Raw genomic sequence first — 42,865 nt, 5'->3', positions numbered from 1 at the left:
ATCGCAGCCGAGGCGTGACCGATCAATAATGCAACCCTTGTCCTGCCTGGAGGAATTTGACTGTCCACAGGTGGGGGAGTTTGAAGTGTCGATCGGGGTGGTGATTGGCAGGTTCGGTCGAGCGCCGCTCAGTAACCCGACGGCGGCAGTCCCCAGTTGCGCTCGGCGTCGTTGCGTCGGCTCCCCGCAAAGCGGCTTCTTTGGAGATCGTGCAGCTCGCCATTGGAGTGCCACTGGGACCCTGGAGTCTTCGCTGTTGCCGCTGTTGCTCCGCAGCGTGGTGACATGCTTCTTGACATCCTCCCCGCCCTAAAGGACGGGGATTCCTCCTGCGAGACGCTGATGACCCAGCGCGAGAATGTTCCTTGCGGCATTGACGTCGCGATCGTGCATCGCCCCGCAGCTGCAGATCCACTCCCTTATTCGCAGACCTGCTCTACCCTTTGGACTGCTGGCGGGAATGGCCCCGCAGCATGAGCAAGTCTGGGTTGTGTAGTTCTCATCGACTACCTCGAAGACGATACCGGCCTTGTGGCACTTGTATTCCAACATCGTCTTGAACATGGACCACCCCGCATCCAGGGTGGACTTGGCCATCTTGGTCTTGACCAATTTGGCGCTGGCTACGTTGCCCACGAAGATGGCGCCCGATTGCCTCACCAACCGGGTGCTGAACTTGTGCAGTTCGTCCTTGCGGCGATTGGCAATCATGGAGTGGATGGCGTTGACGCGCCCCTTCTTGCGCGCACGCTGCGCGATGCCCAGAGCCGACTCCAGCTCGCGGTACCACTTGCCCTCGAGCTTGCAGCCATCGGAGGTTGTGACCGCATCCTTCAGACCGAGGTCGACTCCGACGCTGGCGGTACCAGAGCCCGGCTTTGGCTCCGCCTTGACCACCACGTTGAGATACCAGCGGCCGCGGCTGTCCTGGCTGAAGTTGCCGGCGCGAAGCTCGAAGTCGGCCAGGCCGTAGCTGTCCCAAAGGCTGAAGGTCTTGCCGGCGAAGCGGACCTGGCCGCCCTTTGCCTTGAGCGCGCGGGCCTTGAACGGAATCCAGCCTAACGAATAGCGGCTGGACCTTGGGTCGGAAACGCGCCAGCGTAGCTTAGATCGATTGAACTGGTTCCGAGCCTTGGTGTACTCTTCGCAGACTTGTTGAGTCGTGGGCGACCCGATCTGCACGCCATCGCATTTGCTGAAGCCGTTCGTCAGCTTCTGCAGGTCATGGCCAGAGAGCCACTGTCTGCGCTCGCGAATAGCGCGATGACTGGTCTCATTGCAAAAGTTCCACACTTGGTTGACCTCTCGAGCCATCGCGGAGAGCACGGCGGCGTGCTTGTCCTTGATGCGCAGTTTGAGGGTCCTGGTGTGCTCCATTGGGTCGAATCATAATTTGGTCCACGAGAGTACTGCTCGAACGTGACGACGATCCCCTGGTACTCGAATGTCAACGCATTTGGATCGGCGTAGATCGCGTTGAAGGAATCGGTCTCGACGGCGTCCTTGAATACCCGCGGCTTCGCGCCTGGCGACAGCGCCACGAACCTGGTCAGCGGCATGAGCAGATCGCGATCGATCGTTCGGGGATTGACCGAGGAGGGAAGCGAGGGCAATGACATTTTCGGCATGGATCTGCTTGAGGGGACGGGTCATGGCGGTCAGCCACCACAACGTCATTGTTGCGCTCATTGTTGCGCAGCGAAACAATGATCGAATCAATCCCCAGCCAGGCCAGCTTCCCTCAACCCAAGGCCAGGTCGATGCGGCGGTTGGCAGGATCCGGGTCGACATCCCCGATCTCCATCGTGACGCGCGTGCCTCGGCCTTCGACAGAGGCGATTGTGATCTTGGTATTCAGTGCCTCGGCCAGGCGGGCAACCAGCGACAAGCCGATACCCATTCCCTCTGGTGCAAGGGCAGTCGAAGTATCGACGCGGTAGAACTCCGAAAACACGTGGGGGAGCTTGTCCGCAGCGATCCCGATCCCCTGATCCCAGACTTCCACGCGCAACTTGCCTTGGTGGACGCGCGAGGCGAGCAGGATCCTGGTGCCTGGCTTGCTGTACCTGATCGAGTTGGACAGGACGTTCGCGACCATCCGACGAAGCTGCGTCGCATCGGTTCGCACGAGAGCGTCCATTGCGCGCACGCGCAGCTCGATCCCGGAGGCCTCTGCGACAGGGCCCACGACATGGGCCAATCCGTCGATCACCTCGGCGACGCGCACTGGCTCGACGGTAAGTTTGACTTCCCCGGTGTCGAAGTGCGCCAGGTCGAAAAGCGAGTTGAAGAGCTTGTTGACCGCGGCCGTTGCTCGCGCGATCTTCGGGCCGACCTCCACGTGGCTATCCGGGTAGGACTCGAGGTACTCGGCATAGAGCGACAGTGCGATCACGGGCTGGCGCATGTCATGAGCGGCGGCCGCGAGGAACCGGTTCTTGGACTTCACCGCGGCATCAGCTGCGCGCTTCTGGGCCGCCAGGTCGAATACCAGGCCGTAGTGATCGCCTTGGGTCTGCTGGTTGTCGCCCGCGATGCGCATCGCAAGGGCCAGCTGTCCGAGGGCGACCGGAACGACCCAAAGAAGGGCGCCCTGGGACGGGCCGCCCCAGACCATCCAGGTAATGCCGAGCAGCGACGAGAAAACGATGCCGCCGATGTAGAGCCGGAACAGGCGCGGAATCAGGGACAGCCTTCCCATGGGGGCGTACAGCATGCCCGCCAACAGAGACCAAGAGGCGAACTGCTGCAGCGAACTCATCCGTCCGAAGAAGAGCAGGGTGGAGCAACCCCACACCACAGCGAGGAAGAAGTAGATCGGCGCGATCCGCCTGAGGTAAGCGAATTGCTCCCGCGCCGGCGCTTGGCGCATCGTGCGGGCGTACTTGTTTTCCGCGACATACCGCGCAGAGTTGCCGGCGAGGGCCAGCGCCAGCCAGAGCAAGGCCTGCCAGTCAGGGATGTCCGCGCTGACGGCAATTCCAGCCATCGCAAAGCAGATGATGGCACCGAGCGTGATGCGACCCCTGGATTCGTCGATGTAGCGATTCATCAAGCTTTGCCCGATGAACTCGCGGCGCGCTATGGATTCAGCCGCTGGGTCGACGGTGACCGTCCGCTGCCTAGGTGCGCTGACCGTCGCGATCGCGGGGCGCTCAGCGGAGCGGGCAGCGTCGCGGTTCTTTGCAATCGGAAGGGTGGTCGTACGTGGAGGCGTTGCTGGCGGCAACGCGCTGACGATCGAAACGGACACGGGTAGTGAGAGATTCTTGACTCGCTCGATCGTAGGGCGAAACGCAGCCTCGAAAGCGTCCTGCGGCCCGTGCGAGCGTCCGAAAGCGTGATTTTTCATCCGTTGTTCCGCCACGCTTTCATGAACACAACGTTCCAGCAGAGCTCCAGCTCCCGAATCGCCTGCGCTCGTCCCGGCCCCCTCGGGCCTGGGACTCCGATCGACTGTGTACTTACTTGCTACATCCAGCGTTGCGCCGTTGCACCAAAAGCAAAAGTCAAAACAAAAAGAATAAAAAGCTCGCGTCAAGCTATCCTCACGAACATCAAAAACGATCGAGAAGCGCGAAGCGCGGATGGTCGCGAGATTGCAAGCCGACTGAGGAAACGAACGAGATGGAAGAACTGGACCGCCAGCTGACCGCCGACGACAAGGCAGAGATCGCCAAGAAGGTGTGGTCGCTCGTGGACGCGCTGCCGCAGCGCGACCTGATCGAGCTCTCGGACGCCCGTCAGTGGATCGGCCGCGTGGTCGAGCTCCATGGCGAGCAGGCGATCTGGCACGCCATTCGCCTGAACGGGTTCGGTGGCTCGGAGATCGGTGTGCTGGTGCGCAACCAGCACGGCGTCCGTGCCGACCACATGGCCAGCGCCCACGACATCGTGCTGGGCAAACTGATGCGCAAGGTTCCCGACGAGACCAACGAGCACATGACTCGCGGGCACGAGAACGAGGAACCCCACTCGCGCAAGTTCTACAAGAAGTACGGCGCTCACCGCGATTTGGACGCATACAGCACCCTCTCCAAGGCCCAAGGCTCGCTGCCGTGGATGCGCTACAGCCCGGACGAAGTGGCGATGCTGCCTTCGAAGGTGCTGGCCGCCACCCGCCCCATGGCCGCCGAGCGCCCCATGTCGCGCTGGCTCATCGACTACAAGGCTCCCAGCAAGATCGAAGAGGACGACGAGATCCACTTCCAGTACGGCTGCCAGCTCGCGCAGGGTGCGATCTTGTGCGAAGAGAACGGCGTCGAGATCCACGGCCTGATGCTGAGCCAGTTCGACTGGGCCGGCTGGCGCCTGAAGGACGACGTGGTCGAGGTCAACGACGAGCTCAAGCACCTGGTGCGCGAGGCCGGCAACTGGGCCTGGAACTGCGTCATGACGAACCAGGTGCCGCCGTACGTGCGCACTCCGGTCCTCGCCGACTCGGAAGGCTTCGTTGCCAAGCACGTCGACCTGGCCGAGCGACTGGCCAACGTCTCCGCTCTCTCCAAGGCCGCCGATGCGCGAGCCCTGGAACTGCGCGCCGAACTGCTAGTGGGCCTCGACGGCCGCAAGCTTGACGGCTGCAAGATCGTGCTGCCCGGCGCCGGCGCGCTCACCGCGAATCTGAAGATCGACACCGAGAAGCTCCAGGCCGACCTGAAGCCCGAGCAGCTCGCCATGGTCACCAAGAAGGACGGCTACGACTCGGCCGCCATGGCGCGGCACCTGAAGTCGCTGGGCGTGGACCTCAAGCAGTTCAAGGCCGACAAGATCGACGCTGACAAGCTCGCCGAGCACGCGGAGTCCTTCGGCATCGACCTGGAGGCCTACATGGCCGAGCAGCACGTCTTCAAGATCGACAAGCCCATCAAGGAAGAGATGGAGCGCTACATCGACACCCACTTCCCGCTCGTTGCGCCGGCCGTGGCTGAGGCCGACGAGCAAGCCGCGGATCAGTTCGCGGAAGAGCCGATGGCGGAGGCGCCGCGCGGATAAGGCGCGCTCCATCCCCAAAAGTGTTCGCGTGGCCAAGGATGAGGCCGCACAAGCCTCGCGAGCATCAAGAACGTGTGCGGTCTCATCTTTGTTCTCAATTTTTAGGAGCTGAACAAATGGCTATCGTCAAGTCCAACACCGACCGCAAGTCCCTGATCTTCATCTCGCTGGTCGAGCGTACCAACAAGCACCTGTCCGACGCCGAGATCGCGAAGAACCCGGAACACAAGGTGCCGGGCTTCCTCTACAAGAACCCCGAAGGCAAGCACGAGCTGGCCCGCCAGCTGTCCGGCAGCGTCGTGAGCGTGAAGGTCGGCACCGACAAGTACGAGCCGGTCGGCCAGCCCGCCGTCGTGTACCCGATCGCCACCGTGCGCCTGACCGACGGCGAGAGCGTCAAGATCCGTCTGGACCAGCAGCTGGGCCGCACTGTGATCGGCCTGCTGGCCGCCAACGCGCTGTCCCATGGCGACGGCCCGGTCGACATCTACGTGAGCCATGTTCGCGCCGGCGACCGCATCGGCAACAGCGAGCCGTTCGACCGCGATCGTTCATTCATCAGCGTGAAGCCGGAAGGTGCCGCCAACAACACGAAATTCGGCCCGATCTACGCCGGTGAAGACGGCCAGATCCTGGTGGACGCCGAAGGCAAGCCCGCTGCGCTGCCGAAGGCGAAGACCGTTCGCTTCCAGGGCCAGGACCGCCTGGACTGGGAAGAGATCAACAACATCGCCGTGTGGACCGCCGCCGGCCTGGAGAGCTACTACAAGGACAAGGACGCGCAAGCGCACACGTCCAGCCAGGCTCCCGACGACAACGAGCAACACAACGACGGCATCGACCTGAACGAAGCCGCCGCTGCTGCTGCCCCCCGCGGCTGAAACGCCGGGAAGGAAGCTGGCGGCATGACGGGACCGCCAGCGTCCTTCGGATTCCGAACGAATCCAAGTTTCTCGAGCGATCCCTGATCCAGCCGCACCCCCTGGGCCCCGATTCCCGGGCAGTCCAGTGGGTGCGCACCTTTTTCTGAGAGTAGGGCGGCGATGCCAAAGTGGATTGACCTGAACGATGCGTCTGGTGCGCGTCTGAAGATTGCAACGATCGAGGTGGGCGGCGATCCCCACTTGCACCTGTTCGTCACGGGCCTGTCCTACCTCAATCCCGCCTGGAACAAGGCAATCCAGCAACTCGGCTTCCATCCGGGCGGTGCACGCAAGTACCTCGTTCGCCGTGTGAAGGCCGGTGAGCGTCCGAAGCCCTCCGACTTCCGCCCTGTGTTCCCGAATGCGGCCGTGCGCGAGATGGTGCCGGAGAGCTACATGCTCAACCTGCAGACCGCGCGCAAGCCCGACGAACGTCCGGCAAGCAAGGAAGAGCGCGCCGCGGCGATCGACATCAACAACGCGGTGCTCCTGGGCCGCAACTCCGACGGCGAACGCGTGTTCGAAGCCGCCGGCTCCCGCTACGTCATCAAGGTGACGGGTCAGGGCACCGAACTGCGCGTGGACGAGTCGGAATCGAGCCAGCCGCATGTCTTCCTGCGCCTGCCCAAGGACGCGACGGACGAGTTCCGCACGCTCTCCATGGTCCAGTGCGCCGATGGTTTCGTGCGCTCGATGGTGCTCGGCGAAGTGCAGCACACCGAGGACCTGGGCCGCTTCATGCAGGCGCTGCACGGTACCGTCAGCGCCGACCAGCCAGTGGCGTTCACGACCGAGCAGCACGACGAGGTGCACGCCGCGATTGAGACGGCGCTCCTGCGCTACCTGCGCGACGGCTTCGAGGTGGCGCAGGACGCCTACGGCGAGTCGGCGCGCCTCACGGACATGCTGCCCCCGTTCCGCGGCCGCCTGCGCGGCACCGGCACGATGCCCACCCCGGTCTCGGTGGCCAGCCAGCGTCTTCTGGGCGACACCGAAGGCCTCACGGTCGTGGTGCCGAACGCGTTCGACGGCGCGAGCTTCGCGTTCCTGCCCGAGGGCACCAACGTGCGCGCCTACCGCGGCACCAAGGACATGTCGGCGCTCTCCAGCGCTGTCAACCTGCGCGCCAGCACCGAATGGCAAGACGGCGAGTTTTCGCCTGGCCGCGAAGTCGGCGCCGATGCGATGTTCATCAACGCGGATCCGGTGCTCGGCGCCGACGGTCGCCGCACGGACTACGTGCTCGCGATCAACGCGCTGCGCTCGCTTAAGGAGGGCGGCCGCGCCGTGATCGTGCTGGCTGCGGACGCGATGCCGGGCGAACTCTCGGTCGCCTCGCGCAACTTCTTGCAGATGGTCAACGAGCGCTACCAGATCCAGAGCGCCTTCGAGACCGCACCGATCCTGTCGCGCAAGGCCGGCGTCTCTGAGAACAACCCGGGCCTGCGCATCGTGTCGGTGGTCAACCGTCGCGTGGACCTGCCGACCCCGATCACGAGCCTGCCGGTCATCTCCTCGTGGGACGACCTGAAGACGACGGTGGACGAGGCCATGGCCCGCGCCGAGGTTCTGGACGCCCAGGCCCAAGGCGTGGATGTCGAGCGTGCCGCGCTCGAAGGCCGCGTGCAGCGCCCCTACATCGCCTTCTCCCGCGTGGGCGAAGCCCGCACGATGGTGCCATCGAACATGCAGGCGCCGCTGCAGGCAACCATGACCCGCATCGAGTCGCTCTACGGTCAGATCGACGAGCTCGTGACGCGCGAACTCGGCTGGGGCGAGACCGCGCTGGGCAAGCGTCTGTCGCCCGAGCAGGTGGACGGCATCGCGATGATGATCGTGCGCCAGCTGGAAGGCTACGCGAGCATCCTGGCCGACGAGACCGGCATCGGCAAGGGGCGCCAGCTCGCCTCGATGATGGCCTGGGCGCTGCGCCGTAATCAGAACGTCTTCTTCGTCACCGACAAGGCGAACCTGTTTTCCGACATGGCCCGCGACCTGAAGGCGATCGGCGAGTGGGACCGGGTTCGTCCGATGGTCATGAATACCGACGGCGAGATCACCTGGGAGCCCGGCCCCGGCGAGCCGCCGGTGGTGCTTGCCCAGGGCTTTGCTTCCGCGCGCACGAAGGCCATGGTCGAAGCCGGCACGAAGCTGGAGGATGAGGGCCTGAACACCTGCTTCCTGACCTACTCGCAGATCGCCGGCGCGGAGAGCGACAAGGCCCAGTGGGTAAAGAACCAGCTCGGCAACGCGCTCATCATCTTCGACGAGGCCCACGTGGCCGCGGGCTCCGACAGCCAGATCGCCAGCCACATCTCCGAGATGGCCCGGCTCGCCAAGGGCGTGCAGTACGCCTCGGCGACCTGGAGTAAGACGGAAGACAATCTGCACATCTACCAGCGAGCGCTGCCGGACAGCGTGAACGTGGCCTCCCTGGCCGCCGCGATCAAGAAGGGTGGCGAGTCGTTCTCGGAAGTGCTCAGCTCCATGCTGGCGTCCGAGGGTGCGCTCATCCGCCGCGAACACGACCTCTCCAAGCTGGACGTGAGCGTCTACACGGTCGAGGAACGCCGCGCCCACAACGAACGCGTGAGCGATGCCGTGGCTGAGGCGCTGGGTGCCGCCACCTACCTGGCTGGCGACATGTCGCAGATCTTCATGCGCGGCAACCGGGAGGCGGTGAGCGTGCTGCGCAAGGCGAAGGAAGCCCGCGCCGCGATGGTCGACCAGACCAACGCCGCCGCCGAGACGCCGATTGCTCGCGCCAACATCATGAGCTCGAGCTTCGGCACGGGCTCGGTGCTCTACCAGGTCATGAAGGCCGTGCAGGGCGCGCTCAACGCCGACCAGGTCGCCGATCGGGCCATCGAGCACATCCGCGCCGGCATGAAGCCTGTCATCGTCTCGGAAGCAACGAACGAGGCGCTGACCCGAATGCTCATGCTGGAGGCGGATGCCCAGGCCGAGGCCGCCGGCGCTGCGCCGCGCACCGCCGGCGGCCTGCCCTCGGCGATCAAAATGCCGACCATCCGCGACGCCGTGCGCGCCGTGCTGATGCCGCGCCTGACCACCGTCGTGCAGCGCGAGATCACCGAGGAGGATGTGCCCGACGAGCCGGAGGAAGCTCCGGCCCTGGCCGACGCTGCCGCCCGCGCCGCTGCGGAGCTGAATGCGGAGGGCGAGGAGGGCGAGGAGGGTGCGCAACCGGCCCACACCGCCGAGATGGCCGCAGCTCAACGCGAGGCCCGGATCCTGCGCACGCTGCAGCGCCAGACCGAGGGCGAGCAGGCCGCGGCAGAAGAAGACGCCGTCAGCCTGGACGAAGCTCTCGCGGCCGCAGCGCCCGCAACTGCGCCTGGCGAAACAAGCGAGCGTGGCAAGAAGGTCATTTCGAGCCGCCGGACGATCTCGATCCTCGACTTGCCCAACATGACGGAAGCGGATCGCCAGCACTTCCGGGATGGCGTCGCAGAGCTGGAGCGCCTCATCAATGCGATTCCCGAGCTCCCGGTGTCGGCCTTCGACGTGATCGAGCAAAAGCTGCGCGATGCGGGCATCACGGTGGGCGAGATCACGGGTCGCTCATTCTCCCTGGAGCGGATGCCCGCCCCGACCGCCGCTCCTGCGGAGGGGCAGGCTGTGGCCGCGACCGTCCCGACCACCGACGGGTTGGATGGCGCTCCCATGTGGAAGGTCATTCCGCGCCTGCGCAGCAAGCGCGCGGTCAACGCCGTCAAGCGGGCTTTCAACAACGGCGAGATCCAGGCGCTCCTGATCAACCGCTCGGCTGCCACGGGCGCATCGATGCATGCATCGCCGCAATTCCTGGACCGCTCGCGCCGCGTGCTGCTGGAGCACCAGATTCCGGAGAACGTGACCGACCGCATCCAGCTGATCGGCCGCGTGAACCGATACGACCAGGTCACCTTCCCGCTGGTGGAGACCTGCACGACCGGAATCTACGGCGAGCTGCGTTACGTGATGATGCAGAACCGCAAGCTGGAGAAGATGAGCGCGAACGTCCGCTCGAGCCGCGAGAACGCGATGCTCATCAAGGACGTGCCCGACCTCTTCAACTCGATCGGCCTGGAAGCCATTCGCAGCTATGTACAGGACGAGCCGCTCGTAGCCAAGAAGCTGGCGCTGCCGGAGAACTTTCTGGAGATCTCGGGCGTCACCGCCGCGGTGAACATGTTCCTGATGCGCCTGCCGCTGCTGAAGGTGGCCGAGCAGCGCCAGGTGTACGAGCAGCTGTTCAACCGCTTCGAAGAGAGCTTCAACCGCCACGAGCTCCTGGGCACGAACCCGCTCAAGACCCGCGAATTCGACTGGCGCGCGAAGGAGGAGTTCTCGGGCGTCTTCTTCGGCGACACCTCAGGCGAGCGCGAGAACATGGTGGAGGCGCTCATCAGCGAGACGCTCACGAACCGGGAGGATACGGGCGAGGCCGCGAGCGAGACCGCTGAGCCCACCGAGCAGGCGTCGGAAGCGACATCCGCCCCGACCGTGGAGGTGAGCGCGCTGGCCGCCGGCGCGCAGACGGGGGAGAGCGCCGCCGAGCAGGACGATCTGCTGTCGGCCTTCGATCGCCCGGTCTACATCAAAAAGATCTCCTACAACGTCGACCTGAAGCCGATGTCGTGGACAGCATGCGTCGCGGCCGCGACCGTCAGCGGCGAGATGCTTGCTGCGGATGGCGGCCACTTCGAGCTCGACGAGAACGGCCAGGCGTCCTGGAAGTCGGAGGTCCTGGCCAAGCTGAACTCGGGCATGCAGGCCATCGTCAAGATGGCGGCCGTGGCCGCGGGGTTGACCGACACCAATGAGGCTGTCCTCACGAACCCGCCCGCACAGCGTGCGCACCTGCGCGCCGAGTGGCTGAAGCGTCACGTCGCCGGCCTGGTGCCGGGCGGGATCTTCCAGGAAGACGCAAAGGTCGATCACAACGGTGCCGTTGTCCAGCCGGCCAAGACCGGCGTGATCGTGAACATGAAGCTGCCGACCGAGGTGCGCGAGCTCATCCTGCCGCACAAGTGGAGGATCGCTGTCGTGTTCCCGGGCGAGGAGCGCCCCGTCGAATACTCGCTGCGCGCACTGCTCTCGGATGTTCGGGGCGACGTGAAGAAGGGCGAGGTCGCCGGCACGGTGCTGACCAACACCTACGCGCGCCTGCGCCCCGTGAACTATCAGGCTGGCCTCGGGCAGGAGTGGCGATTCGCGAACGTGCTCGGAGAAGCCAGCCCGCGGATCCACTGGACCCGGGACGAGTTTGACCTGGCGCCCGTTGGCCAGCACCGTCGCTCCGGATACGTGCTGGGCGGCAACATGTACATGGCCTACGACTGGTCGGTGAAGTCGCGTGTCGGCCGCTCGATCATCTACACAGACGACAAGGGCATGCGCCAGCGCGGTGTGCTCCTGCCCTCCATCATGAGCCACGTGGGCGCGCAGTTCATGCCGATGCGTGTCTGGGGCGGACAGATCAAGCCGTTCGTGAAGAAGCTGGTGGAAGCCCAGGGCGTCAACGGCCTGCAGCTGGAGACCGAGTTCCTGTCGTCGAACAAGCCCTACGGGATCATGATCAACGACAAGGGCCTGTTGCTGTTGACGAAGGCCAAGGACGCCCGCCGCGCCCTGCGCCTGATGCGCGGCGAGCAGGTGAAGATGCGCAAGGCAGCCCTTGGTGATCGCGCGACCGCCGCGCGTGACCCGCTGAACGTCACCTTGGGCGTGCTGTCACGCAACGGCCGCCTCGGTACCGGGCGTGCGGCGGCGGGCCTGAACGGCCGCGTCGAACTCGGCGATGAGGCCACCGCAGGCTCGGCGACCGGCATCCCGCAAGGCTATGTCGCGGTCAAGCTCGGGTTCGATCCGACCAAGCCGGCGATGCTCGACCGCGCGCTGAGCCTCCTTGTGCACGGTACCGGCCTGGAGATCTACGCCAAGGGCATGCAGCAGCGCGCGCTCGCCAAGGAAGTCGGGCGCGAGTACTTCGCCCAGGTCCGCGAAGAGACCGCTCAGCGCCGCGCACAGGTGCGCCAGCAGATCGCTGCCGCAGCAGAGCGCGCCCCGGTGGCGCCCCAGTCCGAGGTTGACGCGCCTGCCGAGGAACGGGCGGACGCTGAAGCTGCCTCCGCCAACGACGAGCTGCGCGCCGAGCGCGCAGCAGCCTGATCCCCCCGCCGCGGCCAGCTCGCGGCGATCCCACCACCCGAACCATTCTGACGATCCGACCATGACCCTTCAAGCAATCGAACTGTCGCCCGCCGAGTGCGACGAACTCCTGGCCGCCCTGTCCGGCTCGACCCCTTCCGTCGCCGAATGGCGCGCGGTGGTGCAAAAGGCTTTCGCGAAGGGTGTCGCGGCTGCCTCCCCGAAGGACAGCATCCCCGCGGTGCTTGTCGAGCCGCTGATCGACATCGCGGAGACCATCGCGCGCGAGCAGCTGGTTCCCTCGGGCGACTCGCGCGGGCGCTATGAGCAGTATGCGGAATGGGCGAAGGAGTTCCAGGCGAGCTTCTCGCGCAGGCTGGCCGCCGGAGAGGAGCCGCATTCCAGCTACTACCAGGACATCGAGGCGTTCACGATGAAGAAGGTGGCCGCCGGCGGGTTCATTTCGATCGAGAAGCCTGCGCCGGCAATGGTGGTCGAGCGCAGTGTGTTCCGGGAGTACGCCATTGCTGGCCAGCGAGAAGGCGAACTCGAGGTCGACTCGAACGCGAAGGTGAATATCTCGCAGGACAATCCCGACCTGCCGCCCCAAGGTGCCTACATCGAGTGCTGGACCTATGTCAGCAACGACGAAATCTCAGGCTTCCTCACCCGGCTGGTGCAGGACTCGGAGCTCGAGGCAGAGGCCCTGGACGAAGCAGTGTATGCAGCGGCCAATCGGACGGTGCCGACGCAGGCGCGCGAGGAAGACCTTGACCTGATCTCGATGGGAGCTTCAGACGTGAACAACGAGGGCTTCGACACGCAGATCCAGTACCTGGTCGCGCGCGTCGGTCCCGAGGGTGCCTTCCAGGCCGTCGAAGCCGCCATCGCTGCCGCGCAAGACGAGCGACCGGCCCCGCGAGGCTGACCGTGGAGTACCGGCTCAACTGCGGCCAGTTCGTGCTGCACGCCAAGCGGCCTTTCAGCGACCATCTGGAGCCCGTGGGGCGCCCACTGGATCAGATCTCCCTGGCGATCGACACCGCAGAAGGCACGCTGCAAAAGCATGGCGTGCCGGACCTGATCGCCGCCTGGTACGCGAATACCAGCAAGAAGCTGCGCGACGCCGGTTGCGGGGAGTGGGCCGACAACCTGGTGGTGGTCACCGGTCGATTCCCGGTCGAGGAGGTGAACAAGTGCGTGGGCGCCATGTCCTATGCAGGCATTTTCTACAAGCGCCTGATCGCCGGCGAGATCGAGGAGATGCCGCTTGCCTGCGACTCCACCATCGAGGAGCCTCGCTGCCGACCTGCAGGGGGTTAGAAGACCTCTCCCCAGGATGGAGGAGGAAAGGACCTGCTCACTGGTGGTAGGGCTTGATCTGCGAAGCTCCTGATGCGATGCCCCCGCGACGAGGCGGCTGGAGGGTGTCCCGATGTCATCAACTGGGCTGGCAAAGGAAGCGTGGCGTGCCGCCTGTCGCGCGGCCGTCCTTCAGCAGTGCAAGGAAGCCGATGACGCCTGGAAGCAGAAGCCGGGCCGAAACCTGATTCTGTTTTTCGACGGGACCGGGAACATTCTCGGGTTCAGCGGCGAAACCAACGTCATCAAGCTGATGAAGCTCCTCAACAAGGAGGAGCCTTCAGACAGGGCGTTCAGCAGATCGTCTACTACGACCCGGGAGTTGGGACGAACAACGAATTCCCGCCCGCCGGCTTCCTGGCGGGGGTCACCGCAAAGTGGAAGCTGATCAGCGGTCTTGCGCTCGGCCAGGGCGCGTTCGAGAACGTTGAGCAGGGGTACGACTTCCTCTGTCGGGAGTACATGCCGGGTGATCGAATCTGGCTCTTTGATTCTCCCGCGGCGCTTTCACAGCCCGGGCCGTAGGTGGCATGGTCAACATGTATGGGCTGACCTACAGCTCGTGCCTCCCGATGGTGCGCACGCTCGTGCGTGTGTACTTTGCCGAGGCCAACGACCAAAGCGACCGGTTTGCGGAGGACGTCGTCAAGCACTTTTCCCTTGGGCGTACTCCGCTCATTCACTTCACCGGCGTCTGGGACACCGTCGAATCGATCGGGCTGACCGGCGGTGTGAAGATCACGAACTCAAAGGATCTCGAGTACAAGCGGTTCGTGCATGTGCGGCACGCGGTTTCCTTACACGAAACTCGCTCGAAGTACAGGCCGCGCTTGTACCGAGAGCCCGCGTTCACCCGAGAGGAGGAGACTTTCCGTTCCTTCAAGCAGACCTGGTTCCGGGGTGTCCACAGCGACGTCGGAGGTTCGTATAACGAGGACGGTCTTTCGAACATTGCTCTCAACTGGATGATCCACGAGGCCGGCCGCGATCTGGAGTTCGCCGAGAACCGGCTCATTTTCCCGGAGGACGCGAACCAACCGCTGCACGATCAGACGCTGGAGTGCCCATACTGGGTGCTGACAGGGGTGAACACGCGCAAGCGGAAGGCAACGGCGCATTTCCATTCCACGGCAATGCCTGTTGGGGGCGCGACGGCAGCAAAGCGTTCGAAGCCGTGGTGGCACTGGCCGCTATTCGGCCTCATCGTCTTTGCGCTCACGATCGCTTGCTTTGCGGCCAGCGCTGAAGGTGCTTGCCTGTTGAGGGAGGGCCCCGATTGGTTGACACGAACACTGTCCGCAGCCACGTCGATCGAGCAGTTCCTGAAAGGCGTGCCCTTGCAATGTTGGAGCGCGGATGCTCCACGGACAGGCTGGTGGACCGCTGCACTGGCGTTTGCCTGGCTTTGCCTGCCATACCCCCTCGCGTGGTCGCTCCGGCGGTGGAGCGCTGCACCGGTGGTAGAGGGCGTCAGACTGCCGTTTGCCGCAGCACGCGTACACCTTGGTCTCTGGGGCTTGCTGCTGTTCGACGTGCTTGAGCACACCGCGTTCTCTTCGGTGGCATCTTCGGAAGGGGTGTTTTGGCGGACTCTTGTCTTCTTTATTCTGAAGGCAGTGTGTCTGGCATGGATTCTGATCGTCTTTGGCGTGGGCGCCTTGCGTGGGCCACTTCGGTCAGGTTCCAAGACCGCGCAGGCGGCCGGCGTTTGAGGTCGGGTCGGCGGAGGGAAAAGGGAAGCCTATGCCGTGGCGCGGTCCGTGACGCAGTGGCTTTCCAGTGCGGCCTCGCGCTCGGCGAATCGCTGAATATCCGGCAGCCTCAATCCGTACGCTGCTCCCACGAACGGATTCCCCAGGCATGCCCCCAGGATCTCCGTCACCCGATCGACGAAAGCCGTCGAGTCGGCTCCCTCGACGCTCGCGGGCGCTGTAATGGCAATGCTGTCCAGGACCGCCGCTCGCACGACCTGGCGCAGCTCGTTGTCGTACCGAAGGTCGATCTCATCCGGGTCGCGTGCGGCCTGAGTGATTGTGAAGCTCTCGAAGGAGCGATGGCAGGCTTGCACGTAGACCTCCGTGAGGATCCGGGGATCGCGTTGCTCGTAGACGGCCGCCAGGCCGAACTCCATGTCGTCCTTGTTCACGTCGAGCCAGCTGATCGGCAGGATTCCATTGCGCAGGAGGGGGATGTTGGTGCACAGGCGCGCGACGCGCTTGTTGCAGTCGTGGAACGGCTGCAGGTAGGGCACGTGAACAAGAAGGAATAGAGACTGCTCGTACGGGTCGATGATCTCGGCGGCCTTCCGCACGATCTGGCTGAACAACCGCTCGATCTCGGCGGGAATGGCCGGCGGGATGTAGCTGCTGGAGCTGATCCTCACGGCCGTATTCCGAATTGCGCCCTGGCGCATGGGGTTGCTCAGCAGCCCACTGGACAGAATGGCGTGGATGCTGCGGATGTCGTGCTCGTTGATCCCCACGTCCCCGTCCCGGGTCGGCTGGTGAATTCCCTCGACGATGAACTTGGCCGCTTGGAAGTGGTTCATGAGCACCTTGCGATCGACCGGGGCCAAGTTGCTGATGGGTGTGTCCTCCTCGAAGAAGCTCTTCGTGGCCAGGTGCCCGTAGTCGACCCCTTCCAGGCGGCTGGATGCATAGGAGAGGTCGGACATGAACCGGCGCATGTCCCGGTCCTGGCGGTCGCCACGCTTCAAGGTGCCTGGTGCACACGCCGCATGGAGGCTTTCCACCTCATCGGAGCGCAGGTATCGGGTCTCGTTGGGTACGTAGCTGTCCAGCATCCCGCGGTCGTAGGCGACATGTGGCCGCGTCCTCGCGTCTGTGGCGAGGTGCATGCGCAAGGCAGCTCGTCGCAGAGCATCCGTGGGGATGTAGTAGGCACTGCGGCGGCTGCCGGCATCAATTAACTGCGCGAGGCCTTCCATACCCAGCTGCTTGAGCCGGCGCCAGACTGCGGTGCGTCCGAGGTCGCCATCCTGGATCGAAGAGCACTTGTCCATCAGCTCCCCGATGGAAATCCCATCGGTGGTTCCAGCCATTCCGATGTGGTACGCCAACTCGCGCTTGTGGAGGTCGGTGATCTGCTTGAGGTCCATGTGCATCTCGGATGGCGCCCGTGCGCCGATCGCTAGTCCGTGTGAGCCTGATGCTATGGAAAGCGGGTGCACCTGTGTGCGATTGTTTCGTGCTTTGTTTCGTCGCAGAACAATGGACGAAACAAACACCTCGAGCAACGCCTTGAGGCGGTATCTACCGCTGCGTTCAAACATTCTCTTCGCATGGAGCATGCATCGAGATAATTGGTCCGCACAGATACAATCCTGCGAACGAATAGAAATGAGCATGCCGCCGATCCAGTCTTTCTGCCACACGATTCTCTGCCTGGATTTCGACGGCGTGCTGCACCGGGCCTCCGACGCCATTCACCTGGCGAGCACTCCGACCAGCGGTCCCTTGCTAGCTGTTCAGATGAAGGCCCAGGGCCGCCTCGTTTGGTTGGACCACCTCGTCGATATGCTGGCCGAGCGTCACGAAGTGGCCATCCTCGTGCACTCGACCTGGCGCAGAAAGTTCGACCAGGCAACGCTGGCGCATCTGCTGGGGGACTTGAGCGATCGAGTCATCCAGCCGCCGGCCTACTTTGTGGACCTCAGTGCCCCCGCGCCGGAATTCATTCGCCAATCGCTCGACTGGATCAACGAATCACGCCGTGAAGCGAACGTCCCGGAGTTGACGCTGGACGAGCTTGTGGTCATCGATGACCGGCCCGAGTTCTTCGCCAGCGACGAAGGCGTAGCCGGCCGACTCCTTCTCACGGACCCGAATCTGGGCTTGTCCGTCGCCCACACGCGCGTCCGCCTCGCCGCCATGCTTGATTCGGCTTGCAGCGAGCTCGCTGCGCCAGAGTTTGGCGCTGGGCCGTCCTCCAGTTTCTGAGGGCCGCATCCCCAGTGGCGATCTCAGCGTTCAGTACCACCGGTCTCGAAAAGCGACCTCCCGCGAGTCCGCCTGTGCAGCTAGTGCAAGCGGCAGGTTCACCGGCGGTCATGCGAATCATCTTCGGCTTCGACGATCCGATGCTCCAGCGCGGGCAGCAGGTGCCGGTGGCCTGGTCCGAGGCGGATGCTGTCAACGGGCACATGCTGTTGGCCGGCAAATCGGGCAGCGGCAAGACCTTCTCGCTTCGGCGCATCGTTCGCCAGATCACCCGCGCACAGCGCAATGTCCGCGTGCATCTGATGGATGTGCACGGCGACCTCGAGTTGGACGACTGCTCGACCGTCATCTTCTCCGAGTCGACCCCCTACGGCATCAACCCGCTCAAGCTCTCGAGTAACCCGCACTACGGTGGCGTGAGAAAGAGGATCCAGGCGTTCATCGAGATGGTGAACGACTCGAGCCGCACGCCGATGGGCGACCGGCAGGTGGCCTCGCTGCGAAACCTGTTGCAGGACCTGTACGCCATGCACGGCTTCCGCGCCGACGACGCGTCGACCTGGCATGAAGAGCCGGGCGATGTGCCGCCGGGAGACGGCCGCATCTACCTGGACATCCCGTTCGAGTCGAAGGACGGCGCGAAGGACGCGGCCCGGGCGGCCGGCCTCACGCTGCAGTTCGATCGCGACGCGCGCTGCTGGTGGACCGATCGCCACGAAGGACCGCTGGAGCGGTATCCCTGCAAGCGCTTCGGCAAGCACTACCCATCGCTGGCGGAGGCGGCCGCGTATGCGAAAACCCGTCTGCGCACCTTGACCACGGGCGGTGGTACGAAATCGACGCGGCTTCTGGAGGAGCACAACAAGCGCGTGGTGTCATGGCAAGCGAAGGCGCGCAAGTTCGCCGCAGGTCTTGGCAATGGAGAGGACGTCGAAGAGGCTCGGCAAGAGGTTGCGCGCGGAGTCGACGACGTGATCGAGTCCTTCAGCGAGTACGTGGCCGGCATCGCCACCGGCAAGGAGCTCGACGCGCTGATCCGCTACGACACAATGGACACGATCAGAAGCATCGTGAACCGCCTGGAGACAATCGTGGCCAGCGGGATCTATCGCAGCGCGGAGCCGCCCTTCGATGATGCGGCACCGGTGTGGCGCTACAACCTCACCGCGCTCTCCGGGACCGAGCAGAAGATGTTCGTCTGGACCCGGCTCACCGAAATCTTCGAGAGCGCACGCGAGCGTGGAATCGTGAAGGGCGCGGCCGAGCTGCGCGACGTGATCGTCGTGGACGAAGCCCACCAGTTCTTCGCCGACAAGGACACCAATATCCTGGATCGACTCGCGAAGGAGGCCCGCAAATTTGGAGTGGCGCTGATCGCGGCGAGCCAGAGCCCCACCCACTTCTCCGAGGACTTTCTGGCTAACTGCGGCACCAAGATCCTGCTCGGCCTGGACTCGCTCTACTTCGACGGCACCGTGCGGAAGATGCGCATCGACAAGGATGTGCTGAATGCGGTCGTGCCCGGCAAGGTGGCGGCCATCCAGACCTCGGTTCGGGGCGAGCAGGCGCCGCAGTTCAAGCTGGTTCGGGTATCTGGATAGCGTCAGCGAGCAGCGACCAGCTTCGCTTGCTCATCGCGAAACTGCTTTGAGGCGTCCTTGCGCGCCTGGTTGTACTCGCCCCAGGTCATCTTGCCGCTGTACGCAGCGAGTGCTGCTTTCTCTAGCCGAGCGGAGTTCTCCTCAAGCAGCTGCGCAAATGCGGCGCCCCGAGCGCCGCCTAAGGACCTGTAGGCGCGCGAGGCCGTGACGACTCGCTCGTTGTACTTCTGACGGGCCAACACAAGGGCCTCACGCTGCGCATCGTTGGCGTACGACGTGTCCGCCAAGTGCGCGAGGGTGATGCTCTCGATCTTGCACGGGCTCTTGGCCCAGAGGACCTGCAGCGCAGGATCAACGCAGGTGGCTTCGGCTTGGCGCGAAGCCTCGCGGTCGACCTCCGCAAGAGGGTTCGAAGGGGCCGAAGGAGTGGCGCCGGCGCTGGGGCTTTGCTGCTGCGCATTCGGCCTGGTCAGGTACCAGCCCTTTGCGTTCATGCACGAGCCGAAAAGGTTGCCGTTTGTTACCACAGTGTTGGTTGCACTGCCACCGAACTGATTGACGACCGCACCGCCCACTCGTTGCTGGGAATCCTGCATGCAGGTGTACCTGTCGCTCGCAAAATCGTTCTGGGACGCACCGGGTTTAACCCAGACCGGCTGGGCGCAGCCGGCTGCCAAGACGGCTGCGGCGGTGATGAGAAGGAAACGCATAGTGCCTCTTGTCATGTTGCGTGAGCGGCCGGAATGGTACCGATTGCACGTGGAAGAGACAGTGGTGAACTGCGCAGGGGCTGCCATTCCGGTGTAACAGGCACTTCCGAGTGCGCAGTTTTTCACGGTTCACAGCGTCCTGAGCTGCACTGATCCAACGCTTTCGGTCCCTCGAGGCTCCGCGCAGGAGGTCCCTTTTGTTGCGGTGTTCATTGCGCAGCGAAACAATCGGCGCAACAAAGGAGTCCGCTACGGCGCTTCGCGCTGGCCCGCCATCTCGCGCGTGCGCCGCTCGTGGAAGGCGGCGACGCGGCCCAGCACCGACGCGGCGCTGCTCTTCCAGTCGGTGATCGAGCCGTTGAGGGCGGCGCGCGCGCGATCGGGCGACGGGACCACGATCGCCTGCTCCGCAGCTGCGGCGCGTGTCTCGCGGGCACCACCAGCGAGGATGAATCGGTCCATTTCCGCTGTCGAAGAGGCCCGAGGTGCGGCCGCCTCGTTGGACCGGCGAACCGGTGCTGCTCGAGCCGGCCTGCTGTGGCTGGCGGCGGGGGCCAGGTTCATGGCCTCGCGCAGCGAGGGTTTGGCCGCCGCGGCCTTCGCCGGCGCCTCGGCCGCTGCCTGGGCATGAGCGATCGCGGTGGTTGGTGCGCGCACTGCGTCTGCCACCGGTGCTGGGGGTGCTGGTGCTGGCGCTGCTGCCATTGCAGCCGGCGCGGGTGTCGACGCGCTGACCGTGGCCACGAGCGCCGTCGGGACCGAGGTGGTTTGCGCCACTCTTTCCGGTGCTGCCGCAATCGGCTCCTGGAACTTGCGACCCGTCAGCGCCATCACGGCGTCGACGCGCTCGCTCGCCAGGGAATCGGCACGCTTCACGGTGTCGGCTGCCACCGCGATCGGCTGTCCCAGCTTCTGGGCCTGCGCCAAGTGCTGCTGGTGGGTGCGGTGCGCGACGTCATAGAGCGCGGCACCGTACGACATGCTGGCCGCATGGCTCTGCACGGCCTCGTAGGACCTGGTCTCCTGCTCATCGAGCGGCGCGCCGGTGAAGATCTTCTCCCGCAGGCTGCTGCTGACGTTGTAGGTGGCGGAGACAGCGACCATGCCCAGGTTCGGGTAGCGCTTCATGTTCGCCTGGCCTTCGGCGAGGAACTCCGCAGCCTTCTTGGCGCCGCGCACCGGGTCGATGTCCTTGGCGCCGGCGTGCTGCTGGTCGATCTGGAAGAGGCCGTAACTGGCCTTGGCCCCACTCTTGAGTACTTCGTCGATCGACTTGCCCTTGTTGAGCAGCTCGACGCCCTTGCGATCGAAGCCGATCTGCACGACGCCGCGGCTTTCCGTGTAGTAGGCGCCGGCGATGAGGCGGGGCTCGACGCGGATGCGCCGTTCCTTGTAGAGCTCGGCCGAGGCCTGGTCGGCCAGGCGCGCCACATCCCATGGATGCAACGTCCAATGCGTCTCTTTCTGCTTCGTGGCGTTGTTGAAGACGCGAGTGGCGATTGGGGCGAACTGCCCATAGGCCAGGACGGCGGTCTGCTCGGACGATGGCATCTCGACCTGCGTGTCCTTGGGCAGTGCCAGCGCTCGGGCCATCTCGGCCGCTGCTCGCGTGTCTGAAGGGACCGGTCGGCTCAGGATCTGCACGCGGGTCCGATCGGTCTCGTGCATGACCGGCGCGGCGTGGATCCTGGCGGTTTGGGTGGGCTGGGCTGCCTGTACGGTCTGCGTGGCGGTGGGCGCCTTGGCCGTGGGGGCGATCTGCTTCGCCTGGTGGCCGCGCGCCTGCATGTCTGCGATCACGTCGGCGATCTTCTGGGCGCCCGGGCCCATCATTGCGGCAGTCGCCGTGACCCCCGAGGCGAACAAAGCCGCAGCCTTGAACAGCTTCGAGCTTTTGCTGCCCCGAACCTCGACGTTGGCGGCAGGTGCCGGCGTGCCTTCCTTCAGATCTTCTTCAGCCACGCGGCATCACCCCTTTATGCGCTCGGTGGCCACGGGCTCGCCGGAGTCCTCGTCCAGTTCGGCGAAGACCAGGCCGTCGTCGGAAAGGAGCTGCTGGATCACCTCGGGGGCGAGCGGCTCGGCATCGGAACCCAGTTCCTCGGTGGTGCCGTCCTGGCCGGTGACGGTCAGATGCGTGGAGTGCACCTCCACTTTGCTGAAGGGCAGGCGGCCGACGCGGGGCAGGGCGCCGATGGCGAACTGGGCGGATTCACCTTCGCCCAGGCGGACGATGGCGATCTCAGGGGAAACGTGTTTTGTCATGACGGCGTCGGAAGCTCGATACAGCCGCGCGGATGCGGGCGCATCCACACAATGCTAGGGCAGAACTCTTGAACGTCGGCGTTTGTTTTAGAAGCGGGGAAGGATGGGCGCTTGGAAAGCGATCGTCCAGGAGCCGTGAGTAAATTATTCCCGAGCGTCATTGTGCGGCCCGCGGAGCTCGATTGACTCTCCCCTGACAGAAGAGTAGAAGCGGTCCCTGTCTATGCCTGTTCTTCCCATGCGGCGTGGGTCCCTTTTTCAAAGGAGAGGTCAACCATGGCTAAGAGACGTCGCTTTCGACACCGGTCTCGACCCATTCAGGACTAAGCGACTGTTCGCGGTGGGAAACGCAGAGCGGTGACGTGAGGCGCGCAGACACCGTGCGCGCGAGAACCGATGAGGAGTAGCTGGAACTCAGGCGGCAGCTGGCAATTCCCCGGTGCGTCTTTGAACATCGGCGCAATCTCTGAGTGCCTGTAGCCGGCCAGCCCGCAGCCGATGGGCGTCACTTCGAATCGGAGGTCCGGCCTGCTCGCGGCAAATGCGAGGAAACGGTCGACGCCAGCTCGGATCTGCTCCAGAGGGAGCGTGTAGAGTGAGCGGCCAGGGCGCTGGCCTTTCGTGGGAATCGCGTACGAGTTGCCTTGCAGGCCATCGCCCTGGCCGTAGACGGCGCCGCGGTGCTGGCGCGCGAAGAGGGCAGCCCCTTTCCCGTGCCGGCCGGCCGTGTTGCTACCGCCGGCCGCCGAAAACGAACACTGCCACCACCCTCACGACCTCCAAGATCGGACCCTGCCAGAGTCGGTGTGGGTGAAGGAACGCCCCACGTAGACCCCGACACCGCCGGCGCCGAGCCACTGGGCGAAGCGGCCGAACTGCTCGATCGGAACGCCCGGGATGCGCGCATCGACCGCCCCGCCGCGCATGTGCCAGCTGTCGCGCGCCGAGCCCTCGGTGATGGAGTTGGTGATGGGGTGCCTGAAGGCGCTTGTCCAGTCGATCGGCCTGGCCATGTTGAACCAGCCGAGCCAGCTCGTGATGGCGTAGTGCACGTCGAAGATGATCGGGCTCATCATGGTCCACTGGGAAATCTGCTCCCTGGTGAACCGTCCCGAATCGAGCGCCATGCGAATGTGGGGGCTGTTCTCCCGAATGAGGCGTTCCAGCGTCGTGTCCCGCGCGAACCAACACAGGCGTTCGTATTCACTCTGGACAAGCTGGCCGTTGCGCCAGTAGGTGCTCTTGACGACCTCGCCCGTGGAAGTGCGGCGAACCCAGACGGTGCGGTCGCGCGTCCAGAACTCGTCGCGTTGCGCTGCAGGGGGGAGGGCGCCCGCCGCCGCGGCGCTCGCCTGGGCGTGTGCGACGCCGGCCTGCTGCAACAGGAGGATCGAGCCGAGGCCGAGGCCGCCCAGGCCACGAAGCGTCGCGCGCCGGGTCAGCGGCTCAGGCAGGCCCGAGGGAGCCGTGCCTTTGGGGTGGACGTACGGTTCAGGCGACAGCATGGGCCGGGCGATCAGTGGGTTGGAGGGATGGACGCGCCTGGAGGGCTTCGTTCACCACCCGGGCGAGGTTGGAGCCGGGCTTGCAGGCGACCGCTCGCTCGCGGTTCACGACGCTCATAAGCGTCAACACTTCGATCACGAGGCATGCATTGGGGCCGAAGCCCCCGCTCACCTTTGCGGCGCTCTTGTCCCGGGCGTCCTCGCCCCAATAGTGCACGGCCGTCGAGATCTCGTCGATCGAGAACGTCGCGGGCCCCGGCTCGACTTGGACCGTATCGGCCGGGCTGGCCGGGCTGCGCGGGCTGGCCAGCGAGGGGGCTACCGGCGCCGAGGCCGCTGGCGGTGGCGCGGCCGGTTCGGGTTGCTGGACGAGAGCGGAGAGCTCCGCCTGGTCGGGCGAGCTGCGCAAGGACGGGCGGGGCGCGCGGGAGCGCTTCTTCCGGGAAGTAGTCATGCTGGGAGGCATTGCTGTGCTGAGTGAGGCGATGCTATTATCTCCGTAAAAATAGCATGCCACAAACGCGAAAGCTGGCAACGAGCGCAGCATTCGAACTCGCGCGCATCGATCTTGGGGAACAGCATTGAAGACGAAAAATTCTGAGGGGCGCCCCTCAGCCACAGGGATTGCTCGCGCCGATCGCGCGAACGTGCCTTCGCGCGGACAGGCCGTGACCTCGGTCGACTGGACGCGGGCTTTGCTTCGCGCGGACGTGATCGATCTGCCGGGCTTCGCCGGGCCGGTGATCTCCGCCAAGGGCGTCCCGTGGATCCGTTTCGGCCCCGAATCTGCCGACACCGCGGCCCTCAACGCGAACTCCATCGCTTCGCGGATTCGCATGCGCACGGTGGTGGTCCTTGCGGTGGCCTGCACGATTGCTGCATTCGCCTTCGGCTCGCTCCTGCAGATCCACCTCGGGTCGTCCGCTGCCCAGCAGCGCCTGACTGCGACGCTTCCGGCGTGGAAGGTGGTTCAGGTCGACGCCGATGGCGTCACCATCGCCCTGAAGGATGCGGCCGACCGGCCCTTGCGCGTGCAGCTCGGCAAAGCCCTCCCCAACGGCGAACTTCTTCTCCAGACCGACCCGGCGCGCCGGATCTACCGGACCTCTTCCGCAAGCGTTCTCGTGCGCGAAGACGCGAACTAAATCACCAGGCCACCATGAATTCAGCACCCCTTAGCGCCCATGCGTCCGCTCACCCGGACGCCGAGCAGGCAGTCTCGACCCTGCGCCTGTCCATCGAGGAGCACGCGATCGGCATGGTGATTCCCCCGACGGCGGTGTTCGACGGGAACCTGAAACTGGACTGCGGCGTGGTCATCTACGGGAAGTTCCGCGGAACTCTCGAGTGCGCCAAGGGCACTGTCATCATCGCACCGGGGGCTCACTTCAGTGGGCGCCTGTCGGCCGAGCGCATTGCTGTAGCCGGCAAGGTGGGCGATCCGGCCAAGGCGGCCAAGGACAGCGCGCTGCTCATCGCGAGCGAAGACCTGCAGATCGGTGATGGCGCTGACATTCATGCGGTCATCCGCGCGCCACTGTTCAACATCCCGATGGGCGCGAAGCTGAACTCCAGCGTCATCAAGTCGATGCTGGGCACCGGGGCAGGATGATGGCGGCGAATCCTCCCATGACGATGAGCGTGGTCAACCGCGTGCGGTTCACGGCTTGGGCGTGGCTTGCTTCAGCGTTCCTTGTTGGCGCGACGACCGGAGCGGTCGTCGCCGGCGTGCCGCTCTGGAAGCAGCTGCAAACCGCCAAGGATGATGCGTCGCGGCTGCACCAGGTCGAGATCCTGACAAGGGCGGTTGCGCCTGGCGCGGATGTCGATGCGCTCGTTTCCCTTGAGGAGCCCCCCCGGGCGGCCCCGGCGCCGGCGGCAAAGCAGGCGGCGAGTCCTGAGCCGACCCCAGTGGTTGCTCAGGCCGTGGCCTCGAACCCGGTCGCGAAGGTGGAGGCTGCGGCCCCGGCAGAGGACGTCGCCCTGGCCGCGAATGCTGCCCGAGCCGAGGAAGCCGAGCGAAAGGCCGCCGAGGCGCGAAAGGCAGCCGCGGCCGCCGATGAAGCAGAGCGCAAGGCCAAGGCGGAGCGCCAGGCCAAGCTCGAGCGAGAGCAGAAGCTCGCCAAGGCTGCCCACGAGGCGCAGCAGCGGAAGGAACGCGAACAGGCTGAAGCACGGGCTGCGGCAACGCGTGCCAAGCCGCCGGTCGAGCAGCCGGAGCGCCGGGAGGCCGTGGTCCAGGTGGCCGCACCCGTGCCAGTAGCTGGAACCAACGGCCCGACCGAACGCGTCACGAAGGAAGAGGCCGGCCTGTCCGAGATCCAGGCCGGCGGCGTGACCTTCAAGAGCGGGCGCCGGGTTGCCGTCGGGGATAGCTTCCCGAGCGGCGAGAAGCTCATCAGCATCGATCCGAGGATCGGCGAGATCATCACAAGCAAGCGGCGGATCGTGATCAAGCCGTCGGTTGTCCCGGCTGGCGTGTCCTGATCGGGCCTCCAGGTGATCTGCGGCAGCGAGATGGAGAGGGCGCTCGCCCGCTTGTGTCGTCACCGGCCCTGGAGCCAGGTCACTTTGCAGGGGCCGCGGTGCTCGCTTGAGCGGGCACGATGCAGCATGGTGGCGGCGCCTTCATTTCACCATGGGCAAGCAATGCCGCAAGGACCAGAACAGCCGCGGCCCAGATCTTCGCAGCGGTGTCCTGCAGGCGCTTGAACTGATCGAACTCCGCCGGGTCGCCCCATTTTCGGTAGATGAACGCATGCTCACAGAAGAAGAAGATCGGCACGCCGATCACCCATAGAGAGCTCACGACGAGGGCATGTGTCTTGTACTCCCGTCCCGCCTCGAGCATGAAACCCGCGCAGCCGAGAAAGAAAACAAAGAAAAAGACGCCGACCATAAACACACGGTTCCCGATCTCAGGCGGGTCGCTAGATTGGCTTCTGGCGCGCTGTTTCGTTGCTTGCTGTTTTAGCCGGTGGTTCGCTTGGGGTTTCAGCTGGTGGTTCGACTGGTGTTTCAGCTGGTGGTTCACTTGACTCATCTGAGGTGGCCAATTAGCTGTCCTCCATGTTGACAGCCCCGCGCGCCCGCATCGTTGCGTGCACGCTGTCGCCAGCGAACGCTTCGCCGGGCGAGCGCGCTGGACATCGAAGGCTTGGCCCCGCACTGCGCCATCGCAGCTCACTGTCAACACCGCGCCGGCGGCGCCGGCGGCCTGCACGCGTTGGGGACCCGCGCTGGCGGCGTGCGGCCCGATCAGCACGAAACCAACACAAAGAATCACCATCTGCTCGGGCGAATGCGTTCGTGCAGTAGTATTGCCGCAAACGTAACAATTATCACGAAGCAAGTAAGCAAGCAATGGCAGGTGAACAGGTCGTATGGATAGCGGAGAAGCCTTCGGCGGCCAAGGATCTGGTCGCGGGGATGAAGCTCGCCTATGGCATCTCCTGCACGAACGAGTCGACGGCGCCTCGCGACGGCTATTTCGTCATCAGCAACGGCCATGTGGTGCTGCCCCTGGCCGGGCACTTGCTCACCACGGCACGGGTTTCTGAGTACCTGTCCCCTGAGATGGCCAAGCTCGAAGAGGAGCGGGTCTTCGACCGGTACAAGGACTTCCTGCCCGTCCTGCCTCCAAAGCTGATCTCCCACCCGCGCACAGACGAGAAGAAGGGTGCCAAGGGGAAGCCAGCTGGTGCCGGGAAGCCATTCGGCCCGTACCTGGTGGCCAAGAAGTTCCTGCGTCGTGGCATCAAGGTCATGAACGCCGGCGACACCGATCGCGAAGGCCAGCTCATCGTGGACGAGCTCCTCGAGCACTTCGGAATCGACCCGGCCGGCCCGAACGTCTTTCGCGTCGAGTTGGTGTCCAACCGGGCCGAAGACATCGCCCAGACCCTCAGGAAGCCTTTCGACCGCAACGGGGACCCGAAGTGGGCCAACCGCGGCGAAGCGGCCCGCGTGCGCCAGTACCTGGACTGGGTCTGGGGGCTGAACCCCTCGATGGCCTACCAGGCGCTGCTGCGCAAATCGAACATCGGCGTCGGCCGCGTGCAGACCCCAGTTCTGGAGATGGTGGACGCGAGGCGCCGGGCCATCGAGAACTTCAAGCCGACCGACTACTTCATCCCCGTGATCACGCTGCGCGACGGCACCGTCATGCGCTGGCACAAGCGCGAAGAGGCTGCCGGCACGCCGGGATTCGACCTGGAAGGCCGAATCATCGACGAACAGGTCGCCAAGCAGATCGTCCGCGCGATCACCGGTGGCCTGAAGGGCACCTGCGTGCAGGCTACCGCGAAGGAGCACAGCGAGAAGCCCCCGCTTCCGTTCTCCCTTGGGGCGCTCCAGGCCGAGGCTGCGCGCCAGCACGGCATGACGCTGGACGAGGTGACCGACGCGGCCCAGAACCTCTACAAGTCGAAGGCGATCTCGTACGTCGGGACCGACTGCCGCTTCCTGCCCGAATCGATGCACGCGGACGCGCGCAAGGTGATGGCCCAGCTGGCGAAGCTCTTTCCCGGCCAGGCCCAGGGCGCTCACATGGAGATCAAGGGCGCCGCCTTCAACGACGCAAAGCTCGACGAGCACTTTGCGATCGTCCCGATGGGCCTGCCCAACAGCGGCGCGAGCCGGAACGAGCAGGCCGTCTTCCGCACGATCGCCAAGCGCTTCATGGCCCAGTTCTACCCGGACTACGTCTACAAGCAGCACTCGCTGATCGGCCGGTTCGGCCAGGACGAGTTCCGCGCCAGTCAGAAGCAGGAGATTCGCAAAGGCTGGAAGGAAGTCGAAGCCGACAGCGAGTCGAGCGGTGAGGCGGAAGCTGGCGCCGGCGGCGATGGCGAGGTCCGCGGTGAAGTGCAAAGGATTCGCGGATGACCGACCCGACCGACAAGTTCGCTGGCTACCAGACCGGCGCCGTGATGTACGCAGTGAGCGCGAAGATCGAAGCCAAGCGCACGAGCCCGCCGAGCCCTTACACGGAAGACGAGCTGATGGACGACATGCTGTCGGCTCACAAGTTCGGGCGCAACGACCGCGAGCGGGAAATGCTCAAGCGCGTGCAGGGCATCGGCACGTCGCGCACGCGCGGCACGATCATCACGAACCACCTGGACCGCGACTTGCTGCGCCGGGTCAAGAAGGGCAAGAAGCACCAGCTGCACATCACCGATTTCGGCACGCATCTGCTGAGCCAGCTGCCGGACTCGCTCAAGAGCGTCTCGATGACCGCGCTCTGGGAGCTCGCGCTCGCAGACGTCGCAGAAGGGCGTGCGAACTCGGACCTACTAAAACAAAAGATTTCGGAAATGGTGAAAAGGTTGCTCGTCGAGGCGTTCGCTTCGCGTGGCGTTTTGCCAACAGATAGCGCCCTAAGGTGACTCCGACGAAAATTGGATTGTTCGTGAAAGTATTACGACACAATTTAAATGGAGAGCCACTTTTTATGAACCTCAACTTCTCGCAGCAAGCAAGGGAACATCAGATGACTGCACTTTTGGGAGGCGTGGCGATGACCATGAACGGCATCGCTCCATCGCCGGAGCGGGCAACCCAGCTCAACAAGCTCCTGGACCGCATCTCGGCCGGCGTCGGTGTCACCGTCGAGAAGGTCAAGAGCGTCCTCGCCGCCTATTCGACCGGTGGCGCACCCGCGCGCGCTGACCTCCTCGAGGCCGGCGCCGAATGGCGTGCCCAGGTGCCGGTCCTGCGCCAGGCGCCTGAGGCTGCGCACGAAGCCGACACCAGCAACGCTCCGCGAGGCTGATCGGTATGCGCGGGGCCGTTGCAAGCCATACCTCGATGAGCCGGATGGGTCGTGTCCTGGCGTGCGTCGAGCAACTGCCCGACGATCTTCGGGCTCTGTTCCACGCCACGATCGTGCGCGGAGAGCCGAAGGCCGCGGCATGCGTTGCGGCGCAGATCGACGGTGAAGCCTTCGATCAGCGCTATGCGAGGCTGCTGCGCGAACTGAAACGCGATCCTTCCCGCGTCGTTCTGCCGCAGGTCCCGCGCCTGCGTTTCCCCTTTCCCCCGAAGAAGCTGTAGGCGCAGGAGCCCCTCATGAAGCCGTGTGTTGGTTGGGACAACCCCGTCGTGCTCGACGACATCGAGCTGTATCACTTCGCCACCGAGGGCGAGCGCAAGCTGGCCGCCAGCCTGATCCGTTCGAGCATCGAGGACATGGTGCTGCTCCAGAAGGTCAAGCGCGGCGAGCGCTTCCTCAACCGAAACCTCTCCGTCGAAGAGCTCGAGGTGGGCCGCGACTGGGTGGCGAGCAACAAGGGCATCCTCTCGTTCGAGGAATGCTGCAACATCTGCGCGCCGGACCTGGACTGGCGCTCGGTGCAACAGGCGATCCTGATGGATCCTGAAGCCGCGCTTCATCGCATCCGCACCCAGAACTCGACCATCGTCGACAACGAGGTCGCGCTGCCCCAGACCGAGGAAGAGGTTGCTCGCGGCGACGAACCGGTCACGACCGGGCGCCTGGCCATGAGCCTCATGCACATGATCCAGGGCGACCTGGAGTTCGGCCCTGAGGACGAGCCGTCCTACCGTCCGATGGCCTGCTGATGATCTCCGTCGAACGTCTTCTCATCAACCTGGCCGTCACCAACGAGGTTTCCTTCACTGCGGGCGGCGTCGACTACATCCCCGCCGAGATCTTCGCTGGCAAGGACTTTTCATTCATGCCCGCCGTTGTGGCGCAGGCTGTCCGGATCGCTCGGGAATTGAGCGTGGGCATCGAAAGCGACTTCGACATGGAGCTCGTGGGCGCACAGGCCTTTGCGGCTCCCGGTGCCTTCGAGTTCACCGTAACGGTACGCCCTCTGGGTGATGACGTCGGCGTTCTGCGAGGGCTGCTGTTCCAGCAGGCTGCGGATCGCCTGTTCGGTTGGAACGATGACAAACGCGTCGATCTGATGACCGTGTTCGAGCGTTTCAGGGATGACGGCTACGAGCGGGAACGCCAATCCCTCGACGCCTACACCGCCGCACTCGCTGCACGCGCCGAAGCCCAGCAACCCCAGACATCGATGGCCGCATGACTACCACTACTGACACGCCCAAGGCCGCGGCAGGGGCCGCATTCGGCTTCGGTGGCAACAAGTTCCTCAAGCATCAGCTCAAAACGGGGCGTCTTCACACGAAGGGCTCTGGCGTGGCCGCCGCTGAGCCGGAAGTCAAGAACCCGGCCGGTGCGCCCGTGACCGACGCCGCTGTCGACCCGTATCCGGGTGGCGAGGACGACTACGAGGCAACGCAGCCGGTACCGGCTCCTGCCGCTTCAGCTTCTCCTGCCCCGGCTCCTGCAACGCCTCCGGCACCAGCCGCATCGACTGCCGCACGCTTTCAGGCCGCGCCCCGTCCGCTGGGATTCGGCTTTGGCCGCCAGACCCTGGAGCCGGCGGAGGCGAGTGCTTCCAAGCCCGTGTCTGCGCCGTCGCCGGCGAAAGCGCCGGCGGCTGCCGCTCCAGCTGCGGCCCCCGCAGCCGCCCCGGCCGCCGTGTTCCGGCCCTCCGGCTTTGCCCGCGTGGGCGCCGCTCCTGCGCCTGCGCGTGTAGCGGCACCAGCGCCGGCGGCAGGTTTCTCGGGGGCGGTTGCCTCGCAGCGGGCCGCGGGCAGCACCAAGGTCCACATCTCCACGGTCAAGCTGCTGACCCGGCTGGTCGGCGCCGTGGCGGCGCGGCCGGGGATCATGGCCGAAGAGCATGTGCGCAGCGAGACGCTGCGCGATCTGCACCGCCAGGCTCTCGAGCTGGGAACGTCCCTCGCTCAGCGCTGCGTTCTCAATGGCCCGGCCCCAGATTGGCTGCGCGCGCAGGCGACTGACGCCGCGGCCAACACGATCTGCATGGCTTGGGAAGGCGGCATGAGCGCCGACAAGATCAAGGCCTTCAACGAATCGCTCGCGACGCAACTCGGCGCGATCGCCCAGGATGCGGAGGAGATCGCCGGTCGCGTGGGCTTCGACGGCTACGCGGTCGCGGACACGGTCGAGACCGCCCAGGCGCGGCTCTACGTTTCCGTCACCGCCGCCATCGGCCGACTCAGCGTGCTGGGCGTCCCGCCGGCGCGCGCGGCCCAGTGCATCGCCGAGATCGTCGACCACCTGCAGGCGGCCGAGAACCCCGCCGGACTGAAGCTCGACCTGCGCACGGCCTGGTTGCAGGGCAGCCTCGGTCGCTGCACCGATCTCATCGCCGCCATTCTCCAGTCCCAGACGCTGGTGCCCGATGGCGAGGACCGCCTCTCCTTCGCACAGCGCCAAGCGCTGAGCCTTTCCCAAGAAGTCGAAAACTATGCGCAGCAATTCATCAATCGCAAGCCCGAAGAGCCGATCGAAGGCATTCACGAAGGGCAAGAGCCTGATCCTGGCTCTGTGCCTGGCGCTCGGTAACCTCAGCATTGCGCAGGCCGCAGTCGACTACTGCGGTCAGGCCACCTCGGCGAGCAGGGCTGCGCTGGATCGCGCAATCCAGCGCCAGAACACGGCCAACTCGAACCTGTCGAGCGCGATCAACCAGGCTGCGAACTGCCAGAGCACCGTTACGAGCGCCATTGCGCGGGTGATCCCCAACATGGCGAATACGTCAGGCTCGTCGTTCATGGACCAGATCGTCAACCAGGCGTCCAGCCAGATCGCGAGCGCCGCCTGCTCCGCCCTCAATCAGGCAACCAGGCAGGTCACGGGCGGCATCAACAGCGGCGTGAACGACGCCCTGCACGGGGTGAATAGTGGCGTCAAGGACGCTCTTGGGGGCGGTACGTTGGGCAGTATCGGGAGTGGCGTTGTCGGAGCGGCGACGGGCAACGCAACGAGCGGAATTCAGACCGGCGTGAACCAAGCCGCCAACGCGGCGACCGGCTCCCTCTGGGATCAGATCTCGTGCTCGATCAGCGGCAAGTGCTGAGCATCCATTGAACCCGGTCTCCATCGACACAATGAAAACTCGAACCATCCTTCATCGACGCCTTGCGCCGATGCTGGCGCTGTCCGCCATCGCGGGCGCAGCCCACGCCCAGATCCCCGTGACTGACGGCATCCTGATCGCAACGGTGCAGCAGTCGACGCAGCAGATCACCCAAACCATCCAGAACGGCTTCCGTGACCAGACCGAGACGCTCTCGGACAAGATCGCGGACCTGAAGAGGGGCCTGGCCAACGCCATCTCCGGCGCGGCCGAGACCACCTCGAAGGCCTCCAGCGGGGCCGCAAAGGTTGTGGCGGAATCCGCCCAGCGCACCGCCTCCGAACAGGCCACGATTCGCGATGAGCAGCGCTTCAGCGGCATCGATCCCTGCAACGTGCTCGTGAGCACGATCGGCACGTCGGAAGCCAGCCGCGGCGGTGTGACCGCAACAGGTGGCGGCAGCGGGGGAGGGGGCCCGAAGCCGGCGCCCGGCGGCTCCGCAGGCATGAATGACGTGCTGGATGTGGCCGAGAAGCGCAAGGCTGCCGGTCTTCCTGAGGTCGAGGCTGCGAAAGCCGCCAAGGCGGCATGCTCGACGTTCGCCGTCAACGGGGGGCTGCGGGGGAGCGCTTGCACAGACTCCGGGTTCTCCGCCTCGAACAGCGCTGGCTATCCGGACGCGGACATCCGCGCCTCCACTCTCTTCGACGGTCCCCAGACCGACGCGGACGGCACGAAATTCACCCGACGCCTGACCGTCGATATGTCAGGTGCGGAGGGTACGGCGCTGCGCGCACTCATGCGCAACCTCGACCAGCCCGTGCAGCTGCAGGACCTCACCAAGGCGCAGCGCGCCACGGACGCGGGCCGCCAGTTCATGGCCCTGGAGAATGCTTTTGCGGCGCGCATGAGCGTGGCGAAGTATCCGCAGGAGGCGCAGGCGAACCTGCTCGCGGCCAAGCCCGAGCTGATCGAGATGGTCAAGCAGATGCTCAAGTCCGAGGACGGCCCCTATGTCCAGAAGTATCTGGACAAGAACGCGCCGAACTGGTCGAGCAAGGGCATTTCGATGGCGGAACTGATCGCTCTGGAAACTCAGCGCCGCTACATGAACCCGGACTGGCAGCTTCGCCTGCTCACGATGTCCGACACCGACATCGCCCGCGAGAACGTGCGCATGCAAGCGATGAACGCATGGCTGCAAAGCCTCGCCCTGGACCGCCAGATCGTCGCATCGGTCATCGAATCGAATGCCGCCCAGGCAGCCATCCGATCGGAAATGATGCCCCAGCTCGTCGCTGCGAACAAACGCGCCGTGAGCCGCTGACCCCCAAGGAATCTCAAAGAATGAACAGCCCCCAAGCCTCGTGGTTTCCCGACCCGTCGCACAAGCCGCGCGCAAAGGACAACCTCGTCATCACCGACTTCGCAACGATGGAGCGCGGAGACGCCGCGTGTCTGATCGTCAAGGCAGAGCCGGGCATGCAGCCTCCAGTGAGCGCCCGCTGGCTGGCGTCCGCCCTTGAGCTGACGTTCCAGGAGCCGCCGGCGCGGACCATGCTCTTTGTCGCGCCCAAGTTTCGGACCAAGTGGGTCAACACGGTCGTCGTGGCCCTCTTCGATGGCCCGGGCGACATCATTAAGGGGCGCATTACCATAAACGACATGGTGCCTGTCCCGATCAAGATCACCCGCTGATCCGCTGACCCGACGTTTCAGCCGCGTTGAGCGGTCCGCGGTGCATCTGTGTGCGCACCGCAATCTTCCGTAATTTCGCAACCAAACGCCACCGATTCGCTGCCGTGGCGCTTCGCGCTTTCGCATTACCACCGCCGGCAATTTGCGAGTCAATTGCCGATCGTCGTTCGGTCGGTACCTGAAGAAAATTGCTCTGCGAGAAAACATTTCCGCGAGATATTGAAACAGCGCGGATGATCGAAACATGCGAGTCCTGTCGTCCAAAAGTTTCAGCGCGAAAGAGCGTGCCTCATTGCAGGGCATGCTCGACGCGCCCGAGCGCGTGGAGATCCACGGCTCGGATCGCGCCTGGCGCGCGGGCGTGCTCGCGGCAGTCGCGACGACCGCGGGCATGAGCTTCGGCTTTGCTCGCGCAGACACGGACCCAAGCCACCTCTCCCATATCGACGCGCCGCCCGTTTCCTTCTTCGCGAGGAAGGCGGTCGTGCCGAGTACGGACGCAGCCGCCGGTGAGTTGATGCGCCGCGCCGGCGCGCAGGAGATCGCCGCCACTGCCGTGAGCGTGAAGCCCACCGTATACCCGTTCGCCTTTCCTGCGGGAATGAACGAGGACCAGGTCCACGACAAGGTGGTTCAGTTCGTCTTTAGCGGACGGGTCATGGAGCCGGCGCTGGGTGGCCCCATCCGGCTGCAGAACAACCTGGTCGCCGACGTTCCGAAGACGGAAACACCAGTCTCGTGGAGCTATGTCGCGAAGGAGAAGGGCCGCACGGGCTGTACCTTCCTCATCAGCGACCAGCACGCGCCGGCCATCGCGTCACTCGCGCGGGCCACAGGCCTGAGCACCGAAGCCGCCCTCGATTTCGCGGTCATGCACGAAAGCGCGCACTGTGCGCAGCAGGCCGAGACAGTGACTGCCGCCTACGACGTGATGAAGAGCGGGCGCGTGCTCCCCGAGCGCGTCTCATCGGGCATGCTCGGCGCGCAGGCCGAGGAGGCAATCGCCAACGGCAAGGAAGCGGAGGTCTTCATGAGCGGCTTCCTATCTGGCCGGTCCAACATGCTGAGCGCTGAGCGCTTCGCTGATGCCTTCGCGATGATGGCCCTGATGGCCCAGAACCGGATCAACGGGCAGCAGATCGAGGGTCTGATCGCCTGGCGGCTGAGCGACGCCCCCACCCACAACACGGCCAGCTTCCTCGCGTTCGTGCGCGACCAGGTGCGCCGGGATCCTTCCGCCTTCGCGGCGATGCAGACCGCAGCCGGGCCGGGCTTCGACGCGCAGGCGATCGCCGCATTTCTCCGCCCCCAGTGGAACGCGTTCGAGAAGGCAGAGATCACCGCGCGCCGCGAGAGCAGCGAAGGACTCAAGGAAGTGCTCGCGTCCGGTATGAAGGCGCGCAACGCTGCTTCCACCCCGTCTGCGGCCACCACTCATGGCCGCTCCGTTTCCTCCTCCAACTAGAAGTCCCGAAATGGCAACACAGAACCGCTTTTCTGCCGCAGAGCGAGCCCAGCTCGAGGCGATGCTCGCTGAACCCGAAGTCGTCGAAGTGCACGGAAACGACACCGCCTGGAAGAACGGCGTGATCGGCGCCATCATGGCCACTGCCGCCATGAGCTTCGCGCCAGCTGCGCATGCCGACAGCCCCAGCCTCTTCGAGCGCACGATTTCCAACGTGGTGTCCAGTGTCGCGACAAACGCGGTGGCCACCGGTGTGCGCAACGTCATGAACGAGGGCATCTCGGCGGTCTCGCAAGGGACGCGGGATCTTGTCAAGGGCACTACCTCGGAGGCGAATGCGCCAGGGGCCCAGAACGGCAACGTGGTGAACCGCACGATCTTCAACACCGGCGGCAACGTGCGCACGACCACGCAAGCGAAGCCATCGTTGGCCCAGTCGCTGGGCCTTGCACGCACCGAGGTGCCCCAGTCGACGACCGAGCTCGCCGAAGTGATGGTGCGCAACGACGTGGGCTCAATCGCCGCCACCTCGAAGCTGCGCCCCGTGATGTTCCCGGTGGTCATCTCCTCGGGCGACGCATACAGCCAGTTTGACGACGCTGCCAAGCGCGCGGTGGCGGTTGTTCCGCCGGCGGGCGTCGGTGGCCAGGGGCTGCTGCGCGACAGTTTGATGCAGGCCAAGGTCGAAGGACCGACCGCCATGATGTACATGGGCGCGCAACCGAACACCTCCGGCTGCCTGTTCGTGGTTCATTCCAACCAGACCGACTTTGTCCAGCGCATGTCGCAGAAGACGGGCCTCTCGCCGAGGGAGGCGATGGACTTTGCGGTGCTGCACGAGGCCGCTCATTGCGCGCAGCAGGGCGAGGCCATCGCTGCTGCGTTGGACGCCCAGACCGGCCGGTCCGCGCAAGCTCGCCAGCGCATCATGGTTTCCGGCCTCGTCGATGTCCACACCGAGAAGGCGATCAAGACGGGCGACTTCGGGCGTTTGAGCAGCCCCGCGACGGGCGACAAGACGATCCGTTCGTCGGAGCGATACGCCGACGCCTACGCCGCGCTTGCGATGAACGCCCAGCAGCCGCTCAACGGCCAGCAATGGAACGGCATCGCCTCCTGGCGCATCAACGCGGGCGGCCATGACACCTCGAACTTCGTCAAGTGGGTGCAGGACCAGGTCCAGCGCGACCCCAAGGTGCAGCAGGCCATGCGGTCTACCGAAGGCGCTGGCTTCAACGCGCAGGCCGTGGCCAGCTTCTTGAAGCCGGTCTGGAAGGCATTCGAGGCCCGCGAGATGGAACTCGAGCAGAACTACCAGCGCGCCAACCAGACGACGCGACCCGCCGAGCGCGTAGGTCAGGTGTCTGCCGAGCGAGTGAGCCTGGCTGCCCAGTTCGGTATCCGGCCAGCCGGAGAGGCCAGCGCGATCCCGCAGCGCAGCGATCCGCGTGGGTACACCGACGAGGACCTGGAGACGCTGAGCGGCGGCGCTCCGCGCCCCCGCTGATCACCCAGGATGAAGCACGAAGAGCTTGAACTGCTTCTCGCCGCGCCGGAGCGCGTCGAGATCCACGGGTCGGACCGGAAATGGCGCGCACATCTGCTCGGCGCCATCATGGCCACGGCCGCGATGAGCTTCGGGCCGGTCCAGGCGGCAGCCCCTGAGCCAGCACCCTCATTCGTGCCGGGTGCCCAGGCGACGGCACCGGGCGCCCAAGAGGCTTTGGTGGCCGCAGCTATGCGGCGGGCCGGCGCCCAGGAGATCGCGACTGCGACGCGGAGCACGCAGGTCGCCATGTTCCCCTTCCCGTATCGCGCTACGCTGGCCGGTACCGAGCTGCGCGGCCAGGTCGGCGACTACGTCAGCGCGAACCCGGGCCTGCTTCCCCCGGTGAATGGAGGTCAGGAGCGAACGGGCGCCTACATCGAGAGCATCGCCCCCCAGATCGATCACCCGCATGCCTGGGCCTACGCGAGCAAGGCGCCAGGCCGAACGGGCTGCGTGATCCTGGTACCGGATCGCGCTGTGCCCGAGTTCGGGGATCTGATGCGGCTCGCCGGCATTGATCGCGACACGGCTGCTGCCTTCGTCCTCGCACACGAGGCGGCCCATTGCGCCCAGTTCAGCGAGGGGCTTGCCGCGATGCGAGACATCGCGCTGACCGGGCGGGTGCGACCAGAACGGGTGGCGTCCAACCTTCTCGACGTGCGCTTCGAGCGCATGCTCATGGTCGGCGCGCCGGCGGCGGAGCTGCTCGCGAAGAGCATCGAGCGGACCCGATCGTCGGAGCGCTATGCCGACGGCTTTGCTGTGCTGACGCTGCTGGCGCGCGGTGCGATCACGCCGCGGCAGCTCGATGGCATCGCGGCCTGGCGGGAGGCTGCTGCATCAAAGGACGGGCATGACACGAGTAGCTTCCTGCGGCACCTGAAGGAGACGATCGTTGCCAGGCCTTCCGCGCTGGCCGCCCTGCGCACGCCGGACGGGCCGGGGTTCGATGCGCATAGGGTCGCGGCACTCCTGAAACCGCTGTGGAAGGCGTTCGAGATGGACGAGCTCGAAGCGGAATCGGTCCGTCCTGAGCAGAAATCCCGTGAGGATCACGCCCTTTCCATTGACATCCTTCCCGCCCTGACGGGCGAGAATTCCTACTGAGGTCGAACGCCATTGCTACGCATCCGTAAGCCCTTCGGTGGGTTCCTGCTTCACTGGGGCTGCGCGCTTCGTCCTTGCGAACGCTGCGCGTCTGACCACCCCTCCACAGGCATCTGATCTCGCGCTTGTGCCCGAGATCCAGGCCGCGTGCCCCGCGGCCAGAATGTTCGTTGCGGCATTGATGTCCGCATGCTCTGTATGGCCGCAGGCCACGCAGGCGAAGACACTTTGCGTCTTCCTGTTCTCGGCTGCCTGGTGGCCGCAGATCCGGCAGGTGCGGCTGGTGTAGGCCGGATCCACGGCCAACACTTGACCACCACGAGCGGCGAGCTTGTACTCGAGCTGACGCCGGTACTCACCCCAGGCGGCATCCAGAATGGCGCGGTTCAGGCCCGCCTTCTGGCGCACCATCTTGCCCGGCAGCGCGGCGTTGCCACGTGCCGAGGCGGTCATCGAGGCAACTTGAAGATCCTCGATCGCGATGACGGGATGCTCGCTGGCCAAGCCGCTCGTGAGCTTGTGCAGCCAATCGTTTCGTTGCTGCGCGATGCGCTTGTGCAGCGCGCGCAGCTTCACGACCGCCTTCTTGCGGTTGTACGAGCCCTTGACCTTGCGGCTGACGCTGCGCTGGTATCGTCGCAGGCGCCGCTGCTGTGCTTTCAGCGCCGCGAGCGGCTCAATGAGCCGCCCGTCCGAAAGACCCGCGAAGTTGGCGACTCCCAGATCGATGCCGAGCGACGGCGCGACGCAGGCGGCTGGCACCACGCCGGCCTGCAGCGTCTGGATCGCTACATACCAGCGGACGCCCTCTCGGGTGACGCTGGCATTGCGCAGTTCGCCGACGACCTGTCGGCTCATGCGCAGCCGCAGCCAACCGAGCTTAGGCAGTTGCAAGCGCCCATTGGCCGCGTCCAGCTTGAACTGCTTGCTGTCCGGAAAGCGAATGCCAGGCTCCTCACCCCTCTTCTTGAAGCGAGGGTAGCCGGGCGTCCTGCCCGCCTTCACATTCGCGAAGAAAGTCCGGAACGCGGTGTCCAGGCGCTTCAGGACCTGCTGCTGCGGTTGCGCGGGGCCTTCGGCTAGCCACGAGGTCTCAGGCGCATTGCGCCAGACCGTGAGCCAGCCACACATGCTTGCGTAGCCCGCGTACTTCTGACCGCGCTCGCGGCGAGACTGCTGCTCGGCCAGCGCACGATTCCAGAGCCAGCGCATCATGCCAGCGTAGCGCGCCAGTTGCTTCTCCTGGGCGGGTCGCAGGCGAAGCTGAAAGCGGTAGGCACGAAGAGAAGAATCGGCGGGCATCAAAAACAGTATCTACATCCAAAGGCATTTCGCGCAAGGACACAAGGAAGAATACGTGCTTTCCTTCCCCGTATTTTTCGCGGGACTTGACGCAAATTCCAGTAAAGTGGCCCTATGACCACCACCGCACATCGCTTCACCGACCAGGAACGCATCGGGCTCGAACTCATGCTCGACGCACCTGAGGCCGTGGAGTTCCATGGCACGGACATGACCTGGCAGAAGGCGCTGGGTCAGGTGATCGCGCCGGCGCGGGCCAAACCGTCCTTGAAGGACGTGCTGATGGCGGGTAGCGCGCCGCCGGTGGACGTTCCGCGCGGGTAACTCTCACCCTAGCCCGTCCAAGAGCTTTTGGGTCTCGGGCAACACGTACGAGTCGCCGCGCGCACGCTTCAGGATATGGATCGTCGGGGCCTGCATTGCCTCCGATGCAATCTTCCCCATGCCTGACCCGAGGAAGAATATGCGCGCCGGAGCCAGCACCTCGACCAGTGGTTTGCCGATCTCCCTGGACGCCAAGCGGATTAAGCTATCCGATGGTGCGTCGTTGTCGCGCGTCCGATAGGGGAAGGCATTGAGGAAGGCGATCTCGGTGACGTCGACCTTCGCGGCCTTCAACACCGGGTAGACGATCTTGCGCAGATTGAATGACTTTAAACTGCTCTATGTAGGCGGCCACCACCTCGTCGAGCAAGGCGCTGGCGGAGACATCGGATGGAGCGTCACGCAGTGCCAGGAGAGCTTTCTCCAGGGCTGCATCTCCAGATGTCTTCGTTTGAAAGTCACCGCCTCCACCTGGATTGGCCGCGACCAGCAGGGTGCCCCCAGGCCGGTACCTGGTTCCAACGTAGCCAAGGTATGGGGTCGTTGCTGACTCAGCGATGGAATGTGGGGCATGCCGGTCTTCGGGAGATCCGTAGATCTGTTCTCGCCGGAACTGAAGCGCCTTTCTGAAGGCGATTGCAATGCGACTGCGGTCTGTGGATGACATGTGCACCTGGTGGAGTTGCTGCCGCGAGCTTGCGCGCGGACCAGTGCATCGTCTCAATTCATCGAATTTAAGTAAAACGTTCCTTCTCAGACCTGTGGCGGCGCTGGGTCATCGCTTGACTTAAATTCGACGAAACTTTGTAACCGTCGAACGCCCTTCGGGTCCCCGCCTTTCGTGCGCGTGAGGCGGGGAGGACGTGCCCTCATCCAAGCTCCCGAAGCTCGCGAATGTAGTCCGCCGTCGAGATTTCGCCGCTCGCGCGCTGGGCCTGCAGTTCGGCGCGAACCTGCTGGCGGCGGTGGATCTCGAAGAGTTCCGCATGCGAGAGGAGGGCATCACGCGCCAGGAGCCATTCCGGCGACCCCTCGGCGGCCCGCTGCGGCGGCAAGGCCTCGTCCAGGGCGTCCATATCCTTCTGCAGGCGCAGCTCGGCCGGATCGTCCAGGTCGAGCAGCCCGACGATCTCGTCGCGAACCTGGAGCGCCACCTCGGGGGCCGCGCGCACGGCATCGCGAAGCTTGGCCACGATCGAGCTTTCCGCGGCGGTGAGCACGGGCGCCCGCGCCGGGGTGGTGACGGCGGGCCGGCGGTAGCCGAAGGACTGGAAAGAGTTGCTGCCCGCGGCGCCAGGCGGCGCTGGGCGGGCCTCGTCACCGGTGAGCGCCTGCTGGAACATCTTCCAGTACTCCCTCGCCAGGGTCTGATCGGCCGTCATCAGCTTCAGGATCTGCTGGAAGCGCTGCTGAAAACGGGCGCGCTGCTCGGGCGACTTCGCGCCGCCGCACTCCTCGAGCAACTGGTCGCGCAGGAAGAACGAGAGCGACTTGGCCGAGGCCTCCACGAGCTGGTCGAAGGCGTCACGACCATGCGTGCGGACGTAGTCGTCCGGGTCCTGACCGTCAGGTAGTGTCAGGATGCGGATGTCGTGGGTCGCGCGTACCAGCGGCAGCACGGTCTCGGCTGCCTTGCGGGCAGCCTTCTGGCCGGCAGCGTCGCCGTCGAACACGAAGATCACGCACTCGGTGAAGCGCAGGAGCGTCTGAAGCTGGCTCTCCGTCATTGCCGTGCCCATGGACGCGACGGCGTTCTCCACGCCGTACTGCGCCAGCATGACCACGTCCATGTAGCCCTCGACCACGTGCACGCGCTTGGCTTTCCGGATCGCTTCGCGAGCCTCGAACAGGCCGTACAACACGTGGCTCTTGTGGAAGATTGGCGTCTCGGAGCTGTTCAGGTACTTCGCCCCCGAGCTGTCCTCGATGAGCCTGCGCCCACCGAAGGCCACGATCTTGCCGGCCGTGTCCCGGACCGGGAAGATTAGACGCGCACGGAAAGTGTCATAGTAGGAGGCCGGTTGCGCCGGCGGCGCCGCTATCGTCTGGGCGGTTGCTGGTGCCAGGCTCGCCGCGCGCGTGGCGTTCGGGAACCCGAAGGGCTTGCGAACTGATGCGGCGGGTGGGGGGGCTGCTGCCGGGGCTGCGCCACCCTCGCGCTCCTCGCGCACACGGATCAGGTCGACGGCCGCGAGTGTGGTGGCCGCGTCGTGCTGGCCCGGCGCGAACGTCTCGCGCGGCCAGTCCAGTTCCTTCAGCGTGCCCCAGCCTTCCGGCGCGAGGCCGATGCGGAAACGGTCGATGGTGGTCTTGTGGATGCCGCGCTTCGAGTGCACATAGCGGGCGCTGTCCGCCTGGAAGCCGGCGGCGTCAGGCCGGGCCCGGATCAGGTCAAGAGCGCCGGCGAGCTCGCCGGAGTAGCGGTCCGCTGCGATGGCCATCGCCAGGTGCATCGCCTTCTTCACATCGGGCGGCGGGCGCCGCACCACCGGCGCATGCGGGTCCGGTGCTGGGATCGCGACCCCGGCAGCCTGAGCCATGTCCTCGATCGTCTCGCGGAAGGACATGCCCTCCATTTCCATCAAGAACTGGACCGCATCGCCGTGCGCGCCGCAGCCAAAGCAGTGGTAGCTCTGGCGGGATGGCGTTACGGTGAACGAGGGCGAGCGCTCGGTGTGGAAGGGGCACAGGCCTTTGAAGAGCGCTCCTCCGGCGCGCTTGAGTTCGACGTGCCGGCCCACGACCTCGACGATGTCGACCCGATGCTTGATCTGGTCGATCACGGACCCGTCGATGTTTCGGCTGCCACCTCCTGCACTCCCGCCTGAAAACCCGGCGGCCTGTGGGCGCTCGGGAGCATCGTTGCTCAGCATCCCGGCACCCTCAGCGCGTCACTTGGATGTAGACCGCCTGGTGATGGACGATGTCGGAGCTAGTGTGCTGTCCCGCTAATAAGTGGCATAAATAATGCATGCCTTTGCGGTATCTTGGAACTGGAGATACCGCGATGAACAGAGGCC

The 42,865-nt window shown here is 65.1% G+C and carries 38 protein-coding genes and 2 pseudogenes; 26 read left to right on the top strand and 14 right to left on the bottom strand.

From position 1 onward, the window contains the following. Positions 1-309 precede the first annotated feature (309 nt). Entirely contained in the window at positions 310-1,377 is a 1,068-nt protein-coding gene (locus A8M77_RS30235) for an RNA-guided endonuclease InsQ/TnpB family protein (protein WP_086925169.1), read from the bottom strand. Between the two features lie 364 nt (positions 1,378-1,741). Then, positions 1,742-3,352 carry a sensor histidine kinase gene (locus A8M77_RS30230; protein WP_143694819.1) on the bottom strand — a complete coding sequence of 537 codons (1,611 nt, stop codon included), beginning with the start codon at positions 3,350-3,352 and terminating at the stop codon, positions 1,742-1,744. Between the two features lie 275 nt (positions 3,353-3,627). Here A8M77_RS30230 and A8M77_RS30225 point away from each other — a divergent pair, with 275 nt between their 5' ends. The 7 genes and pseudogenes from A8M77_RS30225 to A8M77_RS30195 all read left to right on the top strand — a co-directional run. Beyond that, positions 3,628-4,995 carry a YqaJ viral recombinase family protein gene (locus A8M77_RS30225; RefSeq protein WP_143694818.1) on the top strand — a complete coding sequence of 456 codons (1,368 nt, stop codon included), beginning with the start codon at positions 3,628-3,630 and terminating at the stop codon, positions 4,993-4,995. A 116-nt stretch (positions 4,996-5,111) separates the two neighbouring features. Next, positions 5,112-5,876 carry a hypothetical protein gene (locus A8M77_RS30220; RefSeq protein ID WP_086925166.1) on the top strand — a complete coding sequence of 255 codons (765 nt, stop codon included), beginning with the start codon at positions 5,112-5,114 and terminating at the stop codon, positions 5,874-5,876. A 162-nt stretch (positions 5,877-6,038) separates the two neighbouring features. After that, a complete protein-coding gene (locus tag A8M77_RS30215; protein WP_086925165.1) occupies positions 6,039-12,092 on the top strand; it encodes a strawberry notch C-terminal domain-containing protein in 6,054 nt (2,017 codons plus the stop codon). Positions 12,093-12,153: 61 nt separating this feature from the next. Beyond that, on the top strand, positions 12,154-12,999 hold the full coding sequence (locus A8M77_RS30210) for a hypothetical protein (protein WP_086925164.1): 846 nt from the start codon (positions 12,154-12,156) through the stop codon (positions 12,997-12,999). Between the two features lie 2 nt (positions 13,000-13,001). Further along, the gene (locus A8M77_RS30205) at positions 13,002-13,394 is read left to right on the top strand and encodes a hypothetical protein (protein ID WP_086925163.1); all 393 of its coding nucleotides are present in this window, start codon (positions 13,002-13,004) and stop codon (positions 13,392-13,394) included. Positions 13,395-13,592: 198 nt separating this feature from the next. Then, the gene (locus A8M77_RS37525; protein ID WP_086925170.1) at positions 13,593-13,958 is read left to right on the top strand and encodes a T6SS phospholipase effector Tle1-like catalytic domain-containing protein; all 366 of its coding nucleotides are present in this window, start codon (positions 13,593-13,595) and stop codon (positions 13,956-13,958) included. After that, positions 13,937-15,145, top strand: a pseudogene (locus A8M77_RS30195) (T6SS phospholipase effector Tle1-like catalytic domain-containing protein); the annotation flags it as partial. The gene A8M77_RS37525 and the pseudogene A8M77_RS30195, both read left to right, overlap by 22 nt. Before the next feature lie 29 nt (positions 15,146-15,174). Here A8M77_RS30195 and A8M77_RS30190 read toward each other — a convergent pair. Continuing rightward, positions 15,175-16,551, bottom strand: a complete 1,377-nt coding sequence (locus tag A8M77_RS30190) for a Fic family protein (protein ID WP_158101026.1) — start codon at positions 16,549-16,551, stop codon at positions 15,175-15,177. Positions 16,552-16,798: 247 nt separating this feature from the next. Here A8M77_RS30190 and A8M77_RS30185 point away from each other — a divergent pair, with 247 nt between their 5' ends. Together A8M77_RS30185 and A8M77_RS30180 are read left to right on the top strand one after the other, a co-directional pair. Then, positions 16,799-17,392, top strand: coding sequence for an HAD domain-containing protein (locus A8M77_RS30185; protein ID WP_158101025.1), 594 nt, complete (start codon positions 16,799-16,801; stop codon positions 17,390-17,392). A gap of 14 nt (positions 17,393-17,406) precedes the next feature. Beyond that, entirely contained in the window at positions 17,407-18,993 is a 1,587-nt protein-coding gene (locus A8M77_RS30180; protein ID WP_143694817.1) for a helicase HerA domain-containing protein, read from the top strand. Between the two features lie 2 nt (positions 18,994-18,995). On the opposite strand, the gene A8M77_RS30175 is transcribed toward A8M77_RS30180, so the two are convergent. The 6 genes and pseudogenes from A8M77_RS30175 to A8M77_RS30150 all read right to left on the bottom strand — a co-directional run bounded on the left by A8M77_RS30175 (position 18,996) and on the right by A8M77_RS30150 (position 23,927). Further along, positions 18,996-19,703: a hypothetical protein gene (locus A8M77_RS30175; RefSeq protein ID WP_086925158.1), complete on the bottom strand. Its 708-nt coding sequence runs from the start codon at positions 19,701-19,703 to the stop codon at positions 18,996-18,998. A 249-nt stretch (positions 19,704-19,952) separates the two neighbouring features. Beyond that, positions 19,953-21,665: a hypothetical protein gene (locus tag A8M77_RS30170; RefSeq protein WP_086925157.1), complete on the bottom strand. Its 1,713-nt coding sequence runs from the start codon at positions 21,663-21,665 to the stop codon at positions 19,953-19,955. Positions 21,666-21,671: 6 nt separating this feature from the next. Next, positions 21,672-21,968 (bottom strand): hypothetical protein, encoded by a 297-nt coding sequence (locus A8M77_RS30165; RefSeq protein WP_086925156.1) that lies wholly within the window; start codon positions 21,966-21,968, stop codon positions 21,672-21,674. A 323-nt stretch (positions 21,969-22,291) separates the two neighbouring features. Then, positions 22,292-22,693, bottom strand: a pseudogene (locus tag A8M77_RS37520) (A1S_2505 family phage non-structural protein); the annotation flags it as partial. Between the two features lie 45 nt (positions 22,694-22,738). Then, entirely contained in the window at positions 22,739-23,473 is a 735-nt protein-coding gene (locus A8M77_RS30155) for a YcbK family protein (protein ID WP_086925155.1), read from the bottom strand. Next, positions 23,460-23,927, bottom strand: coding sequence for a hypothetical protein (locus A8M77_RS30150; RefSeq protein ID WP_143694816.1), 468 nt, complete (start codon positions 23,925-23,927; stop codon positions 23,460-23,462). The genes A8M77_RS30155 and A8M77_RS30150 overlap by 14 nt, the downstream gene beginning before the upstream one ends. A 214-nt stretch (positions 23,928-24,141) precedes the next feature. Here A8M77_RS30150 and A8M77_RS30145 point away from each other — a divergent pair, with 214 nt between their 5' ends. From A8M77_RS30145 to A8M77_RS30135, 3 genes are read left to right on the top strand one after another with little or no spacing between them, the layout of a single operon-like run. Continuing rightward, positions 24,142-24,618, top strand: coding sequence for a hypothetical protein (locus tag A8M77_RS30145; protein ID WP_086925153.1), 477 nt, complete (start codon positions 24,142-24,144; stop codon positions 24,616-24,618). Between the two features lie 14 nt (positions 24,619-24,632). Continuing rightward, positions 24,633-25,085: a bactofilin family protein gene (locus tag A8M77_RS30140; RefSeq protein WP_086925152.1), complete on the top strand. Its 453-nt coding sequence runs from the start codon at positions 24,633-24,635 to the stop codon at positions 25,083-25,085. Positions 25,086-25,102: 17 nt separating this feature from the next. After that, positions 25,103-25,960 (top strand): hypothetical protein, encoded by an 858-nt coding sequence (locus A8M77_RS30135; RefSeq protein WP_086925151.1) that lies wholly within the window; start codon positions 25,103-25,105, stop codon positions 25,958-25,960. 79 nt (positions 25,961-26,039) lie between these two features. Here the strand turns inward: A8M77_RS30135 and A8M77_RS30130 are convergent, their stop codons facing one another. Next, on the bottom strand, positions 26,040-26,507 hold the full coding sequence (locus A8M77_RS30130; protein ID WP_143694815.1) for a hypothetical protein: 468 nt from the start codon (positions 26,505-26,507) through the stop codon (positions 26,040-26,042). Between the two features lie 329 nt (positions 26,508-26,836). On the opposite strand from A8M77_RS30130, the gene A8M77_RS30125 reads away from it, so the two are divergent. The 7 genes from A8M77_RS30125 to A8M77_RS36285 all read left to right on the top strand — a co-directional run bounded on the left by A8M77_RS30125 (position 26,837) and on the right by A8M77_RS36285 (position 31,886). Then, on the top strand, positions 26,837-28,360 hold the full coding sequence (locus tag A8M77_RS30125; protein WP_086925149.1) for a DNA topoisomerase: 1,524 nt from the start codon (positions 26,837-26,839) through the stop codon (positions 28,358-28,360). After that, on the top strand, positions 28,357-28,863 hold the full coding sequence (locus tag A8M77_RS37315; RefSeq protein WP_086925148.1) for a DNA topoisomerase: 507 nt from the start codon (positions 28,357-28,359) through the stop codon (positions 28,861-28,863). Before A8M77_RS30125 ends, A8M77_RS37315 begins: the two co-directional genes overlap by 4 nt. Before the next feature lie 65 nt (positions 28,864-28,928). Beyond that, the gene (locus A8M77_RS30115) at positions 28,929-29,249 is read left to right on the top strand and encodes a hypothetical protein (RefSeq protein ID WP_086925147.1); all 321 of its coding nucleotides are present in this window, start codon (positions 28,929-28,931) and stop codon (positions 29,247-29,249) included. A gap of 44 nt (positions 29,250-29,293) precedes the next feature. Next, positions 29,294-29,530 carry a hypothetical protein gene (locus A8M77_RS30110; protein ID WP_086925146.1) on the top strand — a complete coding sequence of 79 codons (237 nt, stop codon included), beginning with the start codon at positions 29,294-29,296 and terminating at the stop codon, positions 29,528-29,530. A 15-nt stretch (positions 29,531-29,545) separates the two neighbouring features. Next, positions 29,546-30,058 carry a hypothetical protein gene (locus A8M77_RS30105; RefSeq protein WP_086925145.1) on the top strand — a complete coding sequence of 171 codons (513 nt, stop codon included), beginning with the start codon at positions 29,546-29,548 and terminating at the stop codon, positions 30,056-30,058. Beyond that, positions 30,058-30,534 carry a hypothetical protein gene (locus tag A8M77_RS30100; RefSeq protein ID WP_086925144.1) on the top strand — a complete coding sequence of 159 codons (477 nt, stop codon included), beginning with the start codon at positions 30,058-30,060 and terminating at the stop codon, positions 30,532-30,534. Before A8M77_RS30105 ends, A8M77_RS30100 begins: the two co-directional genes overlap by 1 nt. Positions 30,535-30,647: 113 nt before the next feature. Beyond that, positions 30,648-31,886, top strand: coding sequence for a hypothetical protein (locus A8M77_RS36285; protein ID WP_158101024.1), 1,239 nt, complete (start codon positions 30,648-30,650; stop codon positions 31,884-31,886). A 36-nt stretch (positions 31,887-31,922) separates the two neighbouring features. On the opposite strand, the gene A8M77_RS36280 is transcribed toward A8M77_RS36285, so the two are convergent. Continuing rightward, positions 31,923-32,096, bottom strand: coding sequence for a hypothetical protein (locus A8M77_RS36280; RefSeq protein ID WP_158101023.1), 174 nt, complete (start codon positions 32,094-32,096; stop codon positions 31,923-31,925). On the opposite strand from A8M77_RS36280, the gene A8M77_RS30090 reads away from it, so the two are divergent. From A8M77_RS30090 to A8M77_RS30065, 6 genes are all read left to right on the top strand, one after another. Then, positions 32,095-32,400, top strand: a complete 306-nt coding sequence (locus A8M77_RS30090) for a hypothetical protein (protein ID WP_086925142.1) — start codon at positions 32,095-32,097, stop codon at positions 32,398-32,400. The two genes, A8M77_RS36280 and A8M77_RS30090, sit on opposite strands and share 2 nt — an antisense overlap. 7 nt (positions 32,401-32,407) lie before the next feature. Further along, positions 32,408-33,727, top strand: coding sequence for a hypothetical protein (locus A8M77_RS30085; RefSeq protein ID WP_143694811.1), 1,320 nt, complete (start codon positions 32,408-32,410; stop codon positions 33,725-33,727). A gap of 20 nt (positions 33,728-33,747) precedes the next feature. Continuing rightward, positions 33,748-34,098: a hypothetical protein gene (locus tag A8M77_RS30080; protein WP_086925140.1), complete on the top strand. Its 351-nt coding sequence runs from the start codon at positions 33,748-33,750 to the stop codon at positions 34,096-34,098. 244 nt (positions 34,099-34,342) lie between these two features. Continuing rightward, positions 34,343-35,563, top strand: a complete 1,221-nt coding sequence (locus A8M77_RS30075; RefSeq protein WP_143694810.1) for a hypothetical protein — start codon at positions 34,343-34,345, stop codon at positions 35,561-35,563. After that, the gene (locus A8M77_RS30070; protein WP_143694809.1) at positions 35,535-37,070 is read left to right on the top strand and encodes a hypothetical protein; all 1,536 of its coding nucleotides are present in this window, start codon (positions 35,535-35,537) and stop codon (positions 37,068-37,070) included. The genes A8M77_RS30075 and A8M77_RS30070 overlap by 29 nt, the downstream gene beginning before the upstream one ends. 9 nt (positions 37,071-37,079) lie before the next feature. Further along, the gene (locus A8M77_RS30065; RefSeq protein ID WP_086925137.1) at positions 37,080-38,219 is read left to right on the top strand and encodes a hypothetical protein; all 1,140 of its coding nucleotides are present in this window, start codon (positions 37,080-37,082) and stop codon (positions 38,217-38,219) included. 15 nt (positions 38,220-38,234) lie between these two features. On the opposite strand, the gene A8M77_RS30060 is transcribed toward A8M77_RS30065, so the two are convergent. Next, entirely contained in the window at positions 38,235-39,521 is a 1,287-nt protein-coding gene (locus A8M77_RS30060) for an RNA-guided endonuclease InsQ/TnpB family protein (protein WP_086925136.1), read from the bottom strand. A 114-nt stretch (positions 39,522-39,635) separates the two neighbouring features. Here A8M77_RS30060 and A8M77_RS30055 point away from each other — a divergent pair, with 114 nt between their 5' ends. Continuing rightward, a complete protein-coding gene (locus A8M77_RS30055; RefSeq protein ID WP_086925135.1) occupies positions 39,636-39,845 on the top strand; it encodes a hypothetical protein in 210 nt (69 codons plus the stop codon). A 3-nt stretch (positions 39,846-39,848) separates the two neighbouring features. On the opposite strand, the gene A8M77_RS30050 is transcribed toward A8M77_RS30055, so the two are convergent. Both A8M77_RS30050 and A8M77_RS36275 read right to left on the bottom strand, forming a co-directional pair. Then, on the bottom strand, positions 39,849-40,139 hold the full coding sequence (locus A8M77_RS30050; protein ID WP_143694808.1) for a hypothetical protein: 291 nt from the start codon (positions 40,137-40,139) through the stop codon (positions 39,849-39,851). Between the two features lie 575 nt (positions 40,140-40,714). Then, on the bottom strand, positions 40,715-42,628 hold the full coding sequence (locus tag A8M77_RS36275) for a DNA primase (protein ID WP_202820674.1): 1,914 nt from the start codon (positions 42,626-42,628) through the stop codon (positions 40,715-40,717). Between the last annotated feature and the right edge of the window lie 237 nt (positions 42,629-42,865).

This window comes from Variovorax sp. JS1663, assembly GCF_002157355.1.
Classification (GTDB): domain Bacteria; phylum Pseudomonadota; class Gammaproteobacteria; order Burkholderiales; family Burkholderiaceae_C; genus Variovorax.
The sequence above is the reverse complement of the archived record's forward strand: the minus strand, read 5'-3'. Positions and strand labels throughout refer to the sequence as shown.

Excerpts from the sequence above, each read along its gene's own strand:
- A8M77_RS30235 (WP_086925169.1), bottom strand. The coding sequence starts at position 1,377 with ATGGAGCACACCAGGACCCTCAAACTGCGCATCAAGGACAAGCACGCC.
- A8M77_RS30230 (WP_143694819.1), bottom strand. The coding sequence starts at position 3,352 with ATGAAAAATCACGCTTTCGGACGCTCGCACGGGCCGCAGGACGCTTTC.
- A8M77_RS30225 (WP_143694818.1), top strand. The coding sequence starts at position 3,628 with ATGGAAGAACTGGACCGCCAGCTGACCGCCGACGACAAGGCAGAGATC.
- A8M77_RS30220 (WP_086925166.1), top strand. The coding sequence starts at position 5,112 with ATGGCTATCGTCAAGTCCAACACCGACCGCAAGTCCCTGATCTTCATC.
- A8M77_RS30215 (WP_086925165.1), top strand. The coding sequence starts at position 6,039 with ATGCCAAAGTGGATTGACCTGAACGATGCGTCTGGTGCGCGTCTGAAG.
- A8M77_RS30210 (WP_086925164.1), top strand. The coding sequence starts at position 12,154 with ATGACCCTTCAAGCAATCGAACTGTCGCCCGCCGAGTGCGACGAACTC.
- A8M77_RS30190 (WP_158101026.1), bottom strand. The coding sequence starts at position 16,551 with ATGGACCTCAAGCAGATCACCGACCTCCACAAGCGCGAGTTGGCGTAC.
- A8M77_RS30185 (WP_158101025.1), top strand. The coding sequence starts at position 16,799 with ATGCCGCCGATCCAGTCTTTCTGCCACACGATTCTCTGCCTGGATTTC.
- A8M77_RS30175 (WP_086925158.1), bottom strand. The coding sequence starts at position 19,703 with ATGCGTTTCCTTCTCATCACCGCCGCAGCCGTCTTGGCAGCCGGCTGC.
- A8M77_RS30165 (WP_086925156.1), bottom strand. The coding sequence starts at position 21,968 with ATGACAAAACACGTTTCCCCTGAGATCGCCATCGTCCGCCTGGGCGAA.
- A8M77_RS30155 (WP_086925155.1), bottom strand. The coding sequence starts at position 23,473 with ATGCTGTCGCCTGAACCGTACGTCCACCCCAAAGGCACGGCTCCCTCG.
- A8M77_RS30150 (WP_143694816.1), bottom strand. The coding sequence starts at position 23,927 with ATGACTACTTCCCGGAAGAAGCGCTCCCGCGCGCCCCGCCCGTCCTTG.
- A8M77_RS30140 (WP_086925152.1), top strand. The coding sequence starts at position 24,633 with ATGAATTCAGCACCCCTTAGCGCCCATGCGTCCGCTCACCCGGACGCC.
- A8M77_RS30135 (WP_086925151.1), top strand. The coding sequence starts at position 25,103 with ATGACGATGAGCGTGGTCAACCGCGTGCGGTTCACGGCTTGGGCGTGG.
- A8M77_RS30125 (WP_086925149.1), top strand. The coding sequence starts at position 26,837 with ATGGCAGGTGAACAGGTCGTATGGATAGCGGAGAAGCCTTCGGCGGCC.
- A8M77_RS37315 (WP_086925148.1), top strand. The coding sequence starts at position 28,357 with ATGACCGACCCGACCGACAAGTTCGCTGGCTACCAGACCGGCGCCGTG.
- A8M77_RS30115 (WP_086925147.1), top strand. The coding sequence starts at position 28,929 with ATGAACCTCAACTTCTCGCAGCAAGCAAGGGAACATCAGATGACTGCA.
- A8M77_RS30110 (WP_086925146.1), top strand. The coding sequence starts at position 29,294 with ATGGGTCGTGTCCTGGCGTGCGTCGAGCAACTGCCCGACGATCTTCGG.
- A8M77_RS30105 (WP_086925145.1), top strand. The coding sequence starts at position 29,546 with ATGAAGCCGTGTGTTGGTTGGGACAACCCCGTCGTGCTCGACGACATC.
- A8M77_RS30100 (WP_086925144.1), top strand. The coding sequence starts at position 30,058 with ATGATCTCCGTCGAACGTCTTCTCATCAACCTGGCCGTCACCAACGAG.
- A8M77_RS30090 (WP_086925142.1), top strand. The coding sequence starts at position 32,095 with ATGGACCAGATCGTCAACCAGGCGTCCAGCCAGATCGCGAGCGCCGCC.
- A8M77_RS36280 (WP_158101023.1), bottom strand. The coding sequence starts at position 32,096 with ATGAACGACGAGCCTGACGTATTCGCCATGTTGGGGATCACCCGCGCA.
- A8M77_RS30080 (WP_086925140.1), top strand. The coding sequence starts at position 33,748 with ATGAACAGCCCCCAAGCCTCGTGGTTTCCCGACCCGTCGCACAAGCCG.
- A8M77_RS30075 (WP_143694810.1), top strand. The coding sequence starts at position 34,343 with ATGCGAGTCCTGTCGTCCAAAAGTTTCAGCGCGAAAGAGCGTGCCTCA.
- A8M77_RS30070 (WP_143694809.1), top strand. The coding sequence starts at position 35,535 with ATGGCCGCTCCGTTTCCTCCTCCAACTAGAAGTCCCGAAATGGCAACA.
- A8M77_RS30065 (WP_086925137.1), top strand. The coding sequence starts at position 37,080 with ATGAAGCACGAAGAGCTTGAACTGCTTCTCGCCGCGCCGGAGCGCGTC.
- A8M77_RS30060 (WP_086925136.1), bottom strand. The coding sequence starts at position 39,521 with ATGCCCGCCGATTCTTCTCTTCGTGCCTACCGCTTTCAGCTTCGCCTG.
- A8M77_RS30055 (WP_086925135.1), top strand. The coding sequence starts at position 39,636 with ATGACCACCACCGCACATCGCTTCACCGACCAGGAACGCATCGGGCTC.